The organism is Streptomyces sp. H27-H1 (genome assembly GCF_026627445.1).
Taxonomy (GTDB): Bacteria; Actinomycetota; Actinomycetes; order Streptomycetales; family Streptomycetaceae; genus Streptomyces.
The window spans coordinates 1-49,248 of sequence record NZ_JAPNLJ010000048.1 but is presented as its reverse complement, the minus strand read 5'-3'; the positions used below and the strand labels follow the sequence as shown (position 1 = coordinate 49,248).

Below are 49,248 nucleotides of genomic sequence, written 5' to 3'. Positions count from 1 at the left end.
CACCCCGGGAGACGTGGAACCCCGGCGCACCCGCAGCGTTACGCGACGGCCCCACACCCGACCACACGGGACAAATAGGGCGAAACGCCAAGTCGACCGAGGTCATCACGCCGCAGAAGGATCGAGGTCAGTGGTGCAAGTAATGCGGTTCGTGCAGGTGATGCGGGTAATGCGGGTAATGCCTGTCGTTCGGTGGAGCTGATGGAGCCGGTGGAGCTGGTGGCGCTTTTCGTCTGACAGTGGGCCGGGAGGTTGTCCTCGACGTTCAGACGAGGCGTCCCAGCCGGCCCTCGGTCACATCGGCGACGAACGAGGTCCAGGAGGCGGGCGCGAAGGTGAGGGACGGGCCGTCCTGCACCTTCGAGTCGCGGACCGCGATGGATTCGATGACGGGGGACTTGACCTCGACGCAGGCGCCGTTGGCGGAGTACGAGGACTTGGTCCAGTTTTCCGTTGCACCTTGACGAATAGCCATGTTTCTCTCCGGTTCAGCGAGTGGTTCCGGTGTCATGTCGGCCATTGCTCCGGCTGACGTGATCGACGCTACCCGCAGCTCCCGGTATGCGAAGGGGGCGTTCACCCGACCGAGTGGCATATTCCATTCAGGCCTTCTGCGGCCGGGGAGTGACGGTGTACCGTACCGGCCTTCTCGCCGGATCTCACTTCCCCTTGCCCGCGAAGTCCTCGATGATCTGCCCGATGAACTGCCGCGTCTGGTCCACGTTGTGGGCCTGTGCACGCAGATGTTCGTACATCACGCTGTATTTCTGGACGTCGTTGGCTTTCTCCAGATACAAGTCGCTCGTCACGCCCTCGATGTAGACGACCGTCGAGTCCGATGCGTCCGGGAATTCCAGAATGGCGTACTGGCCGTTGACGCCCGGGTGGGCCCCCACCGAGAAGGGCATCACCTGGACCGTGACGTGCGGCTTCTCCGATTGCTCTATCAGGAACTCCAACTGCCGGATCATGAGCTGCGCATCGCCCACGTGCCGGCGCAGAGCTGCCTCGTCGATGACCGCCCACAGGCGCAGCGGTCCGATCTCGGGATTGCTGTTCTCGGTCTCGTGAAGCCGCTTCTGGCGGTGCATCCGGACCTGGACGCGCTTCTCCACGTCGACGGGGGCCGTCTCCGGCCACGCGCCGCGGACGAGCGACTGGGCGTACTCCGGGGTCTGGAGCAGCCCTGGGATCACCAGGGGCTCGTAGGTGCGCAGGCTGGCGGCGTCCGTCTCCAGGCCGATGTAGACGCTGTACGGGATGTCACCGAAGGCGTGCCACCAGCCCTGCTGGCGGGAATCCTTGGCCATCTGCATGAGGGAGTCGACGAGCCGCCGGTCCTCGACCTCGTAGACGTCGCACAGATCGCGGACGTCGCGCTGGCTGATGGAACGGCGGCCGTTCTCCAGCCGGCTGATCTTCGACTGGGAGACGAGCAGGCGTTCCGCGACCTGCTCGGCCGTCATGCCTTTGTCCTCGCGGAGCTTGCGCAACTCCATGCCCAGTCGGCGGCGTCGGACGGTGGGATTGACATTGGACGCCACGTGAACGGCACCTCCGCCTTCTTCTCGTGCTGTCTCTCTGCGTGTCTGATGCTGAGCAGACTGCCACCGAAGCGTGCGGCCTCGCTGGGGAACGGCCGGGATCACGGCCGGATCACGGCCGGATCGAGGCCGGATCGAGGCCTGGCCGGGCCGAGATCAGGCCTGGGGGCGGCCCCGGACGAGCCTCGGGGCGTGCCTCGCACGAGCTCCGGGACGAGCCCCGAACGAGCCTCGGGACGCGCCGGACATGCGAACGCGCGGGGTGACGGGGCCGGCGTACCGGCCTCGTCACCCCGCGCGCTGGCGGCTTCCGGGCCGGGTCCTGGGGACGTCGGCCACGGTGATGGCGTTACGTGTGCTGCGGTCGTGCGTGTGGCGCCTGTGCTGCGGTGTTGCCTGCCCTGCTGTGCTGCCTGTACTGCGTGCCCTGCCGGTGGAATCAGTGCGCGGCCGCGCGGGCCATCGCACCGGTCCGGCGCGGCTGCAGCGGAACGGCTGCCGCCGTGGCCCGGGCGGGCTGGGCCGGTGCCCGGTCGCGGCGCGGCTGTGCTGCCACACCGTTCTGGACGTCCATGACGGCGTGAGCCACCAGTCCGCCCATCGGGTCGTGCCGGATCAGATCCCGCAGTCGGGACCTGGACGACCGCCCCTCGTTGCCGGGGTACAGGTGCTTGCCGAGTCCGACCGCGTGGGCCAGTGCGGCAAGCGCCGCGGTCCGCGGGTCCGGCGGTACACCGGTGCGGATCGCACTGTCCAGCCGGCCACGGATCTCCCGGCTGATCGCTGTGTCGGTCGCTTGGTAGCGAGTCGTCGGCAGCACCCCGCACATCTGGCCCGCGACGGCATGGACCATGCCGCAACGCTCCAAGTGAGCGAGGTAAATCTGACGGAGCCCCAGTCGGGGTCCGCCGATCCAGTGGACGGCCCGAACCGGGCTGCCGCGCCTGCGCAGCAGTTCCAGTGCGGAGTCCAGAGTCGGATCTCCTGTCGGCCGTGGCATCACCACGGCGATACGATCCCCATCAGGGGCTATCCGTCCTGCCAGAGCCAGCTCCACTAGCTGTGCCCCGGCCAGGCCGAGGTCGAGCGACTGCGGCTGCGCCGTGGTTCCCGTGGCCGGGTCCAAGGCGAGCAGAAGAAGCTCCTCCGGAATTGTTCTGCGGCTCTTGCCCATCCATGCCTCCCCGCGTGGATGAGTGACAGGGTGACGCCTCTCACATTCATCTGTCGAGAGCGCCTGGTCGCTTTGTGGGGGAACCATCAGCTATGTCGTTCTCGTCTAGCACGGGGGCGATGCCCCCTAGACGGGACACTGTTAGACATTCGGACAGCCGGACGTGAAAGCGATCGAGGAGGAACTGGTGGCGGGCGAGTCCCCCGACAAGTCGGTTGATGAAGGAAAGTCGGGGACGGCGGAGTCGTCCGAGGGGCGCGACCCGAGGGCTTCGGTGTTCCGTCCGAGGGACCCGGAGGAGGGGCGCGCGGATCGCGATCCGCTGCGCGAAGCGGTGGCCGCGTGGGTGGCCACGGCGGAGACCTCGCCCTCCGGGGACGAGCCGGACGAGGCGCCGGCCGCGCCGGGCGCGGAGACCGAGGTCTTCAAGGCCCTGCCCGAGGACGCGGAGGAGTCGGCTTCGGACTCGGCTTCGGACTCGGACTCGGACTCGGCCTCGGATTCCGCCTCGGATTCCGAGCGGCGATCCGGTGGCGGGGAGCCTGCTGCCCCGTCGGCCGAGAGCGAGCGCACGGCGGTGTTCCGCACCGTGACGCCGCCGTCGGCTGCCGCCGAGCGGCCCGCACCTTCCGGTTCCGCTTCGGAGCCCGAGGGTGGCGAGCCCGCGGATCCGTCCGGTGCTTCCGATGGTTCTACGGGGCCCACGGACGCTGCCCCGGCGGGCCGGTCGGAGGCCTCGGGCGACAAGCCCACTGCTGCTCCAGCGGCTACCACCGCCGACGAGCCCGCAGACGGCGACCGCGAGACCGGGTCCCGTACCGCGACGCCTCCGGTGTCCGACGACCAGCCCGAGTCCTCCGATTCCGAGTCCGGTTCTGATTCCGCTTCGACCGGTTCCGGGCGCGGTGCCGGGTCCTCGGCGCCGCCCGCGGTTGGCGAGCGCACGGCTGCGTTCCGCACCGCGACGCCCCCGGTCGCTCCCGACCGGTCCGCGGGTGCGGGTCCGGCGGACGACCCGGTGCGCGGCGCCGAATCCCCGGGCGAGTCCGCGGCTGCCGCCGGCGCGGCCGGGAGTGAGCGCACGGCCTCGTTCCGTACGGCGACACCGCCGGCCGGTACCGGTCGACCCGCGGGCTCCGGCTCCGGGGCCGACCCGCGCCGGGCCTCGGGCGAGCTCAAGGCCTCCGCCGGATCGACCGACAGCGAGCGCACCGCGGTGTTCCGTACGGTCACCCCGCCGGCCACCGCCGACCGGCCGACGGGTTCCGCTCCGGCGGCGGGCGACACCCCAGCGACCCCTCCCACCAGCAGCGACCCCACCACCAGCGAGCGAACCGCCACGTTCCGCACGGCGACGCCGCCGCCTGCGGGTGCTCCGACCTCGGGTGCTGCGACCTCAGGCACCCCGAGTGCCCAGGGCAAATCGGCCAACCCGGCGGCTCCGGCGACCCCGAGCGCCCGGGACACCACGGCCGCTCCGGCCACCCCCGCCACCGGCGACTCCGCCGACAGCGAGCGGACCGCCGTGTTCCGGGCGGTCAAGCCCGGCTCCGGCTCCGGGTCCGCCCCGGGCGCCGAGGCGCACGACAGTGAGCGGACGGCTGTGTTCCGGGCGGTGAAGCCCCCGGCTCCGGCCGCCCCGGCCGCCGGTGACTCCGCCGACAGCGAGCGGACCGCGGTGTTCCGGGCGATCAAGCCCGGCACCGCCGCAGCCGCCCCCGACACCGCCAAGCCGGCGCCCCCGCACACCGCCGGCGGGGAGCGGCCGAGCACCTTCGTACCGCTGCGGAACGACGCGCCCGCCCGCCCCGCCACCGGCCGGCCGCCGAACGCGGCGTCCCCCGCCCCCGGTGCTCCGAGGGCCGCGAACGCGGCGGCCGCCCCGGCGCCCGCGAGGACCCCGGTACCCGCCGGGGTGCGGGCCCCGGTGACGTATGAGTCCCCGGAGCGGACCACGCAGCAGCCGCTGCCGCCCAAGCCGCCGCTCGACATGCTGGCGGACCTCACGAACAACCCGCCGCCGCCGCCGAGCGCGGCCCGGACCGTCCTGCGGCGGTTCAAGATCTACGCCCCGGTCCTCGTACTCCTGGCGGTGGTCCTCGCCGTCGTCCAGCTCGTGCGCCCGCTGCCCGAGCCGACGCTCCGGATGACCGCGAAGAGCACGTACGCCTTCGAGGGCGGGGCCCCGGTCCTGCCGTGGCCGAAGGAGGGCCAGGCCTATGTCGCCGCGGCCGGCCTCGGCCCGGTCGGCACCTTCGGGGAGCAGAAGCCCGTCGCGATCGGCAGTGTCGCCAAGGCCATGACGGCGTACGTCATCCTCAAGGACTTCCCCATGAAGAAGGGGGAGAAGGGTCAGATGATCCCCGTCGACAAGACGGCGGTCGACGACGGCAAGAAGGAGACCGAGGGCGAGTCCACGGTCAACAACCTGAAGGAGGGCGACAAGCTCTCCCAGTACGACGCCCTCGCCGCGATCATGATCCCGTCCGCCAACAACGTCGCGCGGCTGCTCGCGCGCTGGGACGGCGGGCAGGAGGCGTTCGTCCAGAAGATGAACGACACCGCCAAGGAACTCGGCATGACCAACACGGCGTACACGGACCCCTCGGGTCTGAACGCGACGACGGTCAGCACCGCCGAGGACCAGGTCAAGCTCGGCCTGAAGATCGTAGAGATGCCCGAGCTGATCGCGATCACCAAGCTGCCGTACTGGACCGACGCCACCGGCAAGAAGTGGCGGAACTACAACAACCTCATTCCGCTCAACAACTCGCTGGGCATCAAGACGGGCTCCACCACGAAGGCCGGCGGAAACCTGCTCTTCGCGGCGTCGCAGAAGGTCGGCAAGACCAACCAGCTGATCGTCGGCGCGGTCCTCGGCCAGCACGGCGTGCCGATCCTCGACACGGCGATCGAAGCGAGCAAGAAGGTCATGATCGCCACGCAGCGGGTGCTCACGGCCGCGCCCGTCGTCAAGAAGGGCGCGGTCGTCGGCTACGTGGACGACGGACTCGGCACCCAGGTCCCGGTCGTGGCCACCGCCGACGTGGAAGCGGTCGGCTGGCCGACCCTGACCGTCTCCCTCAAGCTGGGTGACGGCGCCGCCAAGCTCCCGCAGACCGCCAAGGCGGGCTCGGAGATCGGTGTACTGACCGTCGGCGAGGGCGCCAGCCAGGTGAAGGTGCCGGTGGCGCTGCAGAGCGACCTCACCGCACCCGGCGTCGGCAAGAAGCTGACACGCGTCGGCTGACGCGTCGGCCGCCGCGTCATCCGCCGCGGCGGCCGACGCGGCGGACGACCCCGCGTGCGAGCGCGGAGCGGGCACCCCCCCCCCGGGGGCACCCCCGGGGGCCCCGGGCCGCGTCTACGAACCGAGGGACGCACCCTCGGGACGCACCCGAGGGACCGGAGTGGGGAGTACGTCGGCGTGAGCACCGCTGAGCGCCAGGGACAGGGGCAAGGCCGGATACTGGGCCAGGCCCTGCCCGGAGGGGCCGGAAAGGCCGGAGCCGAGGGAAGCCCGGGAGAACCGGGACCGGCGAGGACGCGGGCCGACCCCGGCCCGCCTGCCGGGCAGGTCCGCCGTACCCTCGACCGGGCGCGCCGGCACCCCGTGGCCGTGGCCACCGCGCTGGCCGGGCTGCTGCACGTGATCTGGTTCTTCGCCGTCGCCAACAGCGGCGGCGACCTCGCCGCACAGGACGCCTGGGCCGAGTTCGTGGGCCGCCATCCCGACTCGGCGTACAACCTCGCCTGGTACGGCGGCATGCACCCGGTCTCGTACAGCGTGGTCTCGCCGTACGTGATGCACATGATCGGCGTCCGGACCACGATGATGATCGCCGGTACGGTCTCGGCCGGGCTGCTGGCCATGATCCTGACCCGCTGCCGGGGCGCCGTGCGCGAGCCCCTGTGGCCCGCGCTGGCCGGGGTGTACGGGCTGCTGTGCAACGCCCTGTCGGGCCGTGTCACCTTCGGGCTCGGCGTGATGTTCGCGCTGGGGGCGGTCGCCGCTGTCTTCTGCTGGCCCCGCAAATGGGCCGAGCGGCGCTGGGCGAAGGCCGCCGCGGCGGCTCCGCTCGCGGCCGTCGCCACGGCCTCCAGCCCGGTCGCCGGGCTGTTCCTCGGAGTGATCGCGGCCGCGCTGTTCCTGAACGGGCGGCGCCCCGGCGCGTACGCGCTGGGGCTGGCCCCGGCGGCGGTGGTCGGGCTGTCGGCCTGGCTGTTCCCCTTCTCCGGGACCCAGCCGATGAAGCTGGCCTCGGCGGCGCTGCCGTTCGGGTGCGCGCTGGCCGCACTGTTCCTCGTACCGAAGGGCTGGAAGACGGTCCGGACCGCGTCCGCGATCTACGCCTTCGGGGTGGCGCTGACCTGGGCGATCGACTCCCAGGTCGGTTCGAACGTGACTCGGCTCGCGATGCTGTTCGGCGGGGTGGTGCTGCTCGCGGCCCTCCCGTACGAGGCCGCGCGCACGCGCCGCTGGTACGGGCTGGTCCTCGCGCTGGGCGGCGTGACCGCCTGGATCACCGTCAACAGCGTCACCGACATCGTCCGCACCACCCCGCTGGCCTCCTGGAGCCGGGAGCTGGCCCCGCTGGTGGACCAGCTCCAGAAGGCGGGCGCCGACCGGGGCCGCGTCGAGGTGGTCCCGGCCAGCAGCCACCGCGAGTCCTCCGCCTTCCCCGCGTACGTGAACCTCGCCCGCGGCTGGAACCGCCAGGCCGACCTGGAGCGCAACCCGGTCTTCTACGACGACACCCTCACGGCCGACAGCTACCGCGAGTGGCTGGACCGCTGGGCCGTGCACTATGTGGTGCTGCCCGCCGACAAACCCGATGAGGGCGGGAAGGACGAGGCGAAGCTGGTGCGCGAGGGGCTCCCGTACCTCCAGCAGGTGTGGGGCGACGCGAACTGGCAGCTCTTCAAGGTGGTGAACCCGACGAACCTGGTCGACGGCTCCGCGACGGTGGTGCGGGCCGGCGCCGACCAACTGGTCATCGAGGTGAAGCAGGCCGGCCGGGTACTGGTGCGCGTTCCGCACTCCCCGTGGCTGGGGCTGGTGGACGGCGCGGGCAAGCCGGTGGCGCCGCCGCAGGAGACCGAGGCCTCCAAAGCCGCCGGGAAGACGACCCCGACGGGCGCCGTCGCCCCGCCCAAGGTCTACGCGAACACGGCCGGGTGCCTGTTCAAGGCACCCGCCGACGGTACCGGCGACGAGTGGACGGAGCTGCTGGCCCCGGCGCCGGGGGAGTACCGGATCGCGGCGAAGTACCAGCTGCCGCGCGGCACGCCGTGTCCGGAGGAACTGCTCTACGAGGTACTCGGCCCGGCGGAGCGCCCGACTCCGCCGAGCCCCTGACCGGTCCTTGATCAACCATTTTTTACGTCCGGTCCGGGTGCGTCTGCCCCTTTATATGCATACGATCCCAGTAGTCCGATTGGGTGCCCCGAGTCTTTTTAGGGAGTGACGACGGGATGAGCAAAGAGCAAGAGCAAGAGCAGAAGCAGGACTTCCAGGCGGCTGTGGCGAAGGCCGCGGAGGCGACCCACCTGCCACGCGCCGTGCAGGGCGCACACGGCTTCTCCGGTCCGCTCCGGACCAAGATCAAGGGCGGAGCGCACACGAAGGCGGAACTCAAGCGGGCCGGAACCCCGCAGGGCGACCGCATCGGCGAGCGCAGCAGAGGCCTCAGCTGAGCACCGGGCTGAGCACTGAGCCCCCCTCCCCGTCGTGATACGCCCTCCCGGCTTCGGCCGGGAGGGCTTTCGGCTGCCGGCGGCCTTAACGGCATCGCGGGGCGGCGTCCCGGTGGCCGTTACCTGGCCGACGGAGTACCCAGACACGACCCTCGTACCGTAGGGCTCGTCCCTGACCAAACCCCTCGAAACGGGTACACGGCCCGGCCCGCTGCCCTGCCCCCTGTCCGTCCGGAGCAAGCCATGACCCGCGCCCGCACCCGCGCCCGCACCCGCGCCCGCACCCCTGCCCTCCTCGCCGCCACCGCCGTCGCGCTGGCCACCCTCACCGCCTGCGGGAGCGGCGGCGGCGCCGCCGAGCTGCCCCCGGACCCCAAGGTGGGCAGCACAGCGTCCCCGGCCCCCACGGGAGATCCCGCACCCGTCCTCCCGAGGTCGAAGCCGACCGGCATGAAGATCGACGCGGCGGGCGTGGACGCGAAGAAGATGGTCGACCTGAAGGTGGACCCGGCGACGGGCGAGCTCGGCGTACCGAACGCGGACACCGACGCGGACAACCCGGGCTGGTGGGCCGAGGGCGTCACCCCGGGAGAGAAGGGGGTCTCCGTACTCGTCGCCCACTTCGACACGAAGTACGGCCCGGCGGTGATGAAGAACGTCAAGAACATCAAGCTCGGCGACCTGATCGAGGTTCCGCGCGAGGACGGGAAGACGGCCAGGTTCAAGATCCGCGAGATCGAGGACGTGAACAAGGAGGACTTCCCGACCCACAAGGTCTACGGGGAAACCAACCGCCCCGAACTCCGCCTGCTGACCTGCGGCGGCGGCCTCGAGCAGGGCCACCGCACCAACAACGTGATCCTCTACGCCGACCTGGTGGCGTGACCGACGCGGAGCCGAGGGGCCGTTAGGTGCCCTCACCTTCACCAACACCCCACCCCCGGGGTCGCCGGAGGCCCGGTACGTGGCGAACCTCCTCCACGCCGACTTGGGAGAGAAGCTCCAGCGCTTACACCGAAGCGCTGGAAGTCCACGGGATCTCCCGGCCCTTCTGGCACGCGCTCTTGAAAGCCGTCGCGGTGCGAGTCGCCGTGGGTTCAAATCCCATACCCACCGCAGGTGAACGGCCCCCGACCAACGACTTCGTGAGGGATCGTTTCGGATGAATCCCACCCCGTGGATCACCCCAGCCGGCGTACCGCCCGGCAAGGTCGTCAGTGATCACTGCCGTTGATGTCAGCCGCAGACGGCAAAGGCCCCCAGCGATGATCGGTTGGGGGCCTTTGCCCATGTGCCCTCGGCAGGATTCGAACCTGCGACACCCGCTTTAGGAGTCCGTTCAACTCCCGTACCTGGCCAGCTCTGTTGTGCCCTCACGGCTCTGACCTGCACGTTTCTTGTTAGCTGGCGTCAGCTGGTATTCGTCCGTCTCCTGTTCTCTTGTGTACGGGATGTGTACTGCTACTGGGGTGGCACGTTGTACTGGTTGAGCGTCGTCTGCGTGGTGGAGGCGTCACGAAACACCAACTCCCACGGGCCGGTGTTGATGTCCATGTCCTTACCGAAGCCGATCCACTTGCCAGCCATGCGCCGGCCTGTGGGCTCGACGAGCATCTGCACCGCGCCGTGGTATCGGGCGCCGCGGTAGTAACCGTCCTCAGCCGTCTGCTCCACCCAAGTGCCAGTCACGACACTGCCGTCCACCGTCAGGTCCATCGTGAGAGGCGACGCGGGGTTGGAGGATCCATTCGGCAGCGACCGCACGGTGAGTCGATTCCCGTGCTGCAGGACGATGACGAAGTGCTGCCCGACGAGACTGGTGTCTCGGCCGCTTGAGTAGAACTCGTAGCGGGAGAGCCAGACGCCGGAGTAGTTGGCCCGAGGGCTCGACTGGGGAGCCGGGCCAGCTGCAGACGCGACTCCCTCCGGAGTGCTTACAGCCGCTGGCTCGATGTCGTGCCCACCGTTGCCGTCTGAACTGAGTCGTCCCAGCGGCACGGCTGCTGAGAACCCCAGGGACTCGATGGGGAGCCCTGTAACGGACTCCAGCGCGCGGGCGTACAGCGGCCTCGGCGCCGCGATGACGCCGGCCTCCCAGCGTTGTACAAGCCGCTTGTTCGCTTCGTTCGGCTGCCCTACCCGCCGGCCGGAATCCCGGATGGCTCGGGCGAAGTCGTCCTGACTCATGAGCAGGCCCATACGCACTGCCCGAAGAGTCGAGTTTGGTGTGTTCATCCCTTCAAGGTAGCCCTCAACTTCCTGCAATGACACCGATATGACGCCCCATCTGACGTCGGTATGACGCCTCCATGGACGCCGCGCCGGACGTCATACCGGCGTCACGCTGAGACCCTCCAACCGAGCATCTAGGGGCGCCTCGTGCGATTACGGTTCACAGCCGGAGTGTTGCTATCCAGCACCACATGGTGTTACATAGGCACATCGAGCCTTGGAAACGAGGACGGCCCCGACCGGTGGTTGCACACCGAGCGGGGCCTGCGATCCGAACCCCTGACTAGAGGGAGTCGAACCATGGGAAACACCGTACCCGCCTGCGTCCCCCCGATACAGGCCGCCCTGCGCCTGCTGCCCGGCCAGCGGCCGACCCTCGACTACGTCTTCGAGGCCCCGCTCGAGGCCCTGGCCTCCGAGCTGCACGTCGAGGTCATCACCTCCACGATCACCGACGCCGACTTCTTCGGCTGCGTGGTAGTCCGGGGCGCCCGCATCGTCGTGATGCTCTCCCCGAACCTCGGCGAGTACGAGACGGACTTCTTCACCCGCTACCTGACGGCGCACGCGTACAAGCTCGAGATGGAGCCGCTGCCGACACCGTTCGACGTCGAGCTCAACGACATGACGCACGCGGTGACGGCATGAGCGCCCCGCACACGGTCACGGTGCAGACCCTCGACCACGGGCCGGTCGTCCTCGAGGAGCCCTCCTGGTGTGTCGCCGTCCACGCAGACGGCAACCACCGCTCCGGAATCCGCCACGACGGTGTCGAGCACGCCGCCTCGGTCGAGGTCCCCGGGCGCGGTCGGGTCGAGTTCCTGAAGGCGAACCTGTCGCAGTTCCCGTTCGCCGAGTACGGCAGCCACGACGTGAAGGTCGTAGTGGAGGTCGACGGGGACCACCACGAGTTCGACCCGGCCGGCCTCGGGGACCTGGCCGCGGCCATCACGGCGCACGCCCTGTACGGGCTGCTGCCGCTGCGGGACCGCCTGCACGCGCTGCAAGAGGAGAAGTGATGGCGGAGCTCAGGATCAGCCGCGACGCCACCATCGCGACCGCTCGCGAGGCTTTGGCCGCTTCGAAGGCCATGAATGTCGTCACGGCCAGCGACAGCGATCTCTGCCGCAGCGTCGGCAGCCTCGAGTACACCGTTGAAGCCCTCCTGAGGGTCATCGACGAACTGGCCGAGCAGTGAGCGCCCTCCACCCGGCCGCGACCGGGTGCGACTGGTGCGGACAGGGCGGCCACGACCCGATCGAACCGCAGGACGGCGAGTGAGCTCGCACTGGCCGATCCGCCGGCCGACGGAGAGCGCCGCGCTGCGCTCCCTCGGCCGGTCGGTCCGGCCCCTCCCAAGCGTTCCGGCCTTGATGGCCGCCCTGATCATCGCGAACCGTGCCCTCGACCGGCACGGCGCCAACCTCGCTGCCCACCGTGTGGTGCGCGTAGCCGAAGGAGTCTCCGAATGAGCACCCTCAGCATCTTCGACGTGATCACGGCTCTCGTGATCCTCACCAGCGCGGCGGCGCTCGCCATGCAGCTGCGCGGCAAGAGCGGGCGGTACAGGTGCGTCGAGTGCGGCCTCGAGATCCGCTTCCGCGGTGTCAGCGAGGGCGGCAAGGACCGCCTGCGTCAGCAGATGACCGCCCACGTCAACACCCACCAGTCGCAAGGAGTCAGCGAATGAGCCGCTACCTGGAAGAAGCCGCTGCGCTGCTGCGGAAGTCCGTCGAGACCAACGAGCGCGAGCACGCCAAGTGGCCGTCCTCGCTCACGGAGGGCCGCGAGCGAATCGCCCGCGAGTTCGCCACCCTCGCCGCCATCGACAAGGGCCTCCTGCCCGCCGAGATCACCGCCGACATCCTCCGCGCCATCACCGAGAAGGGAGGCCGGTCGTGAAGTTCGTCAACGAGATCCGGCACCGCCTGGTCGACCGCACGATCGACGGGACCACGAACCAGGTATCCGAGCCGTTCGCGGTCCGCATGCCGAAGCTGCCCCGCGACAAGGACACGATGGCGCTCGTCGGCGTCTCCGGCCTGGTCCTAGCGCTCACCCTCGTGGCGATCGTCTGGTCGACGTACAGCATCGGCCAGCTGCTCGGCGGTGGCGTCGGCTACGCGGCCGGCGCGGTCTTCGACATCGCGTGGCTGTCGGTCCTGGTGCTGGAGTACCTGGCGCGCTTCGACCCGAAGAAGCGGGAGTTCCCCCGCAAGGTCGGGTGGTTGCTGGTCCTGGTCGCCGCGGGTGCCATCTTCCTTCACGGCTGGCAGGCGGGCAGCTGGCCGATGGCCGTGGTCGGTGCGGCGGTGTCGCTGGTGTCGAAGGCGCTGTGGCTGGCCGTGTTCCGGCACATCGAGAAGGAGCTCTCTCCGGCTGACTCCCAGTGGGTAGCCGCGGAGATGTCGAAGGCGAACGCCAAGCTCGCCATCGCCGGGGCCCGCAGGCAGGCCGCGAAGGCGGAAGTCGCCGCGAGGCTGGAGTTGCTGGCCGCCGAGCAGGACCTGAACGAACTGGCTGGGCTTGATCACTTTCGCGGCAGCGGGAAGATCACGGCCGAACAGGTCGGCGAACACGGCGAGCCCCTGGATGTCATCCAGACCCTCGAACCGGCCTTGAACAGGGCGAACGCGGTTCGCGAACAGTCCGAACCCGGCACGAACATCGCACACCTCGCCCGCGTCGAGCTGACGGCCGGAGCATCCCGGGAGGAAGCCGTCGAGGCGATCCTGGCCCGCGTTCCCGACGCCAAGCAGACGACCGTCGAAGCGACCGTGCGGCGGGAGCGCAACAAGCTCGACCGCGCGGCGTACCGGTAGACCCCGACCCCTTCCGCCCTCGGCAGGTGCGAGGTTCCTCGCACCTGGTAAGCGCTCCGTAGTCAGCGACTACCGCGCGTACACCACGTGTTCCATCTGGAACACCTGCCGAGGGCCGTGGGGGCCGGGATCCACCCGGACCGAACCGAGGGGGCACCATGAGCGCTGCCAACGGTGGGACTCAGCACTTCGCGAACGGCGTGCGAAGCAGCACCAGCAAGAACCCGTCGACTAAGGGCGGCACCAGCAAGACCAAGCACGGACCGTCGTTCAGCTTCGGCCCGAACATCAACGTCAACTCGACCCGGACTACCAGCTCCGGTGGCCGGGGCGGACAGCCGAGCAGCAGCCAGAGCGCGGGCGGGAACTACGGCCGCTCCCAGCTGATGCTCCCCGACCCGTCGTTCGGATCGGCGGCCGAGCTGAGGGAGTACTGCAACACCCTCCGGGCGTTCGGCGTCCACGCCTCGATCGAGGTGACCGTTGCCGCGGAGATCCTGCAGGCGGCACTGTCGCAGGCCAAGGGCACACCGCAGGACAACATCATCCAGCACAAGATCCGGGCCCGGCGCGTCGCCCGGAAGCTGAAGAAGGCCGGCGAGTCCCTGGCCGACGCCGCCGCCAACGCCGCCGCCACCTATGCCGCGTTCCAGCGGGAGTACGCAGACATCATCACGGCCCGCCCCCAGGGCGGTACGTCCTCAGCCCGTCGCCCGTTCCAGTACTGAAAGGACGCATCCCCATGACCGGCAAGGACGTCGAACAGCGTCACGAGGAGCAGCTGAAGGGCAGCTCCGACAAGGGCGGGATCAAGGGCTACCTGCTGCACCGTGCGAAGCCGTACCTGCCGCCGTGGCTCGGGGTCGGTTCGCTCGGGATCTCCGGCACCGTCGGCCACCTGGTGTGGTCCGGAGATGCGGCCATGGGGATCGGCCTCACGCTCGGCTCGGTCGCCCTGACGGGGGCGGCCTGGTGGGCGGGCAAGGGTGTCGGCCCGCAGCGCCGTCTGCACTCGGCCATCACCGTGGCCGCCGGGTCCGTGTGGTTCACGTCGGCCTCGATCTTCGATCCGTCGTACAACGCCCTCTTCGTCGGCGGCACCGTTACCGCCCTGACCTGGAACATCCGTCAGATCTACCGGCGCGACCCGGACGGCGTGAAGGCTGTCACGGATGGCGCCGGCCTGCTCGAGAAGGTCGGCCTGGCCAAGGCCCTCATGCAGCGCGCCAAGGTCGAACCCAACCGGGTCACCGTGCCGCTTCTCCTCGAGGCCGGCGAGCAGACCAACGACGACGTGTCCAAGGCCCTGCCCCGGATCGCATCCGCGCTGGACATCCCCGTCACCGCCGTCCGCTACCTGCCCGATCCCGACTCTGCCCGCCGCGGCGAGCTCGTCGTCGTCCCCCTCGACATGCTCGCCGACACGGTCCGCTGGGAAGAGGCAGGTCCGTCCCTGCCCGGCGGCTCCATGGAAGACCCGCTCGTCCTCGGCGTGTACGACGACGGACAGCCGCTGATGATGTGGTTCCCCGGCGACCGGGAGGCCGGCCGCAACGCAACCCACCTCCTGATCGCGGGCATGACCGGATCCGGGAAGGGAGACGGTGCCCTGAACCTCCTGACCGAAATCCTGTCGCGGAAGGACGTCATCGTCTGGCTGTCCGACCCCAAGGGATTCCAGGACTTCCGCCCGCTGTTGCCCGGCATCGACTGGGCCGTCGAGGGCGGCGCCCCGACCGAAGCCATGGTCGAAGCCGTCCTTGCTGCGATCCCCGCCCGCACCGCATGGCTCGGCGCCCACCGCTACCGGCAGTGGGAAGCCATCTGCGCGGACGAGCAGACCGACCCCGCGCACTCCTGCCGAACCGACGGCACCGCCTGCCACTGCCCCGGGGTCCCGTTCCTGGTGAGCTGGTTCGAAGAGGCCGGCGTCAGCCTGTCCATGCTCGGAGACGACGCGTTCAACAACATCGCCAACCTGGCCCGGTCCGCGGGCATCGCCCTGGTCGTGTCCCTGCAGCGGCCCAGCCACGACCAGATCAGCACCACCACCCGCGACGCACTCGGGAGCAGGCTGTGTTTCGGCGTCCCCAACGCCATGGCCGCCTCGTTCATGCTCCCCGACACGGTCATCGATGCCGGGGCCGCCCCGGAACGCTGGGCCAACCGGCGGCCCGGCTACAACTACCTCGTTACCCCCGGCGTCGATGAGATGCGGTACTCCAGCCCCGGCCGGACCCGCTGGTTCACCGACTCCGCCCTGTCCCTCATGGAGGCCGTAGCCTCATGGGCCGCCCGCAACGGCGCCAAGCCCGACCCCGTCACCGCGGGTGCCGCAGCCTCGGCCGTGGGTAAGGCGTACACAGAGCGCGCCCGACACCAGGAGGAGAACCCGGAAGAGGGCGACGACGACGAGGAGACGACCGTGAGCCGCCTGGACGACGAAGACCTCGACATCGACCCGAACGAGGAACTGCCCCCGCCGGCCCCCGGCGAGGAGAACGTCGTCTTCGGCCAGCCCGACGGCGCCGACCTCACCCGGGAGGAAGCGCGCACGGTCCTGCAAGACATCCTTGCCGAGTTCGAAGCCGACGGAACCATGGTGATCGGCGTTGTGGACGTCATGGCACACGGCGAGCGGCTCGGCCGGAAGCGCGGATGGGTGTCCGGCGAGCTTCAGCAGCTGCTCGAGGACGGGCGCTTGACCGTTACGACGAAGCCCGGCCGGTATCGAATCGTGCCCGCCATGGCCGATGCCTGACAGCCCTGACACCCCCTGACGCGTCAGACGGCCCTGACACCCATCCTCCTAGGCAGGAGCAGGTGTCAGGACGCTCTGACGGCCGCTCTGACACCCTCTGACACACCGAAGCGGCCCGCCCCTGACACTCGGGGACGGGCCGCTTTTCGCGTTCCCCCCGCGACGCTGCGGCCATGCCGTCATCCTTGCGGGCATGTCGACTGCCCCGAACCCGTATCTCGCAGAACCAGCCCGCCGCAGATGTTCGGCCGACCCTGGCACCGCTACGCCTGGGCGCCCGTCCCCCTGCTCAGCATGTCGGTACTCGCCTGCCTGCCGTTCATCGTCGCCGCGTACCGCGGCGTCATCGCCTGGTGGATCGCCGGCCTGTACACGGCCTGCAGCGCTACCGTCCTGGTCTTCGCCATCGTGCAGCCCAAGGTGAACGGTTGGTTCCCTACGGCGGTCTGGACTCTCATGATCACGGCTGTCGTGCACGTATTCCTCCTCGACCGCGCTAAGCCGCAGGCCAAGTAAGGGGACTTGCAAGAGCACCCGCCCCTGGACTGAAACCCGGGGACGGGTGCTGGTGGCTCACGGAGAACGAGGACCGTGAGCCAGTCGGCGGGGCTACGCGGTGAGGTCGATTTCGACGATCGCCGACGGCTGGTAGATCTTCAGCCCGGCGTCCATCTCGGCCCTAAAGCGGATCATGTTCCGCTGGAAGTCGGACGCGCCGACACCCTCGCTGATGGCGTCCGGGTCGTAGATGTTCTCCGACCAGTCGAAACGCATGTCCTCGGCGATCTGCAGCTCGGTCGCCAGCTTGAAGTTCGCCAGGTGCGCGACACCGACCGACTGAGCGGTCGTGCTCACCACCGGCATGCCCCACAGCCGGCGCGCGTTGACGTCGACAGTCTGGACCGGGCCGCCGAGGTAGTACTGCGCCTCGTTGTCGGCGAGGAGCTCGATGGTCTCCCAGTCATTCGGGTGGATGACGTAGGCGGCCCCGTCCGAGAACGACAGAGTCTCGAGCTTCGTCTTCGCCTTGCGCATGGTGGTCAGGATGTCGGTGTCCCAGGCCTGCGCCTGGCTGCCGGACACGTTCGCGATGCCGGTCATGTTCTCGCCCGACCCGGACCCGTTGATGATCTGCTGCTCGAGGGCCATCTCCACCCCGAGCCGCATCTCCATGTCGAGGAAGCGCTGCAGCATCGGAGCGTCCCGCAGATCCTGGCGGGCTACCGGCTCCGAGAGGTGGGCGATCGTCCGGGTCCGGTCGTCGACCCGAGTCATCGTGAAGATGCTCGTGGGCTTCAGCGCCCCGCGGGCAACCACTGCAGCGTTGTTCGTGCGGACGGTCTGCCGCATGTAGCTGAACCGCGACGGGCCGGTCACTGTGGGGATGAGCTGGCGAAGCACCAGGGCCGGCACGCCGATGCGCACCGGCTCCGACTCCAGCGGGATCGTCAGCGGCACCGCGCCGCCAGAGAGCAGGCCCTTGAACCCCTCGGGGCCCGACACTGCACGGATGACCTTCTCGCCCCAGTCGGAACCGCCCGCGGCCTTCACGCGCGGATGGATGGCCGACTTCATGGCTGACGGGCGGGCGATGCTGTCGCCGAGCTTCTGCAGTTCGTCGCGGAAGCCAGCGCCGCCCTGCTCTGCCTTCGCCTGGTTCTCGGCCAGCGTGATGCGGTCCTTGAGGTCGCGGCCCTTGTCCATGAGCGCGGTCGCCTTCGCCGACTCCTCGTCGGTCAGGTTCCGCCACTCGCCGGTCGGGGTCTCGCAGATGGCCTTGACCTCACGCACCACGGTGCGGAATTCGGCCCTCAGAATTTCGATGTCGCTCATAGTGCGTCCTCAGGAAGTAGTGATCACTTCCCGCACATTCCGGAGGCTGGCCGCGCTGTACGCGCTGGGCGGGCCTACGACGGAGAGTCCGGGCGGCGCCGAACTCAGCGGACACACGGGCTGGCGGCGTCATCGCCCGCAGACGGTCGCCGGGGGCGGCGACTTGGCGGGCGGGTTTCCCCGATGGCCGCCGCTCTACCCCCAGCTTCCTGCTACGGAACGAGTCGCTCGCGGTCCCAAATGCTGGCCGTCGAACTACCTGTGGTCATTTTAGCTGATAGGGCCCACTCTGCGGAAGATCTCCGCTCCGTCCTGGTACGTCGTCAACTCCCAGTGCGCGCACGGGCACGGCAGCTGCAGCATCCGCTCGACCGCCAGGCCCCCGTCACCCATGAACCAGACGCCGCCCTCGGCATCCATCAGCCGCCCAGCCGACGACTCCGTCAGCCACCGGCCCGTCGGCAACACGCTCGAGGGCGCGTGCCGCATCACGTCGATCAGCAGGCGCACCCCGCCAGCCGTTTTCCCGTCGATCGCCTTCGTGTTCATTGGCACTCCTAGCTGAAGGGGTTGTCGTCGTCGGCGCTGTCGTCGCTGGAGTCGGCCAGGCCGATCCGCACCCGGGCGTCCGTGGTCAGGCCGAGCTCCCGCGCCCAGTAGCGCAGTTGCTGCGACGCCTCCCGCATCGCCACCGTGGCCGGGTTCTTCACCGTGCGCCCGCGGTCCATGTCGGAGCGGCCCTCAACGACCGGCCCCCGATCCCGGACATCGGCAGCCGCCGCGGCGAACGCCGACCACCACGAGCAGTACGCCGTGATGGCCGCACGCTCGCCCTCTCGGAAGCGCGTCGCATCGTGGGCGTACACCTCGGACAGCCTGACCCACTCCTGCAGGCCCACGTCGTCGAGGACGGCCGGCTGCACCGACCAGTCGATGCCGAGCCCCCCGATCTCGGCATCCTTAGCCAAGGCCAGGGCCTGTCTCTGGGGGAGGATCTTCAGGCCCTTGGGGACCCTGAGTGCGTCATTCGTGCGTCGAGCAGGCATTTTCACCTCTCCAAAACCGGTTCTGAAGCCCGTGTGCGTGTTCCCAGCTCACCGCGGCGGGCCCCCTGGCGAATGAACTGGTGATTGAACGTCCCTTACCCCCCTCTCCGCCGTCGCTCGTTTCCGCGCAACGCTTCGGCTGCGGACTTCTCCGCATGACACGGCTCGGCGTGGATGAGCCCGAGGTTCTCCGGGTCGCGCGGTGAGCCGCCCTCGGCGATAGGCACCTTGTGGTCGAGCTGCAACGGCTCACCGTCCATGGATTCCTCACCGCAGACGTAGCAGCACGCGTTGTCGCGCCTGCTGATCCGCTTCTTGAGCGCTCGCCATTGGCTTGAGCTCATTCCGTAGCGCTCCTGCTTGCTGGCCCTGTTGGCCCACGCGATGGGCTGGTGAACGTCGCATCGTCCACGGGCTGTGGATATCTCGTGGCACTCGGGATCAGTGCAGCGTGTAGGTGGTGCTGTGGGCATGCGCCCTGCCTCCCTTCGTGCTGGGCGGTGGCTGGTCTGGCCTTGGTGCCGGTACTGATCTGGGCGGGCCTGGCTATCGGGGCTGGGAGGGGGCATAGGGGTAGCCCTCCCGCCCCCTCCCGTCCATCCCCTGGGGGAGGGCGCGAGGAGGGGGCGGGAGGTCAGGCGGCCAGTTGGTGGGGGGTGTACTGCGGGCAGACCGGGGCGTGGGCGTCGGGGCAGGGGCTCCGGCGGTCGCTGTGGAGCCGGGCCCCGCAGCCGTTCGGGCAGAGTCGGTACTTGCCGCGGCGGACGATGGCCCCGCAGGCCATGCAGAGCAGCGGTGCTCGGCGTCGGCGAGGGCTCACGACTTCTCCTTCGGGTTGGCGATGTACGGGTGGACGTCGAACTTCGGGGAGGGCTTCCGACCGCGCCGGCCGGTCTCCGGGGGCGGGATGAAGGCGAGCCAGCCGTATTCCTCCAGCTGCAGCAGGACGTCGTTCATGACGTCCATATCCGTGGCCCACTCACGGCCCTTGAGGCCCTGCCAGACGTCACGGGCCGAGAAGGAGTCCCCAGGGCTGTTGCGGCTCCGGAGCCAGCCGACGACGTCCCGGAGGGGTTTGACGGCGCCTTCGCGGTTCTTGCCCATGAGGTCGAACACGGCGCGGGCGTGGGCGATGAAATACGGGGTCATCGCGAGGACGTCCGTGATGCGCTGGTGGCTGATCTCGCGGGCCCCGGGGTCCTCGTAGAGGCTCAGGCAGGCCGCGACGCGGACGAGCTGGCCGCGCAGCTTGCCGGCCCAGTCGGCGAGGTCGTGCAGGTCCCCGCCGGGCTTCCGCCGCTTGGCGAACGCGTTGTAGAACTCCCCGAACGCCTTCCGGGCGGGCTCCGACAGCTCGATCGTGAGCACGTCCGGGCAGGCCCACACCTGCTTGATGAGGTCGCGGATCCGGTGGTCGTAGACGTTGGCGATCTGCGCGGGGATGGGCGGGGACTCGAAGGTGTCCGTCTCGGTGGGCGCCGGTTTCGCGTACAGGAACCGGCCCAGGAGCCCGGACTGCCTGAACTCGGGGTTCTGCTTCTCCAGCCCGGAGATGATGCCGGGCTGCACGATCAGCCCGAGGGCCAGGAACGTGTGCGACATGCGGGAGGACGCCCGGCCTGTGCGGTCGATGGTGTACGGGCCGCCCGTGTACGCCTCGAGCAGCAGGTCAGTGTTCGCCTTGCCGTTGTTGCCGTACAGACCTGCCGCGACCTTGAACAGTCCGCCCTCGGAAGCCAGGGAGCCGATCCGGCCGCCCTGCTCGTACATGCGCTTAGCGAGCGCTTCGAGGGTGATGTCGCGGACCAGGAGCCGGGGCAGCTCCGGGGCGTCGCCCAGCTCCAGAAGCTTCACGCGGGCCGCCTCGGCGTCCGCCTCGGCTGAGAGCCGCTTGTCACTGTCGGAGTTGGCGGCGTTCTGCTCGGCCTTCGTCATGCGGGCCGTGGTGATGCGGATCTCCTGGGCGGTCGCCTCGACGTCGGGGCGGGCCGCCTCCATCAGCTCCTCCTCGATCTCACGCAGGGGGTTCGCTGCGGCGTTCAGCGCGGGCGTCTTCTTCTCGGAGGAGTCCGCCAGCGCGGCCAGGTACAGGGCCGTCGACTCCTGCCAATCGGACTTCACCTGCACCCGCCGCCGGCCGCCCGTCGCCGTGGAGATGGTCGCCAGCGCGGCGAACGCCACTAGGTCGACGGGCACCTGCAGGGACTCGGCAGCCGCGGTGACGAACTCACCGAGACTCCCCAGGGAGGCGACAGGGAACGGCGGGACCGGGGCCGCGGCCAGGGACACCGGCTCATCCCAACCCCCATCAAGGATCTGCGTCCCAGAAATCCCAGAACTCCGATCCGGTCCCGCTCCTTGGGACGGCACCGCCATTGTGGGATTTGTGGGATGCGAATCGGGGGTGAGCAGATCCGGGTAGCCGAGCCCCGCCGCAAGGTGATCCGTGATGTCCTTACCGCGCGCCGGCTCCAGCACCCGGACCGGGATCCCGGCCTCCTGGACCGACGCCACGACGGCCGCGGCGTGCTTGGCGCCCGGCTCGTCGCGGTCCCGGATGACGATGACCTCAGAGGCCCCGACCAACGCGCGGGTGTAGTCGTCGGTCCACTTCCCCGCCCCGCCCACGTTGCAGGTGGCGGTGGCGCCGGTGGCCCGCAGGCTGTCGACGTCCTTCTCGCCCTCGACGACGAACACGGGGCCGCCGGCCTTCACCGCCTCGAGGACTTCGGGGAGCCGGTAGAGCACCCGGCGGATCCCGGACACCCCGGGCTGCCCGTCGGGCCGGTACTGCCGGAACGTCTTGCGCTCCCCGTCGTAGCCCGGCTCGATACGCCGCACGACGTACAGCACCTGGCCGTGCTCGTCGACGTAGGGGTACTCGGCGACGACCTGGGGGCGCTCCCGCTTCTGCAGGGGCTCGTCGAACAGGTCCGCCATGGTCAGACCGAGGGCACTGACGACGTCCTCGGTCGCACAGCCGGCGTGGCAGTTGATGACCACGCCCTTGGCGCCATTGGTGACCGACAGGGACGGCGACCGGTCCTCGTGGGCGACGCACTGCCAGGCGGTGCCGCGGCCCTTACTGCCGTGCGCGTCGAGAGCGTCGGTGACGCGAGCGAATGCGCTCACACGGTCACCGCCTCGACGCGCAGCTGCACGACGTAGGTGAGTCCGCACGGGGCGGTTTTGAGGACGGAACGAACGAGCGGGAGGGGCGCGCGGTGCAGGTGCGGGTGTCCGCATCCGGGGCACTGCTCGACCTTGACCTGCCGGTGCCACTTCCTCGACCGAGACCTGTACGTGTCCAGTCGACCCGCTACACGCGGGGGGTCTCCCTGGGCTACGGTGGCAGCAGTCGACCCGCTAGCCGCGGAGACTTTCTCAGAAGGGCCTGTTACCCGCAGGCCCTTCTTTGCGTCTCGGTTCATGCGGCGCTGCCCCCGCTCTGGACGGTGCGCTCGTCCAGCCACTTCTCGATGGCCGACCGGCGGTAGAAGACGCGTCCAGCCCGCCCATCGGCGGTCTTGAGGTACGTCGGACCGGCCTGCCTCCAGCGGCGCTCGGCCAGGGATTGCGTGCTTCCGAAGATGGGGTACTCGTCGCACACCTGCTTCGGGGTCAGGAGCTCGTCCCGCTGCGATGCGGTGTTCGTCTTCACTGGCGGTCCTTTCGATGCTTGTCCTGTTGCTTACATGCATCAACTGATGTCATGCTGCACCTATGAAGCTGAGAGTAGCGCATGGGCGCTGTGATACAAGCCCTCCGCTGGTGCATACGCTGATGAGCATGAGCGAGCAGCAGCGTGGACGACGAGCGATCGAGACCGGCCCGACGGGTATGACCGTCGCTGAGAATCTGGCCCGGCTGCGGAAGGTGCGGGGGTTCACCACTCGCCAGCTGTCCGGCGTCCTGGAACGGAACGGCCGCCTTATCCCGGCGTCCGGCATCACCCGGATGGAGAAGGCGGAACGGCAGGTCACCGTCGACGAGCTCGTCGCCCTGGCCGTCGCTCTGGACGTCTCGCCCGTAACCCTGCTCCTGCCGGCCAACGCGCGCGGCGGGAAGGACGTCAACGGAATTCCCGAGGAGGCTCGGACTGAAGTTACGGGAGTCGGAGAGGTCGGCGTGGTCAGCGCGTGGCGCTGGGCCTGGTGCCAGGACACGCTCGAGCCCAGTGACCCCGACGCGGGGGAGGAGGAAGCTGACCGTCGACTCATGGACTTCCTGCTGAACTCGCGCCCGATCGGCCTGCTCAGCGCCCAGGGCGACGACCGGATCATGTCTGCGGCCATTGGGTCTCGAAAGAGGAGGTCCGATGGCTCGAGTGTGGATTGAGGACCGCGAGAACCACGCGGACTACCGGGAGGCCATGGAACGGTGGCAGGAGGCGAAGCGGGCCGGCTCGAAGCGGCAGCCGCCGGGCCGGTGGCGGGTCCGCTGGTACGGGCCGGACAACAAGCCGAAGGCCCTCACCTTCCAGAGGCTGCCGCAGGCTGAGGCTGAGGTCCACGCGCTGACGGCGAAGCTCGACAAGGGCTCGTACCGCGACCCGAAGTCCGGGAAGGCCGCGGTGAAGGTGGTGGCCGAGGAGTGGCACGGTGCCTTGCGCAAGCAGGGGCGCCGAACGCGGGACGACTACCGGGAACTGCTCGACCTGTACGTCATCCCGAAGTGGGGCGACTGGCAGACGGCGGCGATCCAGTGGGCCGACGTCGACCAGTGGGTCACGGAGCTGTGCAACACCCCCGGCAAGCGGGGTGCGCCGCTGGGGCCGGACCGCATCAAGAAGACGTACTACGTGCTCAGCAGCGTCATGAAGCACGCGGTGAAGACGCACCGCGTCTCGGCGAGCCCGTGCCACGAGCACGACCTTCCCCGAAGCGACGACCAGGACGACCACGTCTACCTCACCCATGACCAGCTCGAGACGCTCGCCGGGCACGCTGGCCGCTACGCGACGTTCGTCCGGACGCTGGGGTACACGGGCATCCGGTGGGGGGAGGCCATCGCCATCAAGGTGGGCCGAACGCAGCTCAGTGACCGTCGCATCCGCATCCTGCAGGCCTACTCCGACATCGACGGACACCTCGAGCTGGGTCCAGTGAAGAACCACGAAAAGCGGTCCGTGCCCTTGCCGCGCTCGTTCGCCGAAGAGCTCCGGCCCCTGACCCTTGGCCGCGCCCGGGACGCCCTGCTGTTCACCGCGCCGGAGGGAGGCCCCATGCGCTACCCGAACTTCCGACGCCGCGACTGGGACGTGGCGGTCAAGGTGGCCGGCCTGGCCGACCTGAACCTGACTCCGCACAAGCTTCGGCATACGGCCGCCTCGCTGGCCATCGCCGCCGGCGCGGACGTGAAGGTGGTTCAGACGATGCTCGGCCACAAGTCGGCAGCCATGACGCTGGACGTGTACGGGCACCTGTTCCCGGACCGCCTTGATGAGGTCGCGGACGCCATGGATGCCGGGCGTACTGCCGCTCTGCTGAGGCTGGGAGCGCCAATCGTGGCGGCGTAGCGAGTTGTGGACCATGTACAGAATGCGTACTGCCCCCCGGATCTGATCCGGGGGGCAGTTTCGCGATCACGGCCGTGACCTGCACGAACCGCACTGTGCCCTCGGCAGGATTCGAACCTGCGACACCCGCTTTAGGAGAGCCGTGCTCTATCCCCTGAGCTACGAAGGCGGGTGTTTGGTCTGTGTCGGCAATCACCTTACCCGATGGGCCTGATGAGCATCTACGGGCTGCATTCCCCCAGGTCAGGGCGCGTGTGACCGGTGTCGGCAGGGGGTTTCGCCTTCCCGTTCCTACCCACCCCTTCCCTGTCTTTCCTTGATCTTCCTCCCCCTTCTGTCCCCCGGTTGTCCCCCGCCGTCCCCCCGTTGTGTCCCCCGCCTGTCCCCCCGATGCTCGTCCTCCGGGGCTATCCGTCGGGTGGCTGGGCGACGTAGTCGCAGGTGGGCGGCTGTCCTGCGCAGTGCTGACGACCGCAGTCAGTTCGCGATCTATGGGCGATGAGAAGGCGATAGGCATCTCAGGTGGGGAGGACCATGCGCTGGAGGCGTACGTCCCACACGCACTCGCGGTAGAGCCGGTTCAGGTCGTGTTCCGCGCCTTCGTCGTCAGCGTTGCAGGGCTCGGCGCCGTTCGCTCCGGGGCGGTAGTAGAAGCCGTACTCCTCGCACTCCTCTTGGCCGGGCCAGCGTCCGGACCACAGGGTGAGGCAGGTGGTGCCGGGGTGGGTGCAGCCGCTGCGCTGGCGGCCGGTGAGGGCGCATTGTGCGAGGCCGCACCAGTGGGTGTGGAGGTCGCCGGGGCGTGTGTGGCACTTCGGGCAGGTGTCGCTGGTTGCGGGGTTGGTGGGGGGCTCGGGGTCTGGGGTGAGCTGGAGCCGGCCGAGCCACAGGGTCTGAAGGTGCTGGTCGAGTTCGTGGCCGTCGGCGATGGAGTGGAGGTCGAGGGTGCGGTGGAGGAGTTCGCGCAGGAGGATCGCGGGGAGCTGGCCGAGGGCCCAGTGCAGGGTGAGGCTGCCGTCCTTGTGGCGGGTGATCCAGCGGGTGCGGGCTCGCCAGGAGACCTTGAGTTCGGTGTCCGGGTTCGTGGTGAGTTGGGTGATGCGGCGGCCATGGTTTTTCAGCCAATCTCGGGTCTCGTCGGCGTAGAGGTTGATGAGGGTTCGGCGTGCATCGTCCTCGTTTGTCGCGGCGTGCTGGCGGAGATCGAGGGTGGGGCCGAGGTCGGGGTGCGTGTAGGCGGTGGCGGCGCTGGCGCCGGGTTCTTGCCGGGTGATGCGGAGAGTGTGGGGGCGGCCGAAGAGCGTGAAGGTCTCGCCGTTCTTGATGGCCTTGATCGGGTTCTCCGGCGCGGTCTCACAGAAGTGGGTGAGTTGGCGGTATATCCAGCGGCGTCGGCGGTTGACGAGGTCGCGGGCTTCGTCGTCGGTGGTGGTGCTGGGTCCGCGGACGATGATGTTGCCGGTGCTGGCTATGTCGAGTTCGAGGGTGGTTCGGTTGGTCGTGAGGATGGTGACGGAGACGCCGTTGATGTTGATGGTGCGTTCGCTCAAATAGGCCATTGCTCAATGCCTGTTCGGGGTCGGGAGGGGCGCCTGTTTGGCGCCCCGCGCGGCTATTTCGGGGTGGTTGCCGCCGGTCGGCGGGGGTGGCTCCTACTCGTCGCCGCAGGCAAGGCAAGCCGATGAGATGCAGTTGGCGCAGTGCCACTCGAGCTGGTGTCCGCACTCGTCGCAGAGGGGAAGGTTCGTGTCTCGCATGTTCTGTCGACTCCTTGGTTGCAGAGGGTTTCCCCTGGCTTATATCTAAATTCTACTATGGATGGAGGGGGTGTCAACTGGCTCGAACAGCAATCGCGAGGACGGCTCTACCTCGTTCTCGCTTTGGCTTCAGCCTGGGCGCGGCGAGAGCGTGCCGCCTTCAGCGCGTGCCGGGTCTCGGTGAGCTTGGCTGCCTGTCGTATCGCCAGGTCGCAGAGTCTGGCCACTTGCCTCTCGCAGTGCTCCAGGTGCTCCGCGTCGATGACTGCTCCCGGCCTGTGCGGTGAAGGCTTCCTCCGGGCGGTGGCCTTCGTGCTCCTCAGCGCCACGAAGGCCATGAACTCGGCCTTGGACACGTACTTGATGCGGCGGGTGTCGGGGCCTGTCTCCAGTACCAGTTTGGGGAAGTCGGCATGTCGGGCTGCCCAGTTGCTGACCGCCGACCGGGTCACCCCGACGAGCTTGGCGCCGGCCGCGAGGTGGATGAGTTCCTTCTCCCTTCCCTGGAACTCGGGCCGGTGCCAGATCGTGAGCGTGGTGGCCTTCGTGGTGCTCGTGTTCTCGTTCATGGCCTGCCTTTGGGTGTGCGCCCGGCGGCGGCCTCATCGAGGCCGCCGCCGGGGAGGGGGAGGGGGGTCTACTTGGTCTTCTTGCTGGGCTTGTACTTCGCGATGCCCTCCGCCAGGATCTCGGCCTCGACCTCGCTCAGCTTGTAGCCCTGCTCCTTGAGGTAAGAGAGCCAGGTCACCGTGTGCGGCTCGACATTGCGCCACGCGCCGTCGTGCATGACCTCGCTCTCGAACATCGCCGCCACCTGGGCCAGCAGCAGGCGCCACCGCCGGGTCTTCGCCGTGGTGGCGATCACCGGCGCGAACGGGTTGCGCACCCGGCGCCAGTGGTCGAGGCCCTTGTTGGGGTCCGCCATGCCGAGGAAGGAGCTGATCAGGTCCGTCTTCGGGCGGGATGCCGCCCGGCTGAAATGGTCGGAGGTGCCTGTGATCGTGGACAGGATCAGCACCCACGTCGCGTCGTTGGCCTCGCCGCCGGCCGCGCACAGCTGGGCGATGTACTCGCGGCGTACGTCCCGAGCCGTCCGCCATGCCTTGTTGTAGCGCCGCACCTTGCGCACGGCCTCCAGCATCTCCGGCGTCGACTTGGGGGCCTTGGCCGCGGCGGCCTCGCTATCGGTGAGTTCGTGGTCGTACCGCTTCCAGTCGGCGCACAGCCACTCCACCTCGGTGTCGCCGGGGAGCAGGGCCACCGCGTGGCCAGGGCACTTCTGGTGCAGTTCGGCCGTCATGGTGTTGCCGATGTCGGTGACGAGGTCGCTGAGGCTGCGCGAGGTGCCGTGCTCCCGGTGCGCGTTCCAGGCGACCACTGGGATGCCCTTGGACTTGAAATCCGCGATGAGGCGGGCCCGCTCCTCTTCGTCCTTCTGCTTCTGGCGCAGTCCGGCGAGGGCGTGCGCCCAGTGTCCTCGCGAGGAGTCGCCCGCCTCCACGTCTGCCTTCTTGGCGCGCTTGAGGACGGTCAAGGCGCCGCCGAGGGTTTCGAGGGACTGGTAGTCGGCCATCTCTACGAGGTCGAAGGCGGCGGCGTTCGCCTCACGCAGTGCCTTGGTGCTGAGCTTGGCGGCCTGGGGGGCCGCAGCGACCTCCTCGGGCTTGATACCCAGGGCGCGGGCCGCGCGCTTCTTGCGCAGCTTGCCGACCGGCATGAGGGACAGCTGCTCTGCGGCGTCGAGGACATCGAGGGTGGTCGCCTGGCGGCGGTGGACGTTCTCGATGACCGACAGGGCAAGGGCCTCGTCGTCCACGTCGCGCAGGTCCTCGCGGACGATGGCCGGGACGAGGCGGATCGGCTGTCCGGCTTCTATGGCTCGCTCGGCGGCGATGATCGCGGCCTTCATGCGGCGCTGGCCGAATACGACGCCGAGGGCACCGTCCTGCGCGCCGGTCTGCGGGCGCAGCAGCAGGGGGGCGTTGACGCCGAACTCCACGATGGAGTCGATGAGTGCCTGGTCGGGCTCGGTGCCGTTGTCGTCCTCACCCCGGGCCTTGCGGTGGTTGAAGGGGTCGATCACCAGCTCGCGGGGGTCGTACCAGCCGAAGTGACCTTCGTAGGCGGCGATGGCGGTTGTGGTGGTGTCGGTGGGCTCGATCGCGGTAACGGTCATGGTGGTTGTCCTTCACGGGTTGGGAGGTGCGGGCGGGGTGCCGCCCGCACCTGCGGGGCTTGTCAGGCGGTGGTGGTCGTGGCCTTGCGGGTCGTGGCGCGCTTGGTGGTCTTGGGGGTGGTGACGGTGGTCTTGGCGGCGCGCCGTGGGGTGGTGGTCTTCTTCGCCGTGGCCGCTGTCTTCGGCTTGGCCGCGGGGGTCTTCTTCGCTGAGGGCATCGCGGCGGGCGGGGCCGGGGCGGTTTCGGCGGGAGGGCTGTTCGGCTGAGTGGGGTCCTCGTCGGCCGGGGCGTCCTTGGCGGTCTCGGCGCCGGCCGGGGGCTTCTCGGTGTCCGCTTCCGGCGGCGGGTGGGGGGTGCCGCTCTGCTGGAGCTTGGGCCGGTGCCCGTTGATGGCGGGCAGCAGGCGTTCCTCGATGGCCTTGAGGAGGGTGTCGCTGGTGCCTGCGGAGTCACTGAAGACGACTCCGGCGTTGTAGGCGGGCTGGCCTTCCATGCGCAGGGAGGTCTGGGCGCCGACGCCGTCCCACAGCCGTCGGATGCTGATGGTGTGGCCTGCGGTGTGGTCGAAGCTGACGGTGTCGGTGTCGGTGGTGTCGTCGGGCTTCGTCCAGTCTTCGCCGAGCCTGGAGACGATCAGGTCGCCCAGGATGTAGAGGTCGACGAGCGACAGGCGGGGTGTGGCGGCGGTGTCGGTGCTCATGTGGCGCTCTCCAAGAGGTGGTTGGTCTAGAGGGGCTGGCAGGCTGCGCGGATCGTCTCGGCGGCGTCTTCGGGCAGGCCGGTGAGATCTCCCGCAGCGGTGTAGCCAGCGAAGACGACTTCGCCCGCGATGAGGTGGGGGAGGGGTGCGGCGAGTTGGTGCACCGCGTTGGCGGCGTGGAGGTTCAGGGCCTGGTGTGCGCGGTGGGCTCGGGCGAACACGACGAGGTCGGGGCCGGTGGGGCGGCGTATGAAGTCGACGGCGTCGATGTTGTCGAGGAGGGCGCGGCCGATGATCCGGATCTGTTCGTTTCGGGTGGTGCCGATGTCGAGTTCGCGGATGCGTCCGTCGAGGTCGACGCGCAGTGCAGTGGTCTGGCTGGTCACGGCTTCCTTCCTTCTGTTTCTGGTGAGGTGCCCTCCCTCCCCTTATATCTAAATTCTACTACGACTGAGGGGGGTGTCAACCACGTTCATGCAGGTCAGGGGTGGGGTGGCTAGGTCATGCACCACCCGGAATCGCAGCCGACATCGAGGGGGAGCTCGTCCTGAGCCGCCGACACCGCCTCGTGCAGCGGGCGGCCGGCCCGGCTCAGGAACACCGGGTCGCGCCCCAGGGTGGCCCGTCGTGCGATCAGGGTGTCCTCCAGCTCGCAGGCACGCTCGAAGAGTCCCGGGCGGTCCCGGCGCAGCTCCCTCCAACCCGCCGTGGACTTCAGGGGGCAGAAGAAGCACGCCGACTTCGCGGGGGCTTCGAGGCCCTCGTCCGCGATGACCGTCAGACAGTCCGCCCGCCGCATCCGCAGATCCAGCAGCGGGTAGGTCACCTCCTCGTACGGCTCGGTGCGCCGGTTGGAGGCGCGCGAGATTTCGTCCAGGGAGATCCCGATATCCACCTCGGCCGGCGCGGCGGCACGGGCGCCGTGCTCGCGCAGCCAGTGACCGGTCACCGTGATCTTGAAGTCCTTCGTGCAGCTGCGAGTACCGGGCGCTCCGTTCGACATCCGGACCGGAATCGGCAGGGACCGAGAGCCCTGGCGCATCAGCCGCCCCCACAGCGTTTCACGCTCGCCGGATCGCCTGGTGCGGTGCAGGACGCGCAAGTCCAGCCCGTTCGCCTTGGCGTAAGGCGCGGTCACACGCTCCACGTAGTCCAGCGTGCGCGGATCCTCGCTGTCGTCACCGACGTTGGCGAACAGGAACGTACGGTGCGGAATCTCATCCCGGGCTGCCAGCACCATCAGCCCCATGCTCTGGACGCCGCCGCCGAAGCTGATCGTCTTCACGCCGCGACCGATTCCAGGAGCTGCTGTGCGCGGCGCACCCCACTGATGATCTGGGCCTTCCCGAAGATCTCGTCCCGGTGCTTGATCACCGCGAGGGCCTGCGCTTGGGCGTCCTCGACGGCCCTCGGATTGGACAGGGAGTTGTCGCAGGCGACCGTCACGTGGATGCCCAGCTGCCAGACGATGGCGTTGACGGCCCCGCAGGCGGCCGCGATGTTGTCGACGTCGACCATCGACCATTGGAAGTCGGCCGGGTCGTGACCGCGGTCGCGGAGGATCTGCGCGGCAGCGCGCAGCAGGCCCCCGCTGCCGCCTGCGGGGTCGTGGATGTGCTGGCCGGGCCGAGGCCCGCCGGTGGTGTCTGCGCTGTCCCACATCACGCCGAGGCTGACGGAGGCCACGGCCTCGGCCACCGGCGGTGGGGTGTGGTACTCACCGAGGCCTTGCTGTGCGCCGTGGGACCGCAGCAGCATCATCACGTGGGACAGGACGTCGGTGCGCGAGCGCATGTACGGGTCGGCGTGGCCGGTCAGGTCCAGGATTCCTGCTCGCAGGGCGGCCTGGGTGGCCATGCGGACGGCGTACATGCGGTGGGTGTCCGGCTCGCCTTCGTCGTTGAGCCACTCGTGCAGGATCCGGGCACGCTCGATCAGGTCGGGCCGGGCCCTCCAGTGCCCCCACCAGATCTCCCGGTACATCCTGATGAGGGCGCTGTCGCTCTGGGCGAGGATCTGCGTCTTGAGGTCGGGGCCGGAGGGGTCCTTCACCTGGATCAGGGCGAGCGCGGCGACGATGCCTATGGGGACCTCGATGTGGGTACCGCCGTGCGCGCGGTTCCAGGCGTCGGTGACGGCCTCGCCGAGGGTGAAGGCGCGGCTGTGGATGTCAGCGGAGGTGTGTGGCCGCGCGGGCGCAGGGCGGGCCGGGGGTGCGGCTGGCCGGGCGGTCGCGGTGGCGGCTGCTTTCGGTGCGGGTGCGGGCCTGCTGAAGGTGGCGGGTGCCGGTGTGGGTGCGGGGGCGTCGAAGGTGGCGAAGAGGTCGAGCTGCTCGGTCATGGTGGCGCCTTTCGTGAGGGGGTGCCAGAACGGGGTGACCCGCCCCGCAGGTGTGCGGGTCGGGTCGGGGTCGGGTGGGTTTCCCCTCCCGGCTCATATCTAAATTCTACTATGAATAGGGAGGGGGGCAACCCTGCTCACCTGGCTCAAGGGGAAGGGCGCGGGGCCCGGTTACGGGCCGCCTACCCCAAGTCGATCCAGAGCATCCCGTACGGCGTCTGCCGGATCATGGACATCTGCGCCTTGTGGATGTCCTCGTGAACGTCCTCCCAGTCCACCAGGCCCGAACCGTCGCGGTAGTCCTCCAGGTCCCATGCGGAAGGCGTGTCTTCGAGCCCCGCCATGATGTCCGCGAGGTCGTCGCCGAAGCCGATCACCGCATCGTGAAACGAGCTGTGGATGTCGGCCAGCCGGTCACGCCAGGAGCGGCTCCGCTCCACCCACGGGTACATGCTGCCCGGCTTCCAGCCCCGGAAGCCGGAGACCGCGTCCACCTCCAGGAGCGCCGCCCAGGCCACCGCACGCTCCTGCGACCGCAGGGGTGGCAGGTACGTCAGGCGGTGCAAAGTGCGCGGCCTGTTGGGGGCCGGGGGCCGTCCGGCGCCCGGCGCGGCACTCTGGCGCTCCGCGACCGCGCGTGCCGCGTGCCGAGTGCCCATCCTCACTACCGGCGTGTACGTCTTCCACTCGGCTCCGGTCGCCGGATCGCGGAACACGGCCAGCCATGCGCCGTGCCGGTCGGGCCTCGTGGGCTCGGCGGCCGTCATCGGGCGTCGTCCGGGAGGCTCTCGACCGCGAGGGTGATCCACCGCTGGTATTCGCGAGGGAAGTTCGCGCGCAGCTCGCGCACGTAGCGGATCGCCTTCGTGGCGTGGTCCCGGCGTTCCTCCGCGGTCAGGTCCGTGTAGACCGACGTGCCGTGCCGGCCTGCGGGCCAGGTCGTGCGCATGGACCCCCCTGTGCTCATGGCCATGTGCCAGTCCGCATTGGCTATGAGGCGGCCGGGGCTCTGCCTCTCGACGGGCTCGGCGTCCATGTGCTCGATGAAGTCGGGGTGCGGGAGGGTCCCGTACACCGTCCCGTACGCGCAGTCGGGGGGCATGGACACCCACAGGCGCTGGGTGTACTGGTCTGCCGCCTCGACTTCGATGACGTCCCGGTTGTAGGCGAGGCAGGTGCCGCGCCGCGTGGACAGGTACAGGATGCTGATGCGGTCGCCCGCCTTGTACGTGGTCATGATGCTCCTCTTGGATCGTTCAGGTGCGGGGGAAAGCGGCCAGAGCGCCCTGGGCGCGCCGGGCGGCGGCCGTGCAGGGGCCGAGTAGATGTCCGGCCAGGTCGAGGGCGCGTTCGTGGTCGTCGTCCTGGTGGGCGAGCAGCAGGTGCTGGACGCCCATCAGGAACTGCTCGGCGGTAGCGGCGTGTCCGGTGGAGCAGCGGCAGGTGTCGGTCTCGGTGCTGGCGAGCGTCTTGAGCAGGGCCGGGAACGTGGCCTTCGGGGCGCATCCGGTATGCCGGATGGACGGCCTGTCGCGCCGTAGGTGGCTGTAGAAGCGCAGGCCTTGCCAGCCGCAGAGCAGGCAGTGCACCGGCCACAGGACATCCGAGCCCGGGTATCCGGCGCGCGGGGCCCAGCCGAGCTCGTCGATCCGGGCGAACGCGACAGCGGCCGAGGTCAAGTTGCGGGTGGTGGGTGGGAGTCCTTGCAGGTACCGGCTCAGGTAGTCGTGTTCGGGCATCGGGGCGCAGGTGTCCTTTCGGGGTGGGGTGGGGTGAGGGGGTGGCGGTCACCCCCCCCACCCTTATATCGCAATTCTACTATGAATAGGGGTGGGGTCAACCTGGATCAACCCCACCGGCCACCCCCCTACGAAACCGGCTTGGCCAGGTGCTCGGCCATCTCCTCTGGCGACTTCCGTCCGGCGACGCCGTCGTACTTCAAGGTGTGGGTCATGTCCCCGAAGGTGCTGTTCTCCTTCGTGACCACCTCCTGGTGCACGTTGAGGATCGAAGGTACCGTCACCGACTTCGGGTTCACCCGCAGGACCTCGTACCAGTGGCCCCGGCAGCGGACGTAGTCGCCGCGCTTGAAGTCGTCCTTCGACCAGACCTTGAAGCCTTCCTTCTCGGCGGCGGTGATCTTGCGCCACTCGCCGAGCTCCTCCACCACCTCCGCCCGGCGCCGGCGGACCTCGGCGGCTTCCTCCGGGTCCTCCAGGTTCCAGCCGCCCGCCTCGCCGTTCAGCACCCGATCCCAGTGGCGCAGGTCCACCTCCAGTTTCTCGATGCGCCGCAGCGTGCGCGGAGGGTTGTTGCGGTACCGCTCGTAGTTCGCGGCGGCGTCCTCCCGATTGGACCAGTGCGCGGCCCGATCGTCCTCCCGGATGCTCTTGCCGAAGGTGTCGTGGATCCGTTCGCGGAACCGCACGTCGGCGTTCACGCTGTGGTGCCCGGGCGGCTGGACCGGCTGGCCGAAGGGGATCCGTGAGGACATCGAACGGGCCTTCGTGTGGAGGGCGTCCGCGTTCGTGGCGGCCGAGTCGGCGTAACCGGCGAATCTCGCGGCCCGGTCCTCGGCGCGCTCCACGCGGTCGGCCTCCGCCTCTGCGAAGGTGCGCCTGTCGTCCTCGTCGACGACGACCTCCACGGTGAACCCGCCGGCGCGCAGATTCGCGGCCAGCTGATTGATCGCCTTCATGTCCGCCTGCTTGTCCCGGCTGTGCGGGAAGTACCAGCAGGCCAGGTTCCGCGAGAACTTGTACGGCCGGGCGCTCCAGCCGTAGACGCGCCGCTTGAGGATGTCCCCGCTGCCGTCGCCGCGGGCGGCCCCCTTCACGAGGGTGCCTTCGCGCCGGGTGTGCTTGATCGTGATCGTCATCGCTGGTCCTTGAAATGTGAGGGTGCAGGGATCAGGGACTGGGCCCGGTGCCAGCCGCCGAGCAGCTCGTCCACGGCGCAGTGGTCGTTCTCCAGCTCGTACCAGCGGCCGCCGCGGGTGTCGGTCGCCGTGATCTCGAAGACCAGGGCGCGGCCGTCGGCGCCGGTCAGCGGAGTCCCGCCGAGGCCCCGCAGGAGGAGGGCGAGGTCGCCGATGTTCACATCGGCCACCCGGCGGGGATCCGGGTCGCGAGCGTCAGCGTCGCGACGAGGGATGTCTCCATGTCGTCCAGGTCGAAGGCCAGCGACTGGGCGAGCAGGTAGTGGGGACCGAGAAGGTGAACGAAGTCGGTCCGCTGGGTCATGCCGCCCAGGGCGGCAGAGTCTGCGGCGTCCGCAAGGTAGGCGGCGTGACGCAGGGCATCGTCGTCGGCTTCGCCGAGGAATGCGCCGCGCGCCTCCCAGGCGGCCTGGAGGAGCAGCATCCGGCGGGTCTCCGGCGCGGCCTGCTGCCACATTCCCAGCAGGCCGCCGTCCTTGGCGAGCTCAAGAGGTGTGCGGCGTTCGGAAGGTACGCGCAGGAGATTGGCGCCCATGATCAGCGCGGTGCGGGTCATGTAGAGGTCGAGCACATCGGGCTCCGATCGCAGGTGGAGTAGGGACTGACGGCGCGGGAAGCCGTCTCGTTCCGAAGGGCTGGCACGGAGGGCGTCCGCTGCCGGCCGGGCGGCTGCTTGCGGGCCGGTCACTCGACGACCGGCATGAGCGTGGTCAGCTTGAGCAGGACGAGCAGCGACAGACGGGAGTCGTAGCGGTCGAAGGCCAGGCTGCTGGCGATGAGGAACGCCGTGTTGTGGTCGCGGCAGAAGTCGTGCAGGATGCTGCCCCCGTTGGCGGTCCAGGCCGCAGCGCACTCGATGAGGTTCTGGGCGTAGAGGTCCTCGGCGTTCGCGGGCTGCTTGATGTCGGCCTGCCGGGCCTCGAAGGCGCCCACCATCAGCTGGAGGAGCCTCAGTTCGGCCCCCAAGTCGACCCACTTCGCGTGGAGTTCGAAGGCGGCGAGGCGATAGAGGTCGGGCCGGTCGCCGTTGTTCTTGAACGTGCGGGCGAGTCCCCGCAGGGACTCCTGGGCGGTGTCGATGACGCTCACGTGCCGGTTCCGTTCGTGGTGTCGGTGGAGATCGGTGCGCTTCGCATGTCGGCGATGTCCTGCCGCATCCGGCGGCGGGCGCGCTTCTTCATGGCCCGGCGAAGCTGCTTGGTGGTGCGGGAGTTGTAGGCCTCCTCATGGACGTAGAAGCCCTTGAGGCCGAGTGCGGCGATGGCGCGCGGAGTGAGGATCACCGGCTGCTGCCGTGGACGATGCGCGCCGCGGTCATCAGCTGGGATGCCTCGTGGGCCCGGCCGAGCTCGAGGAGCGCCGCGACTTTGAACATGGTGAGCCAGCTGCAGGCCGGTACGGAGGCAGCGAACTCCGGGTATCCGAGGTCACGCTTGTGGCCGGGGCGCCTGGACCATGCGCGGCGTACGACCTTGGCCGCCAGGTCGGCGGCGCGCGCGGTCTGGTCGCCGTTCAGGTTGAGCGTCGCGATGATCTCGCCCGCCGCGATAATCGGCAGATGCTTGAAGGACATGTGTTTCTTCCGAGTCCAAGAGGTGTGGAAGGCGCGCCCGGTCGGGCGCGCCCGGGGGGTTTCAGTCGTTGGCCCAGCCGAAGAAGAGCCACCCGTTTTGGGCGGTGGAGGTAGTGATCGGCAGGGCGCCCGCCGGGCCCCACTTGTCGTCGATGCGGGGGTCGCCGGCATTGACGAGGTCGTGTGCCCGCTTGATGGCGAAGGCCTCGGACCGGCGCGGCTCGTCGAAGACGACGTAGTCGTCCTTCTCCGCGATGGTGCCGCTGTCGCCACCGCATCCGTGCTCGTGCTGCGCCTCGTTGCGCTTCTCGTTGAAGGCCTCGGCGGCGTCGTCTCCGGCGGCTACTTCAAAAAAGGTGATGGCACCCATCAGGTTCTCCAGGTCGTGTGTGGCGGTGGAGGTATGGCGCGGCCCGCCCCGGTGGCGGGGCGGGCCGGGGGCGGTGCGCTCAGCGGATGCGGATGCGCGGCCTGTTGGTGCGCATCGGCCGTGTGAGCCGCGTGGAGGCCGGGGCCACGGTGCGGCGTACCTCGCACAGCAGCTCATCGACCGGATCGAGGACGATGTGGGCGCCGTTGGTGATGTTGGCGATCGCCGTGTCCAGCACTGCCCGGTGATCTTCGGGGGTCCGCTTGGCTCCCCATGTCTCCATCGCGTCGCCGTCGCTCTCGTCCAGGCCGTTGGCCCGCGCGTAGTCCTCCCACATGCAGACGGTGTCGACGGCGGCCCAGGTGATGGCGACCTCCGCCTGCTGCTCGGTGACGGCGTATCGGCTGGCGATGTCCAGGACGTGCAGCGGGTGGGGGAACGGGATGTTCATGTCGGGCCTCCGGGGTTTGGTTGGTCGGGGGTTCCCCCCTCCCTCATAACTGAATTCTACTACCTTTAGGGGGGGTGTCAACATAAACCCGCAGGTCACGGCTCCGGAGCCTGTGGGCTCAGGCTGCGGCCGGCTCGACCTTGCGGGCGCTGCGCGCGCCGCGCTTGCGGATCGTCGCCGCCCCGGCGGCGCGGGACTCCGCCCGCTGCGCTGTCACGCGGCACTGCCCGCACAGAGGCTCCCCGTTGCGGCGGTGCCCCTTCACCCCGCTGCTCTCCCCGCACACGCCTGCTTGCGACGGAAGGACCTTCGGTAGTTTCGGCGCGCTCCCGATGGACCCCACCTCCCGGCCGTTGACCCAGATCCGTGCCGAGCACACCCCGTCGAACTGGGAGCCCTTCGGGCGGACCCTGCGGTAGCACTCCTCCAGCACCGGGCAGGCCAGGCAGGCGCGAAGGAGCGGCGCGCTCGCCTCGCGGAGCTCCGCTACCGGCCGGCGGGCCGTGTCCGGAGTGAAGACGAAGGCCTCGGCGCCGATGCACGGCGCCAGCTCCAGCCAGGCCGTCGGGGCGGTGGAATTGATCACGGCTGCTACTTCCTCGGCGCGGTGGGTGAATCAGAACAGGGAGGGCTGCGGGCGGACTGCCGGGAGGATCGCGTCCTTGGCCGCCGCCGATCGCAGGGCCAGCAGCGCCGCCCTGCGGGACCAGGGGAGGTAGGAACTGGCCTGCCAGGTCGCGGAATCCCGGAAGGGGGTCGGGCCGCGGTGGTAGGCGCGAGCGTGGCAGCCTTCCGCGTCCACGGCCTGGCACAGCGCCCCGTAGCGCACCGGCGTCAGCCGCGCCTCGATCAGATCGGTCACGGCCTGCCACCGCATGACGCCCGACCTGGCGTCCCCCGGAGCCGCTACCGCGTACCGGAAGCCGAGCGGGGCGGGTGACCAGGTGCACAGGGCCCCCTCGTCCGGCTCTCCCGGCAGGCGCCGCGCCCAAAGGCGCCGGGCGGGGTCGAGGAGTTCCCGCTCGCCCCAGGCGGCGCGCTCATGGCTCGTGGTGAGATCCGTGAAGGCGGCCAGCTGTGCCGGGGTGAAGAAGTCGCGGGACGCCATGCGTGCGTCGCCGTCGGTGAGCGTCACGGCCGGCCCGTGGTGCTAAATGCACAGTGGCCTATTTCCTGACTGAGGGTGGAGGTCTGGGTGTGCGGTCGCCCCGCCCTTGGTGGTGGTGGCGCGCTGGATGCGGCCAGCGGGCGCCGAGGTGTAGCGGCGGCCGCCAGCTTGAAGGTGGGGCGTCGATCGGGCATCTGGAATCTCCAAGAGGTGCGGCGGCCTGCGCCGACAAGGGTGGACCCGAACGCCGTGAGGCGGGGATCCGGCCTTGTGCGCAGAGTATACGAATGTGATGGCCTATTTCCTCTTCTGTCGACGATCCTGCGCCGTCTGCTCCTTGACCTCACGGGTCCGCAGGCGCATCTCGGCGATGGCATCCGCAGCCAGCGCCGACAGCGGAGCACCATCAGAGCGGACCTCGCTCAACGTCCGCTCGTCCCGAGCGCGCTCCCGATCCCGGTAGGCGTCCTTCTTCGCCCGCTCCTCGTCAGCTCGCTGCTGGCGGGGGCTGGTTCCGCAACCACGGCACGAACGCCCGCCCCCAGCAGGGTGCGCAGGGCAGACTCCCGAACCCGGCCGCCCGGCCGTTGGCTGTTGTGCTGCGGGCGCAGGCTCCCCGGCAGCGCCAGCTGCGGGGGTTGGGGGGTTCTTCTCTGAGTACTTGCTCTGGGTACTACCTATAAGCCCCGGCGAACCATCGCCCGAAGATCCATCCCCCGGAGAACCGGACTCCGGGGAACCGAGCCCCGGAAACCCGGTTTCGGTGACCCCACCCGAATCGGTTCCCTCCTCGGGTCGCCCCGCGCCCGCACCCCCCGCCGCAGGCTTCCGGCGCCGCGCAGCCGCCCGCCGCTCCTCCGCCTCCCGGAACTCGGCAGCCGCCCAGTCCTGCGCCTGGTCATACACCTCGGTGATCTTGAAGAACGTGCCGTCCTCCCTCCGCTCCGTCACGACCCGGTAGTACCCGGCATCCCGCAACTCCCGCAGCGCCGTCCGAACGGCCTCCACGCCCTCCTTTCCCGCCTTCGAGATCCGGTCGGCCGCAACCTTCCACGTATCCGGCTTCGCCAGCAGGTACGCCAGGATGCCCCGGGCCCGAAACGACAGACGGGCATCTTCCAGGGTTGCCGTCGGCAGCACGGTGTACCCGGTGCTGAGGTGGCGGCGAAGGATGGTCACGAGCAAGCCTCCAAGGGCGTATGAGCGGTGAAACAGCAAGCGTTGATGTTCCCGACCGCCCCGCAGGTGCGAGGCGGCCAGAAGCGGCGTCAAGCGGCGGGGCGGGCCTTCGAGACCTTGATCGAGCGGGCGGACTTCTTCCCGGGCGCCTTGCGCATCGGTACGGTCATCCCCGCCCGGCGCATGATCCGCACCATCGCCTCCTGGTCGGGCACCATCGGCACCGGCAGATCCGCGTCCTCGAACGCCCCGACCATGGCCTCCACATCGGCCTCGTCCTTGTCCTTCCCGCCCTCCCACCCCAGGTGGTTGGCCCCGTAGTTACCCTCCGGGGAAGCGTCGACCATGGCCCGGACCAGCTTCTTGACCTGCTCCGCCTCCCGGCCGCGCTCACGCGCGCGGACGTATCGGGCCAAGGCCTTCGCCCGGTCCTCGTCGTCATGGATGAGAAGGGTCTGCGCGGGAGCCCCCGGCGCGGCGTCGGGCCAGCACGCCGACAGGAAAGCGCAGTTGTCGCAGATCACGGACAGGCCGGGGCCGTCGTGATCACGACGCAGCTCCTCCGGGGTTCGCGCCTCGATGGCCCGGTCCACCCACCAGCGCGCCTCGGCCGCAAGCCACGGGTCGAACGGGAACTCCTCGACGTGCTCCTCGCCCGTGTCCCTGTTGACGAACCGGAAGCGGATCCGCTCAACCTGGACGGGACCGAGCCGGTGCAGATACCGCTGGCCGGGGATGTCCGCGAACCCCACCATGCACAGCGCGCTCGCGTACAACAGGACCTGCCGCATCTCGGCCGCCGTAGGGCCGAACCGCACCACCCGGTCCCAGATCCGGCCCGACTTCGTTTTCACGTCCTCTACCGTCAACACCTCGGCGGCAACACGGGGCCGATGCCGCTTCGGGAGGCGCCCGGCGGTCGCCGTATCCAGCTGTACGACGTCGATGTGCCCGCGGATCGTACTGTCCTCCACGGTGCGCTCCACCAGCCACCCGTACTCGCGGCGGGCATCCTCAAGGAGCCCCGTGTGGATGTACGTGCCGAGGATCGCGGCCTTCTTGTCGGGGGTGTTGGTGCGCGCGGTGCCGGACAGGATGTACCCGGCGCGGCGCATGCAGATGGTGTCCGAGGCGCCGAGCTGCGTCTGAATCGAGCGGGGCCGGCGCGCATCGGCGGCGTGCGCGGCCTCCCAGATCGACACAGGAGTACGGAGAGGCGAAACCGTTGTCGTCATGAACTGCTCCAAGAGGTGTGCCGGGCCCGCCCGTGGCGGGCCCGGCGAGAAGGCGAGAGGATCAGGCGGCGGCGTGCTCGTCGAAGGCCGCCGCAGGCGCCCCCTGCCCGCCTTCCTCGGCGGCTGCCGCGCGGAGTCGTGCGGTGTCGCTCGTGGGGTCCAGGAGCTTCTTCGGGTTCTGCAACTGCACGGCCTTGTGCTCGATGGACGCCCGCACCACGAGGACTTCGTCCCGGCTCAGGCTCTTGTCGGCCTCGACCTGCTTCCACAGCTTCTTCAGCTCGTCCACCCCGCGCTTTGCGGCGTTCTCGACCTTCGGCAGCCATGCCTGCGCGAGGTCGCCAGTCAGCTCGGGGGTGGCCTTCGGCTGGTTGTGGATCGCGCAGCCCATCAGGCCGAACACCAGCTCCTCGATCGTCTCGGGCGCCGGCCGCGCCTTCCCGTTGCGGGGCACCTCGAATTTGAGGCTGCGGGCGCCGATGATCTGCGGCTGCTCGCCACGGCGCAGGCGGATCCATACGGTCGCGTCGTAGGCCAGCGACTTGTGTCCCTCGACCCTCCAGTCCTTGGTGCGCGGGATGGGGTCGCCCTTCGCGTCGACGGCCGCAACCTCCTTGCCGCGCGCCAGCAGAATCACGATGCCCGGCATCGTGCGCACGAGGTACATGACCCGGCTCCACCGCTCCGAGGCGTCGTTCCACAGGTTCATCGAAGGCTTGACCTCTGTGTCCGGGTCCTTGTCCAGCTTGTGCTGGCCGCTGTTGGAGCGCCGGGCCCGGTCGTTGGTCCAGTTCACGAGCATCCGCCAGAGCATCGACACCGAGTCGATGACCAGGACCACCGGCTTCTCCTTCGCGGCAGCCGCCCGCTTGGCCTCGGCGTGCACGGCCTCGAGCTGGCCGAGGATGTCGCGGTAGGTGCCGTTGTGGTCGATGACGAGGTAGTCGGCGCCGGGCACGTTGGCGTACTCGTCGGCGGTGTCTTCTCCCAGCTCCAGCCAGTACGCCTGACCGGTCTTGTCGGAGCCGGTGAAGGCGGCGGCGCGGTGGGACTTCCCGGCCTTCTCCTCGCCTTCGAGGAGGATCACGGGCCAGGGAATGACGCCGGTCGGCTTGCGGGTGCGGACCTTAGGGAGGGTCGCGGGGGACATGGCTACTCCAAGAGGTGTGATGTGTGATGGCCTATTTCAGGCGCTGCGCAGGCCTCGGGTCTCGAACACGGAAGACCATTCGGGGTGCTGCTCAAGTAGGAGTCGGACGTAGCGCGACCGGTAGTCGTTGTTCAGCTTCCACGCGTCGCCCCGGGTGGCCCTGCCGTATTCGTAGCGCAGCACCTCGAAGAGCATTCCGATGCCTACGCGCTTCAGGCCCCGGTCGACGCAGTCGGCGGTCATGGCTTCCAGCTTCCCGAGGATCCAGGGGTTGAGCTGGTGGAACGCCTCGAAGCGGTCCTGGATGCTCAGCGGTTCGCCGGCCCGGTCCGGGTGGCGAAGTGGCGCCATCGGCAATTCGAGCTGCACGGAAGCCATGAGTTTCCTCCCTGATAAGTAGTGGCCTATTTCTACGTCACTCCGGCGCAGTGGATCAACCGCACCGTCCTGCTGATATCGCAATTCTACTATGCGGGGAGGGGGTGTCAACCACCACTCGATAGCCCGAGGCGGCCCGGATCCCAGCGCGGGTTGTGCGTAGGCCTGCGGATGCGAGCCCACGTGAATGCGGAGATGCTGGGTCCGCCAGCGCATCCGTAAGGAGAGCCGTCATGTCGGTGCTCGACAAGCTCAAGGGCCTGCTCAAGGGCCACGAGGACACAGCCAGGCAAGGCGTAGAGAAGGCCGGAGACGCGTTCGACGCGAAGACCGGGAGCAAGTATCAGGGTCAGACCGACATGGTTCAGCAGAAGCTCAACGAGCAACTGGGCACCCAGAAGCCGGAGGGTCGCCCGCCGCAGACCTGACGCTGCGACATCCGTCCTCGGCGGCCCCCAAGGGGCCCGGCGAGGGCGGCCGGCCGCAGCGCAGGCTCGCGGAGCCTAGGTCTCGGAGTCCTCCGCCACGGCCTTCTTGCCGCGCGCCTTGAGCGACGACCCCGGACCCTCGTACGTGCCGGTCCTCAGCTGCTCCGCGACCGACTCGTTCAGCTTCCACTCCCCAGGACTGCGGCGGGCCTCCGCCGACACCTTCATCGTGTGCTCCGCGCCGGCGAGCACCGTCTCCAGCAGCCACAGGGACGACCCCGACAGCGAATAGTCCGCCGCGGGCAACTGCCCGCGCGCACTCGTCCGCGCCGCCTGGCTCACCTTCACCTGGTCCACGCCGAACAGCTCCGCGTACTCCTGCGCCCCGACCAGGGGCGGCAACTCGGCAGCCTTCATCGGCTTCGAAGTCGCACCCTGCTCCTCGATCAACTTCTCCAGCAGCCCCTGATCGAGCTGCCGGCCTCGGCTCCCCGGCGGCAGCGCCACGTCGATCACGAGCCCACCCGGCCAGTACGGTTTCCCCGAGACGATCACCGCGTCCTCGTACGAGAGCACCCCGCCGGGAACCCAACGATCACTCACGGCGGTGGGCGCGATGCCGTACACCTTGGCGATCTCCTTGCGGCCCATTACCAGCGGCTTCGCCACGACAACCCCACCTCTCTCCCGAATATGCCATAGCAGAATACGGGTAAAGGGGCGGAGTTGCACGCGGGGCTCCGGAAGCGTCCCCGGCACGCCGTTAGACTGGGACCACACTTTCCAAGAGGTGTACGGAACACCCCCGCCCATCGGCCGATGCTCGGGGGTGCCTCTGTATCCGGACGCCCCCGCTGCGCGCCCGTGAGGCCGAGGCGCTGGACGTATCCTCTTCTGCCCGTTTCCGCCGGTCGGCCCGCGACCAGCTATGCGGGGGAGTCAGGCGCCGGTCACGGCGCCTCCGAACAGACCGCGTCATCGAACGTCGGCGGCTGCGGCAGGAAGCGGCTCGACTTCGTCACGACCTGCTGGGCGAAGTAGTCCGCGGCGCCGGGCGCATTCGCGCGAGAGCGACCAGAACCGTGATGGCGGAGTCCGCCACCTCGGCGTGCACGTCCTCCCACGCCAGTGGCCCTTACGGGGGTTGGTGCCCCTAACTCCGACCACGGCCTGCGCCGCCTCCCGGAACCCCTCACTGAGACGTTGATCGACGCTTGGCCAGCGAGCCCGGAAAGTTCGCAGGCAGGCGAGGTGTGTGGATCCCTAGGTGGCCATGCGTTTGACTCCTGGTTGGCCAGCGGGGCTGGTCAAGCGATATGCCGCGCTGAGGGGGTGTGCGCCCGCTACCCGGTGTGGGTTTCGGCGGCGCGGGTGATGAACCGGCGGGTGCTGTCCGGGTTCAGGGCCTGGGCCTGAAGGCGTTCGTACATAACGCTGTGGCGCCCGACGTCGGATCGTTTCTCCAGGTAGAGGTCGCTGGTGAACCGTTCCAGATACACCGTCCCCGCCCCGGGATCATCCGCGAAATGCAGGAGGGAGAACTGCCCCGAGATGCCCGGATGGGCTCCCGCGCCGTATCGGAGGACCTGCACGGTGATGTACGGCTGGGTACTGAGGTAGTTCAGGTGCTCAAGCTGATCGCGCATGATGGCGGAGCTGCCGACCACACGGCGCAGTGCTGAGAAGCCGTTGTCTTTCCGGTCGTGACCGTTGAGTTTCCGCTGGTCAGGAGTGGACTCTGCATCAGCGTGGAAGCGTTGGGGCGTCGGGTTGCTTCTTGATCGGTGGGGGTGGCTGGTGGCGTCGGTGCTGGGTCTGCTGGAGGCGAAGGAGTCGGCCGCGCGGGAGGAAGTCGCGAGGGTCGCGGCCGTGCTCGAAGAGGCCGAGCGGGTTCTCGAACGGCCGACCCGCACGTTCCAAGATCGGTTGAGATACGGCTTCTCAATCAACCTGCACGAGCCACCCTGCTGGGTTCGGCCATTCGGCTTGAGATTGCCCGTGTCCGGGCAGGCGGCGAGACACTGAGGCGGCCGCTCCCTACCTTCGGGGGTGTTCCTTCCCCGCTCGAAAAAGGTGGATTCGTGCGACCTGTGCGTTCTCTCGTCACCATCCTCGCCGCCGGCATCGTCGTCCTCGGCGGTGCGTCCGCCGCCAGCGCCGACGTGAATGTCAACTACCAGCCTCAAGACTCGTACACGTTCGTCTTCGGCGACTGGACCCAGATCGCCGGCAGCGACCTGTTCAACGCGGGCCACGACAACACGGTCGGCTTGAAGTTCGGCTCGAAGTACTGACAGTGGCACCCCGCAATGCCCCTTGCCGGACGGCAAGGGGCATTGTGCTTTGTGCTGCTTCCCGGGTCCTGAAGAACCAGTGACGGGGCCAAGTGATGGGAGTCTGGTCCAGCGGGGCCGTGCCGAGGAGGCAGGGCCCGAGGGGCCTGGTGCGCTCGACCCGGCGCAGGGCAGCCTCGACTCCGGGGCCCAGAAAAGGCCATGCGGTGTGGCCTGTCCGCAACGTGGCGGTGATGCGGTTTGTGTTCTGTCCCGAGAGGTTGTGGACGGGTGATGCAGGTCTCGACTGAGGGATCTTGAACGGGTGAGGGCCCTCCGGGTTCGTGTGGAGTGCGACATCTACACCGACCAGAAAGGCCCTCGCGGCACACCGTAACGCCCCCTGACCGAGACCGGACGCCTGCGCCCGGCCCGCCGCGTGGTCCAGGACGGCCGGCCACTGCGCCGGGCCGCCGAACTCTTCCAGGTCTCACCCACCACGGCCCAGCGGCTACCGCACCCTCGGCAAGGCCGGCATGACCGACCGGTCCTCGCGCCCGCACCACAGCCCCCCGCCGGACCGCGACCCGCCCTGCCGACAGGACTGGAGAAGTGGCCTGAGGTCACCGATACGGCCCAACGACCGTAACCGGCTACCTGCCCGTGCTGTTTGAAGGGGCGCACGTGCCGTACTCCCTGCGGCAGGTCCACTTCATTTAGGAGATCTTGATGTCGCGTATCGCAAAGGCCGTAGCGGTCACCGCCTCAGCCGCTGCCATCCTCGCCGGCGGCGCCGGCATGGCGGCCGCGGACGCCACGGCCGAGGGCGCTGCCATCGGCTCCCCCGGCGTCCTGTCCGGCAACGTCGTCCAGGTGCCCATCCACATCCCGATCAACTTCTGCGGCAACACCATCAACGCCGGCGGCTTCCTCAACCCGGCCTTCGGCAACACCTGCATCAACGCCAGCGGCGGCGGCGGCAAGGGCGACCACCACAAGGCCGACCACCACGGCGAGTACTGAGCACCACCGGCTCCTGACCTGCCAGCAGCCACAGTGCCGGAGCCAACAGAGCACCTCCTCTGAACCAGCCGCAGGGCACACGCCCTGAGCGGTCCGGCCTCCCCCCACCTCCTGGGGAGGCCGGACCGCCACCCGACGCGGCGCACAGTCGGCACCCCAGAGGTGGGACCGTCCCCGCAACGTGCCACCGTGGCCCCGGCGGCGTCGCTACGGTCGGCGGGTACGCGTACCGCTTTAGAGAACGGGGGGTCCCGGCCACGCCGAGGTCGGCCATCAGAAGCCGTATCTCAACCGATCTTGGAACGTGCGGGTCGGCCGTTCGAGAACCCGCTCGGCCTCTTCGAGCACGGCCGCGACCCTCGCGACTTCCTCCCGCGCGGCCGACTCCTTCGCCTCCAGCAGACCCAGCACCGACGCCACCAGCCACCCCCACCGATCAAGAAGCAACCCGACGCCCCAACGCTTCCACGCTGATGCAGAGTCCACTCCTGACCAGCGGAAACTCAACGGTCACGACCGGAAAGACAACGGCTTCTGATTCGTCGAGCACAACCCACAAGCGCAAGGCGCGGGCTGGGTGGTGGATCCGATGCTGACGGCGCAGACGTACCTCAAGGCGCGTGGCGATCTGTTCGGGCGTGGACTGAGGGATCGTTTCCGCGATGACAGCGGCCGCGTAGGCGGGCGTTTGCAGCAGGCCGGGGATCACCAGGGGCTCGTAGGAGCGGATGGCAGCGGCTGCCGTCTCCAGGCCGATGTAGACGGCGTAGGGGACTTCGCCGAAGGCGACCCACCAGCCCTGCCGGTCCGATTCGCCGGCCGCCCGCATCAACGAGTCGACGACCTGCGGGTCTGTGACCCCGTACAGGGCGCACAGGTCCCGCACATCACGGGGCTTGATGATGCGGCGGCCGTTCTCCAAGTGACTGATCTTGGGCTGGGAGATCAACAGCTGCTCGGCCACCTGCGTACTCGTCAGGCCACTTGCCAGACGGAGCCGGCGCAGCTCCGCGCCCAGCCGGCGTCTTCTGACGGTGGGGTTTCCGTTCACCGCCACAGGCGCTCTACCTCCGGCTCGGGACCATCTACCAGCCATGGGATGCGACGGCCGGGCCCGGGCGAACATATTCGCCGTGCAGAAATGATCAACGAGTCTTTCTGCACGGCGTCACCCTGGCGCGGGCTGGGCTCACCCAGGCAGCCCTAGCCGAGCAGCCAACTGCGCGGCCCCTTCCCCGGAGGATGACTGCCTCCTGCAAGGCAATGACTGGCCGCCCTACGGCGAGCCGCCCATGCCGGGGGCGCGGCGGCGTGGATTGTGGCGGCGTATTCCCTCAGCATCCCGAGGCGCGGGTCAGCTGAGCGTGGGCTCCGGACGGTCGTCTTCCGGGGCCCACGCCGTGACCGCCCCGGCCGTCCGCCCACACCCGCTCGCCGGCACGGGCCAGGGCGGCTGCGTGGGCGCACCTCTCGTTTCCGGACGCCGGAGGCGGAGCAGGCAGGCCTGCCTGCCGGTCGGCGATGGGCGGGACATGACAGAGCCCGGCCGGGGTGACTGTGGACCGGCCGGGCTCTGCGTGCGTGGGGTGCTGCTCTGCTTTACAGCTCTTCGTCGCGCGGGTCGCGCTCTTCGTGGAGCGGGGTGTCCTCGCGGCGCCGCTTGGTCTCCTCGGGGCTCTTGCCGCGGGACGGCTGGCCGGTCTGGGGGTGGACCGGGTCCTGGCCGGGCCGCTGCGGGCGCTCCTGCTCCTCGCGGCCCTTGCCCGGCTCCTGGCGCTTGTCCTGCGTACCGCCCATGACTGCGACTCCTCTTGATGCGGGGGTTAAGGATTCCTTCTTTCTCACGCTCACATGGACGGTTACGGTCCGCACCATTTCCGCTACGAATCGTGGCGTAAGGGTGATGTCGCGAGACGGGGTGGCTGCGTCGGAATGCGGACCGTGCCTGAGGTGGCCGAGGATGAGCGAGATCCCCCGCCCGACTGCTGTCAGGAGTGCACCGCCATGCTGGAACGCAAACCGCGCAAGGACCGCACCGAGGTCACCTTCGTCCTGCCCGCCGACACCCCGCCCGGCCCGGTCAGCGTGGTGGGCGACTTCAACGACTGGCAGCCCGGCACCCACACGCTCACGCCGCGCAGTGACGGCACCCGGGCGGTCACCGTCGCCCTGCCCGGCAAGAGCGAGCACTCCTTCCGCTACCTCGCGGCCGGCGACTACTGGTTCGACGAGGAGAGCGCCGACAGCCACGACGGCCTCAACAGTCGCGTACGCACCTGAAACGGCCCCAACCGGCGTGACCCGGGGGAGCAACAGGCGTTAGACCGGCGACACGTACCCCCCGACCCACACCCCCCGGGCCGGAATCCGTGTGACAGCCCCTGCCCCGCCCCCCGGCGGCAGGGGCCGTCGTCGTTCCCGGGCCCTACCGCATTCACGGCCTCGGTTCATGACGGAACGGTCACGCGCCGCCACAACAGCCGCCCCGGTTCGTTGGACCGGGCATGGAGCAGAAAACCGTTTCGCCTCCGGAGCGAGCCGGATTCGCCCAGCTGGCCGAGGAGTTCTGGCAAGTGTCCGACGCGCCGATCTACGACGCCGTCGAGAGCCAGTGGCTCGCCGAGGGCCGGGAGGTGCCTCGCCGTCCGGGCCTGGCGTGGGGTGGCCGACTCCCGGTGAACGCTGGAGACCTGTTCCACCGCGCCTGAACCCCATCCTCACTCCGGCGCGTACAGCCGCTCGCGCAGGTACAGGAGGGCCGCGGTGTCCGCGACGGCGGCCAAAGTGGCCAGCAGCGTGCGGATGCGGGCGTCGTCGCCCTCGCGGACCGCCTGCACGATGTTCTCGATCGCTTCGCGGGCGCGAGGGTCCATACCCACCGGACCGGCCATGGAGGGGCCATGGCCGACCGGGTCGCCACCCCGGCACTCCTCGGGGTTCCCTTGCGCAGCCGTCATGTCATCCCCCAACGGATCGCAGTAGCCACAGGTCACGACCACCGCGAAATGGCAGCACGGACCGCGCTACGATCACGCCCAGCCCGCCGACGGTATCGAGAGGCCGGGCGGGCCTGTACGGGGGCAGGCCGCCTGCCCGTACCCCTCGGCCTCGGCGCGGCTCAGGCGAGAAGAGCCCGGACTCAGTCCTCTTTCCCCGCCAGGACACGATCAGCCACATAGTGCGGGCACGACAGAACATGCCACGTCACCGTCAGGCGGCACCCGGCCGCAACCGCGATCGTACGAGCCTGGCCGTCAGTCGGGCCCGCCGCGCAGTACGGGCATACAACGGTCTCTGCCCTCAACTCAGCCGTCATCCTCCAGATCCTGCCCTGCCGGCGTGGGCCGTGACGAGAGGGCCGCACCGGTCGCCGCCTGGTGCATCACTGGCCAACTGGAAATCAACGCGGCCAAGTAAGAGGTCGCGCAGATAGGCGCGGTGGGGAGCCTTGGGCGAAACAGGCACAGGCCCTGGGCGATCACGTAGTTGTCACGTTCTGTGATTTCTCGGGGTCTGCCGCGAACGGAGTGGCTGTACGCCT

62 protein-coding genes, 1 tRNA gene and 2 pseudogenes are annotated in these 49,248 nt (G+C 69.2%); 22 read left to right on the top strand and 43 right to left on the bottom strand.

Annotated features, from left to right (window positions below):
- Nucleotides 1-265: 265 nt before the first annotated feature.
- The 3 genes from OTB20_RS34440 to OTB20_RS34430 form a co-directional block, all read right to left on the bottom strand.
- Nucleotides 266-475 (bottom strand): DUF397 domain-containing protein, encoded by a 210-nt coding sequence (locus tag OTB20_RS34440; RefSeq protein WP_267823646.1) that lies wholly within the window; start codon nucleotides 473-475, stop codon nucleotides 266-268.
- Nucleotides 476-659: 184 nt separating this feature from the next.
- A complete protein-coding gene (locus OTB20_RS34435; protein ID WP_267823644.1) occupies nucleotides 660-1,544 on the bottom strand; it encodes a helix-turn-helix domain-containing protein in 885 nt (294 codons plus the stop codon).
- 439 nt (nucleotides 1,545-1,983) lie between these two features.
- On the bottom strand, nucleotides 1,984-2,718 hold the full coding sequence (locus OTB20_RS34430; protein WP_250742596.1) for a GOLPH3/VPS74 family protein: 735 nt from the start codon (nucleotides 2,716-2,718) through the stop codon (nucleotides 1,984-1,986).
- Nucleotides 2,719-2,881: 163 nt separating this feature from the next.
- Between OTB20_RS34430 and OTB20_RS34425 the strand changes: the two genes are divergently transcribed.
- The 4 genes from OTB20_RS34425 to OTB20_RS34410 all read left to right on the top strand — a co-directional run bounded on the left by OTB20_RS34425 (nucleotide 2,882) and on the right by OTB20_RS34410 (nucleotide 9,300).
- The gene (locus tag OTB20_RS34425) at nucleotides 2,882-5,968 is read left to right on the top strand and encodes a D-alanyl-D-alanine carboxypeptidase (RefSeq protein ID WP_267823641.1); all 3,087 of its coding nucleotides are present in this window, start codon (nucleotides 2,882-2,884) and stop codon (nucleotides 5,966-5,968) included.
- 177 nt (nucleotides 5,969-6,145) lie between these two features.
- Complete coding sequence (locus OTB20_RS34420; protein WP_267823639.1) at nucleotides 6,146-8,077, top strand: MFS transporter; 1,932 nt, start codon at nucleotides 6,146-6,148, stop codon at nucleotides 8,075-8,077.
- 116 nt (nucleotides 8,078-8,193) lie between these two features.
- Nucleotides 8,194-8,415, top strand: a complete 222-nt coding sequence (locus OTB20_RS34415; RefSeq protein WP_267823637.1) for a hypothetical protein — start codon at nucleotides 8,194-8,196, stop codon at nucleotides 8,413-8,415.
- 243 nt (nucleotides 8,416-8,658) lie between these two features.
- Complete coding sequence (locus OTB20_RS34410; protein ID WP_267823635.1) at nucleotides 8,659-9,300, top strand: sortase domain-bontaining protein; 642 nt, start codon at nucleotides 8,659-8,661, stop codon at nucleotides 9,298-9,300.
- Nucleotides 9,301-9,876: 576 nt separating this feature from the next.
- Here the strand turns inward: OTB20_RS34410 and OTB20_RS34405 are convergent.
- Nucleotides 9,877-10,650 (bottom strand): XRE family transcriptional regulator, encoded by a 774-nt coding sequence (locus OTB20_RS34405; protein WP_267823634.1) that lies wholly within the window; start codon nucleotides 10,648-10,650, stop codon nucleotides 9,877-9,879.
- A gap of 297 nt (nucleotides 10,651-10,947) precedes the next feature.
- Here OTB20_RS34405 and OTB20_RS34400 point away from each other — a divergent pair, with 297 nt between their 5' ends.
- From OTB20_RS34400 to OTB20_RS34355, 10 genes are all read left to right on the top strand, one after another.
- Entirely contained in the window at nucleotides 10,948-11,295 is a 348-nt protein-coding gene (locus tag OTB20_RS34400) for a hypothetical protein (protein WP_267823632.1), read from the top strand.
- On the top strand, nucleotides 11,292-11,666 hold the full coding sequence (locus OTB20_RS34395) for a DUF6907 domain-containing protein (RefSeq protein ID WP_267823631.1): 375 nt from the start codon (nucleotides 11,292-11,294) through the stop codon (nucleotides 11,664-11,666). The genes OTB20_RS34400 and OTB20_RS34395 overlap by 4 nt, the downstream gene beginning before the upstream one ends.
- Complete coding sequence (locus OTB20_RS34390; RefSeq protein ID WP_267823629.1) at nucleotides 11,666-11,845, top strand: hypothetical protein; 180 nt, start codon at nucleotides 11,666-11,668, stop codon at nucleotides 11,843-11,845. Before OTB20_RS34395 ends, OTB20_RS34390 begins: the two co-directional genes overlap by 1 nt.
- A gap of 79 nt (nucleotides 11,846-11,924) precedes the next feature.
- Nucleotides 11,925-12,119, top strand: a complete 195-nt coding sequence (locus tag OTB20_RS34385) for a hypothetical protein (protein WP_267823627.1) — start codon at nucleotides 11,925-11,927, stop codon at nucleotides 12,117-12,119.
- Entirely contained in the window at nucleotides 12,116-12,337 is a 222-nt protein-coding gene (locus OTB20_RS34380) for a hypothetical protein (RefSeq protein ID WP_267823625.1), read from the top strand. The genes OTB20_RS34385 and OTB20_RS34380 overlap by 4 nt, the downstream gene beginning before the upstream one ends.
- A complete protein-coding gene (locus tag OTB20_RS34375) occupies nucleotides 12,334-12,549 on the top strand; it encodes a hypothetical protein (RefSeq protein ID WP_267823624.1) in 216 nt (71 codons plus the stop codon). Before OTB20_RS34380 ends, OTB20_RS34375 begins: the two co-directional genes overlap by 4 nt.
- The gene (locus OTB20_RS34370; protein WP_267823622.1) at nucleotides 12,546-13,469 is read left to right on the top strand and encodes a hypothetical protein; all 924 of its coding nucleotides are present in this window, start codon (nucleotides 12,546-12,548) and stop codon (nucleotides 13,467-13,469) included. The genes OTB20_RS34375 and OTB20_RS34370 overlap by 4 nt, the downstream gene beginning before the upstream one ends.
- 158 nt (nucleotides 13,470-13,627) lie before the next feature.
- Nucleotides 13,628-14,197: a plasmid transfer protein TraA gene (gene traA / locus OTB20_RS34365; RefSeq protein WP_267823620.1), complete on the top strand. Its 570-nt coding sequence runs from the start codon at nucleotides 13,628-13,630 to the stop codon at nucleotides 14,195-14,197.
- 14 nt (nucleotides 14,198-14,211) lie between these two features.
- Nucleotides 14,212-16,230 (top strand): plasmid transfer protein TraB, encoded by a 2,019-nt coding sequence (gene traB, locus OTB20_RS34360; protein WP_267823618.1) that lies wholly within the window; start codon nucleotides 14,212-14,214, stop codon nucleotides 16,228-16,230.
- Nucleotides 16,231-16,470: 240 nt separating this feature from the next.
- On the top strand, nucleotides 16,471-16,746 hold the full coding sequence (locus OTB20_RS34355; protein ID WP_267823616.1) for a hypothetical protein: 276 nt from the start codon (nucleotides 16,471-16,473) through the stop codon (nucleotides 16,744-16,746).
- A 93-nt stretch (nucleotides 16,747-16,839) separates the two neighbouring features.
- Here OTB20_RS34355 and OTB20_RS34350 read toward each other — a convergent pair whose 3' ends face one another.
- The 7 genes from OTB20_RS34350 to OTB20_RS34320 form a co-directional block, all read right to left on the bottom strand.
- Nucleotides 16,840-18,063: a phage major capsid protein gene (locus OTB20_RS34350; RefSeq protein WP_267823614.1), complete on the bottom strand. Its 1,224-nt coding sequence runs from the start codon at nucleotides 18,061-18,063 to the stop codon at nucleotides 16,840-16,842.
- Nucleotides 18,064-18,333: 270 nt separating this feature from the next.
- Entirely contained in the window at nucleotides 18,334-18,612 is a 279-nt protein-coding gene (locus tag OTB20_RS34345) for a hypothetical protein (RefSeq protein WP_267823613.1), read from the bottom strand.
- 8 nt (nucleotides 18,613-18,620) lie between these two features.
- Nucleotides 18,621-19,031: a phage terminase small subunit P27 family gene (locus tag OTB20_RS34340; protein WP_267823611.1), complete on the bottom strand. Its 411-nt coding sequence runs from the start codon at nucleotides 19,029-19,031 to the stop codon at nucleotides 18,621-18,623.
- A gap of 173 nt (nucleotides 19,032-19,204) precedes the next feature.
- Entirely contained in the window at nucleotides 19,205-19,453 is a 249-nt protein-coding gene (locus OTB20_RS34335) for an HNH endonuclease (RefSeq protein WP_267823609.1), read from the bottom strand.
- 290 nt (nucleotides 19,454-19,743) lie between these two features.
- On the bottom strand, nucleotides 19,744-19,929 hold the full coding sequence (locus tag OTB20_RS34330) for a hypothetical protein (protein ID WP_267823607.1): 186 nt from the start codon (nucleotides 19,927-19,929) through the stop codon (nucleotides 19,744-19,746).
- Nucleotides 19,926-22,241, bottom strand: a complete 2,316-nt coding sequence (locus OTB20_RS34325; protein ID WP_267823605.1) for a DUF3987 domain-containing protein — start codon at nucleotides 22,239-22,241, stop codon at nucleotides 19,926-19,928. The genes OTB20_RS34330 and OTB20_RS34325 overlap by 4 nt, the downstream gene beginning before the upstream one ends.
- 295 nt (nucleotides 22,242-22,536) lie before the next feature.
- Nucleotides 22,537-22,770 (bottom strand): helix-turn-helix transcriptional regulator, encoded by a 234-nt coding sequence (locus tag OTB20_RS34320; RefSeq protein ID WP_267823603.1) that lies wholly within the window; start codon nucleotides 22,768-22,770, stop codon nucleotides 22,537-22,539.
- A gap of 128 nt (nucleotides 22,771-22,898) precedes the next feature.
- Between OTB20_RS34320 and OTB20_RS34315 the strand changes: the two genes are divergently transcribed.
- Both OTB20_RS34315 and OTB20_RS34310 read left to right on the top strand, forming a co-directional pair.
- Nucleotides 22,899-23,447, top strand: a complete 549-nt coding sequence (locus OTB20_RS34315; protein WP_267823601.1) for a helix-turn-helix domain-containing protein — start codon at nucleotides 22,899-22,901, stop codon at nucleotides 23,445-23,447.
- Nucleotides 23,428-24,627, top strand: coding sequence for a tyrosine-type recombinase/integrase (locus OTB20_RS34310; RefSeq protein ID WP_267823599.1), 1,200 nt, complete (start codon nucleotides 23,428-23,430; stop codon nucleotides 24,625-24,627). The genes OTB20_RS34315 and OTB20_RS34310 overlap by 20 nt, the downstream gene beginning before the upstream one ends.
- Nucleotides 24,628-24,723: 96 nt before the next feature.
- Here OTB20_RS34310 and OTB20_RS34305 read toward each other — a convergent pair.
- The 25 genes from OTB20_RS34305 to OTB20_RS34185 form a co-directional block, all read right to left on the bottom strand.
- Nucleotides 24,724-24,796: transfer RNA gene (locus tag OTB20_RS34305), tRNA-Arg, on the bottom strand.
- A gap of 349 nt (nucleotides 24,797-25,145) precedes the next feature.
- Nucleotides 25,146-26,186 (bottom strand): YgjP-like metallopeptidase domain-containing protein, encoded by a 1,041-nt coding sequence (locus OTB20_RS34300; RefSeq protein WP_267823597.1) that lies wholly within the window; start codon nucleotides 26,184-26,186, stop codon nucleotides 25,146-25,148.
- A gap of 305 nt (nucleotides 26,187-26,491) precedes the next feature.
- Entirely contained in the window at nucleotides 26,492-26,953 is a 462-nt protein-coding gene (locus OTB20_RS34295) for a hypothetical protein (RefSeq protein WP_267760868.1), read from the bottom strand.
- Nucleotides 26,954-27,021: 68 nt separating this feature from the next.
- Complete coding sequence (locus OTB20_RS34290) at nucleotides 27,022-28,560, bottom strand: ParB/RepB/Spo0J family partition protein (protein WP_267823595.1); 1,539 nt, start codon at nucleotides 28,558-28,560, stop codon at nucleotides 27,022-27,024.
- A gap of 62 nt (nucleotides 28,561-28,622) precedes the next feature.
- Complete coding sequence (locus tag OTB20_RS34285) at nucleotides 28,623-29,261, bottom strand: hypothetical protein (protein WP_267823593.1); 639 nt, start codon at nucleotides 29,259-29,261, stop codon at nucleotides 28,623-28,625.
- 26 nt (nucleotides 29,262-29,287) lie between these two features.
- The gene (locus OTB20_RS34280) at nucleotides 29,288-29,647 is read right to left on the bottom strand and encodes a hypothetical protein (RefSeq protein WP_267760879.1); all 360 of its coding nucleotides are present in this window, start codon (nucleotides 29,645-29,647) and stop codon (nucleotides 29,288-29,290) included.
- A gap of 110 nt (nucleotides 29,648-29,757) precedes the next feature.
- Nucleotides 29,758-30,546, bottom strand: a complete 789-nt coding sequence (locus OTB20_RS34275; RefSeq protein WP_267823591.1) for a phosphoadenosine phosphosulfate reductase — start codon at nucleotides 30,544-30,546, stop codon at nucleotides 29,758-29,760.
- Complete coding sequence (locus tag OTB20_RS34270) at nucleotides 30,543-31,601, bottom strand: N-6 DNA methylase (protein WP_267760884.1); 1,059 nt, start codon at nucleotides 31,599-31,601, stop codon at nucleotides 30,543-30,545. Before OTB20_RS34270 ends, OTB20_RS34275 begins: the two co-directional genes overlap by 4 nt.
- Before the next feature lie 182 nt (nucleotides 31,602-31,783).
- Nucleotides 31,784-32,368 (bottom strand): hypothetical protein, encoded by a 585-nt coding sequence (locus OTB20_RS34265; RefSeq protein WP_267760894.1) that lies wholly within the window; start codon nucleotides 32,366-32,368, stop codon nucleotides 31,784-31,786.
- Entirely contained in the window at nucleotides 32,365-32,838 is a 474-nt protein-coding gene (locus OTB20_RS34260; RefSeq protein ID WP_267760897.1) for a hypothetical protein, read from the bottom strand. Before OTB20_RS34260 ends, OTB20_RS34265 begins: the two co-directional genes overlap by 4 nt.
- 19 nt (nucleotides 32,839-32,857) lie before the next feature.
- A complete protein-coding gene (locus OTB20_RS34255) occupies nucleotides 32,858-33,340 on the bottom strand; it encodes a hypothetical protein (RefSeq protein WP_267760899.1) in 483 nt (160 codons plus the stop codon).
- Between the two features lie 128 nt (nucleotides 33,341-33,468).
- Nucleotides 33,469-34,479, bottom strand: coding sequence for a DUF3560 domain-containing protein (locus tag OTB20_RS34250; protein ID WP_267760902.1), 1,011 nt, complete (start codon nucleotides 34,477-34,479; stop codon nucleotides 33,469-33,471).
- Nucleotides 34,476-34,709 carry a hypothetical protein gene (locus tag OTB20_RS34245; RefSeq protein ID WP_267760905.1) on the bottom strand — a complete coding sequence of 78 codons (234 nt, stop codon included), beginning with the start codon at nucleotides 34,707-34,709 and terminating at the stop codon, nucleotides 34,476-34,478. Before OTB20_RS34245 ends, OTB20_RS34250 begins: the two co-directional genes overlap by 4 nt.
- On the bottom strand, nucleotides 34,697-35,110 hold the full coding sequence (locus OTB20_RS34240) for a hypothetical protein (protein WP_267760907.1): 414 nt from the start codon (nucleotides 35,108-35,110) through the stop codon (nucleotides 34,697-34,699). The genes OTB20_RS34245 and OTB20_RS34240 overlap by 13 nt, the downstream gene beginning before the upstream one ends.
- Before the next feature lie 113 nt (nucleotides 35,111-35,223).
- On the bottom strand, nucleotides 35,224-35,628 hold the full coding sequence (locus tag OTB20_RS34235; RefSeq protein ID WP_267823589.1) for a hypothetical protein: 405 nt from the start codon (nucleotides 35,626-35,628) through the stop codon (nucleotides 35,224-35,226).
- Nucleotides 35,625-35,822, bottom strand: coding sequence for a hypothetical protein (locus tag OTB20_RS34230; protein WP_267760913.1), 198 nt, complete (start codon nucleotides 35,820-35,822; stop codon nucleotides 35,625-35,627). Before OTB20_RS34230 ends, OTB20_RS34235 begins: the two co-directional genes overlap by 4 nt.
- Nucleotides 35,819-36,112 (bottom strand): hypothetical protein, encoded by a 294-nt coding sequence (locus tag OTB20_RS34225; protein ID WP_267760915.1) that lies wholly within the window; start codon nucleotides 36,110-36,112, stop codon nucleotides 35,819-35,821. Before OTB20_RS34225 ends, OTB20_RS34230 begins: the two co-directional genes overlap by 4 nt.
- A gap of 61 nt (nucleotides 36,113-36,173) precedes the next feature.
- Entirely contained in the window at nucleotides 36,174-36,482 is a 309-nt protein-coding gene (locus tag OTB20_RS34220) for a hypothetical protein (RefSeq protein WP_267760917.1), read from the bottom strand.
- Between the two features lie 79 nt (nucleotides 36,483-36,561).
- Nucleotides 36,562-36,933 (bottom strand): hypothetical protein, encoded by a 372-nt coding sequence (locus OTB20_RS34215; protein ID WP_267823587.1) that lies wholly within the window; start codon nucleotides 36,931-36,933, stop codon nucleotides 36,562-36,564.
- A 118-nt stretch (nucleotides 36,934-37,051) separates the two neighbouring features.
- A complete protein-coding gene (locus OTB20_RS34210) occupies nucleotides 37,052-37,519 on the bottom strand; it encodes a hypothetical protein (RefSeq protein WP_267760923.1) in 468 nt (155 codons plus the stop codon).
- 30 nt (nucleotides 37,520-37,549) lie between these two features.
- Nucleotides 37,550-38,068, bottom strand: coding sequence for a hypothetical protein (locus tag OTB20_RS34205; protein ID WP_267823585.1), 519 nt, complete (start codon nucleotides 38,066-38,068; stop codon nucleotides 37,550-37,552).
- A gap of 270 nt (nucleotides 38,069-38,338) precedes the next feature.
- On the bottom strand, nucleotides 38,339-39,259 hold the full coding sequence (locus tag OTB20_RS34200; protein WP_267823583.1) for a hypothetical protein: 921 nt from the start codon (nucleotides 39,257-39,259) through the stop codon (nucleotides 38,339-38,341).
- 50 nt (nucleotides 39,260-39,309) lie between these two features.
- Entirely contained in the window at nucleotides 39,310-40,455 is a 1,146-nt protein-coding gene (locus OTB20_RS34195; protein ID WP_267823581.1) for a hypothetical protein, read from the bottom strand.
- 61 nt (nucleotides 40,456-40,516) lie between these two features.
- Nucleotides 40,517-41,605 carry an AAA family ATPase gene (locus tag OTB20_RS34190; RefSeq protein WP_267823579.1) on the bottom strand — a complete coding sequence of 363 codons (1,089 nt, stop codon included), beginning with the start codon at nucleotides 41,603-41,605 and terminating at the stop codon, nucleotides 40,517-40,519.
- 36 nt (nucleotides 41,606-41,641) lie between these two features.
- On the bottom strand, nucleotides 41,642-41,983 hold the full coding sequence (locus OTB20_RS34185; RefSeq protein ID WP_267760934.1) for a hypothetical protein: 342 nt from the start codon (nucleotides 41,981-41,983) through the stop codon (nucleotides 41,642-41,644).
- Nucleotides 41,984-42,216: 233 nt separating this feature from the next.
- Here OTB20_RS34185 and OTB20_RS34180 point away from each other — a divergent pair, with 233 nt between their 5' ends.
- Complete coding sequence (locus OTB20_RS34180) at nucleotides 42,217-42,411, top strand: antitoxin (RefSeq protein WP_267823578.1); 195 nt, start codon at nucleotides 42,217-42,219, stop codon at nucleotides 42,409-42,411.
- 75 nt (nucleotides 42,412-42,486) lie between these two features.
- On the opposite strand, the gene OTB20_RS34175 is transcribed toward OTB20_RS34180, so the two are convergent.
- Both OTB20_RS34175 and OTB20_RS42595 read right to left on the bottom strand, forming a co-directional pair.
- Complete coding sequence (locus tag OTB20_RS34175; protein ID WP_267823576.1) at nucleotides 42,487-43,080, bottom strand: hypothetical protein; 594 nt, start codon at nucleotides 43,078-43,080, stop codon at nucleotides 42,487-42,489.
- Nucleotides 43,081-43,754: 674 nt separating this feature from the next.
- A complete protein-coding gene (locus tag OTB20_RS42595; RefSeq protein WP_324290453.1) occupies nucleotides 43,755-44,360 on the bottom strand; it encodes a DUF5753 domain-containing protein in 606 nt (201 codons plus the stop codon).
- 132 nt (nucleotides 44,361-44,492) lie between these two features.
- Between OTB20_RS42595 and OTB20_RS34165 the strand changes: the two genes are divergently transcribed.
- From OTB20_RS34165 to OTB20_RS34155, 3 genes and pseudogenes are all read left to right on the top strand, one after another.
- A complete protein-coding gene (locus OTB20_RS34165; protein WP_267823574.1) occupies nucleotides 44,493-44,705 on the top strand; it encodes a hypothetical protein in 213 nt (70 codons plus the stop codon).
- A 382-nt stretch (nucleotides 44,706-45,087) separates the two neighbouring features.
- Nucleotides 45,088-45,256 (top strand): annotated as a pseudogene (locus OTB20_RS34160) (leucine zipper domain-containing protein); the annotation flags it as partial.
- Between the two features lie 157 nt (nucleotides 45,257-45,413).
- Nucleotides 45,414-45,707 (top strand): chaplin, encoded by a 294-nt coding sequence (locus tag OTB20_RS34155; RefSeq protein WP_267823572.1) that lies wholly within the window; start codon nucleotides 45,414-45,416, stop codon nucleotides 45,705-45,707.
- 273 nt (nucleotides 45,708-45,980) lie between these two features.
- Here the strand turns inward: OTB20_RS34155 and OTB20_RS34150 are convergent, their stop codons facing one another.
- The 3 genes and pseudogenes from OTB20_RS34150 to OTB20_RS34140 form a co-directional block, all read right to left on the bottom strand.
- Nucleotides 45,981-46,127, bottom strand: a complete 147-nt coding sequence (locus OTB20_RS34150; protein WP_267823570.1) for a hypothetical protein — start codon at nucleotides 46,125-46,127, stop codon at nucleotides 45,981-45,983.
- 115 nt (nucleotides 46,128-46,242) lie between these two features.
- Nucleotides 46,243-46,764 (bottom strand): annotated as a pseudogene (locus OTB20_RS34145) (Scr1 family TA system antitoxin-like transcriptional regulator); the annotation flags it as partial.
- A gap of 542 nt (nucleotides 46,765-47,306) precedes the next feature.
- A complete protein-coding gene (locus OTB20_RS34140) occupies nucleotides 47,307-47,504 on the bottom strand; it encodes a hypothetical protein (RefSeq protein WP_267762036.1) in 198 nt (65 codons plus the stop codon).
- A gap of 207 nt (nucleotides 47,505-47,711) precedes the next feature.
- Between OTB20_RS34140 and OTB20_RS34135 the strand changes: the two genes are divergently transcribed.
- Together OTB20_RS34135 and OTB20_RS34130 are read left to right on the top strand one after the other, a co-directional pair.
- Complete coding sequence (locus tag OTB20_RS34135) at nucleotides 47,712-47,987, top strand: isoamylase early set domain-containing protein (protein ID WP_214931263.1); 276 nt, start codon at nucleotides 47,712-47,714, stop codon at nucleotides 47,985-47,987.
- Nucleotides 47,988-48,211: 224 nt separating this feature from the next.
- Nucleotides 48,212-48,415 (top strand): hypothetical protein, encoded by a 204-nt coding sequence (locus OTB20_RS34130; RefSeq protein WP_267761846.1) that lies wholly within the window; start codon nucleotides 48,212-48,214, stop codon nucleotides 48,413-48,415.
- Between the two features lie 9 nt (nucleotides 48,416-48,424).
- Here the strand turns inward: OTB20_RS34130 and OTB20_RS34125 are convergent, their stop codons facing one another.
- Together OTB20_RS34125 and OTB20_RS34120 are read right to left on the bottom strand one after the other, a co-directional pair.
- Entirely contained in the window at nucleotides 48,425-48,664 is a 240-nt protein-coding gene (locus tag OTB20_RS34125) for a hypothetical protein (RefSeq protein WP_267761849.1), read from the bottom strand.
- Nucleotides 48,665-49,012: 348 nt separating this feature from the next.
- The coding region (locus tag OTB20_RS34120; RefSeq protein WP_267823567.1) for a hypothetical protein at nucleotides 49,013-49,248 on the bottom strand (236 nt) is incomplete at its 5' end.

Excerpts from the sequence above, each read along its gene's own strand:
- OTB20_RS34440 (WP_267823646.1), bottom strand. The coding sequence starts at position 475 with ATGGCTATTCGTCAAGGTGCAACGGAAAACTGGACCAAGTCCTCGTAC.
- OTB20_RS34430 (WP_250742596.1), bottom strand. The coding sequence starts at position 2,718 with ATGGGCAAGAGCCGCAGAACAATTCCGGAGGAGCTTCTTCTGCTCGCC.
- OTB20_RS34415 (WP_267823637.1), top strand. The coding sequence starts at position 8,194 with ATGAGCAAAGAGCAAGAGCAAGAGCAGAAGCAGGACTTCCAGGCGGCT.
- OTB20_RS34410 (WP_267823635.1), top strand. The coding sequence starts at position 8,659 with ATGACCCGCGCCCGCACCCGCGCCCGCACCCGCGCCCGCACCCCTGCC.
- OTB20_RS34405 (WP_267823634.1), bottom strand. The coding sequence starts at position 10,650 with ATGAACACACCAAACTCGACTCTTCGGGCAGTGCGTATGGGCCTGCTC.
- OTB20_RS34400 (WP_267823632.1), top strand. The coding sequence starts at position 10,948 with ATGGGAAACACCGTACCCGCCTGCGTCCCCCCGATACAGGCCGCCCTG.
- OTB20_RS34395 (WP_267823631.1), top strand. The coding sequence starts at position 11,292 with ATGAGCGCCCCGCACACGGTCACGGTGCAGACCCTCGACCACGGGCCG.
- OTB20_RS34390 (WP_267823629.1), top strand. The coding sequence starts at position 11,666 with ATGGCGGAGCTCAGGATCAGCCGCGACGCCACCATCGCGACCGCTCGC.
- OTB20_RS34380 (WP_267823625.1), top strand. The coding sequence starts at position 12,116 with ATGAGCACCCTCAGCATCTTCGACGTGATCACGGCTCTCGTGATCCTC.
- OTB20_RS34375 (WP_267823624.1), top strand. The coding sequence starts at position 12,334 with ATGAGCCGCTACCTGGAAGAAGCCGCTGCGCTGCTGCGGAAGTCCGTC.
- traA (WP_267823620.1), top strand. The coding sequence starts at position 13,628 with ATGAGCGCTGCCAACGGTGGGACTCAGCACTTCGCGAACGGCGTGCGA.
- traB (WP_267823618.1), top strand. The coding sequence starts at position 14,212 with ATGACCGGCAAGGACGTCGAACAGCGTCACGAGGAGCAGCTGAAGGGC.
- OTB20_RS34355 (WP_267823616.1), top strand. The coding sequence starts at position 16,471 with ATGTTCGGCCGACCCTGGCACCGCTACGCCTGGGCGCCCGTCCCCCTG.
- OTB20_RS34350 (WP_267823614.1), bottom strand. The coding sequence starts at position 18,063 with ATGAGCGACATCGAAATTCTGAGGGCCGAATTCCGCACCGTGGTGCGT.
- OTB20_RS34345 (WP_267823613.1), bottom strand. The coding sequence starts at position 18,612 with ATGAACACGAAGGCGATCGACGGGAAAACGGCTGGCGGGGTGCGCCTG.
- OTB20_RS34335 (WP_267823609.1), bottom strand. The coding sequence starts at position 19,453 with ATGAGCTCAAGCCAATGGCGAGCGCTCAAGAAGCGGATCAGCAGGCGC.
- OTB20_RS34315 (WP_267823601.1), top strand. The coding sequence starts at position 22,899 with ATGAGCGAGCAGCAGCGTGGACGACGAGCGATCGAGACCGGCCCGACG.
- OTB20_RS34310 (WP_267823599.1), top strand. The coding sequence starts at position 23,428 with ATGGCTCGAGTGTGGATTGAGGACCGCGAGAACCACGCGGACTACCGG.
- OTB20_RS34300 (WP_267823597.1), bottom strand. The coding sequence starts at position 26,186 with ATGGCCTATTTGAGCGAACGCACCATCAACATCAACGGCGTCTCCGTC.
- OTB20_RS34295 (WP_267760868.1), bottom strand. The coding sequence starts at position 26,953 with ATGAACGAGAACACGAGCACCACGAAGGCCACCACGCTCACGATCTGG.
- OTB20_RS34290 (WP_267823595.1), bottom strand. The coding sequence starts at position 28,560 with ATGACCGTTACCGCGATCGAGCCCACCGACACCACCACAACCGCCATC.
- OTB20_RS34285 (WP_267823593.1), bottom strand. The coding sequence starts at position 29,261 with ATGAGCACCGACACCGCCGCCACACCCCGCCTGTCGCTCGTCGACCTC.
- OTB20_RS34270 (WP_267760884.1), bottom strand. The coding sequence starts at position 31,601 with ATGACCGAGCAGCTCGACCTCTTCGCCACCTTCGACGCCCCCGCACCC.
- OTB20_RS34265 (WP_267760894.1), bottom strand. The coding sequence starts at position 32,368 with ATGACGGCCGCCGAGCCCACGAGGCCCGACCGGCACGGCGCATGGCTG.
- OTB20_RS34260 (WP_267760897.1), bottom strand. The coding sequence starts at position 32,838 with ATGACCACGTACAAGGCGGGCGACCGCATCAGCATCCTGTACCTGTCC.
- OTB20_RS34255 (WP_267760899.1), bottom strand. The coding sequence starts at position 33,340 with ATGCCCGAACACGACTACCTGAGCCGGTACCTGCAAGGACTCCCACCC.
- OTB20_RS34250 (WP_267760902.1), bottom strand. The coding sequence starts at position 34,479 with ATGACGATCACGATCAAGCACACCCGGCGCGAAGGCACCCTCGTGAAG.
- OTB20_RS34225 (WP_267760915.1), bottom strand. The coding sequence starts at position 36,112 with ATGTCCTTCAAGCATCTGCCGATTATCGCGGCGGGCGAGATCATCGCG.
- OTB20_RS34220 (WP_267760917.1), bottom strand. The coding sequence starts at position 36,482 with ATGGGTGCCATCACCTTTTTTGAAGTAGCCGCCGGAGACGACGCCGCC.
- OTB20_RS34215 (WP_267823587.1), bottom strand. The coding sequence starts at position 36,933 with ATGAACATCCCGTTCCCCCACCCGCTGCACGTCCTGGACATCGCCAGC.
- OTB20_RS34195 (WP_267823581.1), bottom strand. The coding sequence starts at position 40,455 with ATGACGACAACGGTTTCGCCTCTCCGTACTCCTGTGTCGATCTGGGAG.
- OTB20_RS34190 (WP_267823579.1), bottom strand. The coding sequence starts at position 41,605 with ATGTCCCCCGCGACCCTCCCTAAGGTCCGCACCCGCAAGCCGACCGGC.
- OTB20_RS34185 (WP_267760934.1), bottom strand. The coding sequence starts at position 41,983 with ATGGCTTCCGTGCAGCTCGAATTGCCGATGGCGCCACTTCGCCACCCG.
- OTB20_RS34180 (WP_267823578.1), top strand. The coding sequence starts at position 42,217 with ATGTCGGTGCTCGACAAGCTCAAGGGCCTGCTCAAGGGCCACGAGGAC.
- OTB20_RS34155 (WP_267823572.1), top strand. The coding sequence starts at position 45,414 with ATGTCGCGTATCGCAAAGGCCGTAGCGGTCACCGCCTCAGCCGCTGCC.
- OTB20_RS34140 (WP_267762036.1), bottom strand. The coding sequence starts at position 47,504 with ATGGGCGGTACGCAGGACAAGCGCCAGGAGCCGGGCAAGGGCCGCGAG.
- OTB20_RS34135 (WP_214931263.1), top strand. The coding sequence starts at position 47,712 with ATGCTGGAACGCAAACCGCGCAAGGACCGCACCGAGGTCACCTTCGTC.
- OTB20_RS34130 (WP_267761846.1), top strand. The coding sequence starts at position 48,212 with ATGGAGCAGAAAACCGTTTCGCCTCCGGAGCGAGCCGGATTCGCCCAG.
- OTB20_RS34125 (WP_267761849.1), bottom strand. The coding sequence starts at position 48,664 with ATGACGGCTGCGCAAGGGAACCCCGAGGAGTGCCGGGGTGGCGACCCG.